A 57,671-nucleotide genomic window follows, 5' to 3' on the forward strand; every position below is an offset into this window, starting at 1 on the left:
TATCGGTTATATGACTCCTCAACAGCTTGAAGATGCTTTAAGAAAAACTGCATAAAAATTTGAGTTTTTGTGTCTACTATATTGACATAAATCCACTGCTATTGCTATAAGTTCTGCAAAATCTTTTAAAGCTCTTGTGGGAGAAGAACCTGTAGTGGGTATGCTTTCATTCTCTACTAAAGGCAGTGCAAATCATCCTGATGTGGACAAAGTTATTGAAGCTACAAAAATTGCAAAAAAATTGGCGCCAGATTTAAAAGTTGATGGAGAATTGCAGCTGGATGCTGCGATCGTACCAAGTGTTGGTGCAAGTAAAGCTCCGGGAAGCGAAGTAGCAGGAAAAGCAAATGTTCTTATATTCCCTGATTTGGATGCAGGCAATATCGGCTATAAATTAACTCAAAGATTAGCGAAGGCTGAAGCTTACGGTCCAATTACTCAAGGAATCGCAAAACCTGTGAATGATTTATCAAGAGGTTGTTCTGCTGAAGACATCGTAGGCGTTGTTGCAATTACTTGTGTTCAGGCTCAATTATCCGAGTAAAAACGAATATCTGATTTTCTTTTATTATTTTGTATACATTTAAGGAGACGATTATCGATGAATATTCTTGTAATTAATTGTGGAAGTTCTTCTCTTAAATATCAATTAATTAATATGAATGAAGAAAAAGTATATGCAAAGGGTTTATGTGAAAGAATCGGTATAGATGGTTCCAGACTTAAACATACACCTTCTGGAAAAGATACGATCATAATTGAAGCACCTATGCCAAATCATAAGGAAGCGGTAAAAATGGTTTTAGATGCTTTAACCCATGAAGAATACGGAGTTGTTAAAAGCATGGATGAAATATCTGCTGTTGGACACAGAGTTGTTCATGGCGGAGAAAGCTTCAGCGAATCCGTTATAATAGATGAAGAAGTTAAAAAAGCGATAGAAGCTTGCAGTGAGCTAGCTCCATTACATAATCCACCAAACTTAATTGGAATTGAAGCTTGTCAGCATTTGATGCCAAATACACCTATGGTAGCTGTGTTTGATACTGCTTTCCACCAAACGATGCCCAATTACGCATATTTATATGCTATACCATATGAATTGTATGAAAAACATAAGATCAGACGCTATGGATTCCATGGAACATCTCATAAATATGTTGCTTACAGAGCAGCTGAATTGCTTGGAAAACCAATTGAAGAATTGAAAATTGTTACTTGCCATTTAGGAAATGGTGCGAGTGTATGCGCAGTGAAAAATGGAAAATCTGTTGATACCAGTATGGGCTTTACTCCTTTGGCAGGTTTAGTTATGGGAACACGCTGTGGAGATATCGATCCAGCAATTGTAACTTACTTGCAAGATAAAGAAAACCTTTCTGCTCAAGAAGTAGACAACTTGCTTAATAAAAAATCCGGTGTTCTTGGATTGTCAGGAATATCCAGCGATTTCAGGGATATTGAAGATGCAGTAAAAGAAGGCAATGAAAAAGCAGCGGTTACAATGGATGTGTTCAATTATATTGTTGCAAAATATGTAGGTGCTTATGCTGCAGCTATGAACGGTCTTGATGCAATAGTCTTTACTGCAGGTTTAGGAGAAAACAATCATGAAGTACGTAGAGATGTGTGTAAATATTTAGAGTTCCTTGGAGTTAAAATTGACGAAGAAAAAAATCAATGCAGAGGTGTAGAAAGAGATTTCTCTGCAGAAGGAGCAAAGATACGTACATTAGTGATTCCTACCAATGAAGAGCTGATGATCGCTCGCGAAACAAAGAATTTGCTCAAAAAATAATTTATTGACAAATAATATTCCTGTATGTATAATATCAAGAGTGAGCCTGCAGGAGTGATATAATGATAGTAAATGTATCGAAAATCATTAAAATTCCTGATATAACTATGGAATTGTCTTTTGAAGAAAAGATAGATTTCATAGAATCTAGTTCTGGAAAAATAAAACTTCTTAAGCCTGTATATTTTACTGGTACAATAGCAAATGATGGGAAAGTACTTTATTTGAAAGGTAATCTTTCGACTGTTTTAGAGTTGTACTGTGATCGTTGTACAAAACCAGTGGAGACCTCTTTATCGATAAATATTGAAGAAAAGTTCAGTAGTGAACCAATCGATGAAGAAGAAATTCATGAAATTAATAGTGGAAGTGAAATAGATTTAACACCAATATTCATTGACGCTATTTTGTTGAACATACCAATGAAAATAGTATGTGATACACAATGTAAAGGTCTTTGTTCGCAATGTGGACAAAATCTCAATGAAGGTACGTGTGACTGTAACCAAAATGAGTATGATCCACGATTTGCAGTTCTAAAGACTTTGTTTAAGGATTCTGAATAACTCTTCCACTTTAAGTGCTTTCTATTATAGCAGTTTTGAGACGGATAAGGAGGTGTAGAAATGGCTGTACCAAAAAGAAAAACATCCAAATCTAGAAGAGATAAAAGAAAAGCAAATTGGAAGTTAACTGCGCCAAATTTGGTTGAATGTCCAAAATGCGGAGAAGCTATGATGCCTCATAGAGCATGTAAAGCTTGTGGAACATATAATAAGAGAGTAGTATTAGACGTAGAATAGTAAAAATTAAAAGACAGCTTTGGCTGTCTTTTATTGTACATAAAAACTTTTTTTGACTTCCTAATAAATGTCCCTGGGACAGAATGGAGGATAATATGTCAGATCAAGTAATTGTTGCTGTGGATGCCATGGGTGGTGATCATGCTCCCCGTGAAATAGTAAAAGGCTGCATTGAAACGACAAATCTGGATGACATCAAAATTATTTTAGTTGGAAACGAAGATCAAATTAAAAATGAATTAAGTCAATATACTTATGATCAATCCAAAATATCCATTGCTCATGCTTCCGAAGTCATCACAATGGAAGATTCTCCTGTGACTGCTATAAGAAAGAAAAAAGACTCCTCAATGGTTGTTGGATTAAATCTTTTAAAACAGAAAGAAGCAGATGCTTTTATTTCCGCTGGAAATACTGGAGCACTCTTGGCAGGAGGTACTTTTCTTGTGGGACGTATCAAAGGAGTAGAACGACCTGCTCTTGCTCCTCTTATTCCCAATAAGAAAGGTTTTTCTTTGTTGATCGATTGTGGTGCTAACATGGATTCAAAGCCTGGTTATTTAGCTCAATTTGCTCAAATGGGTTCGATTTATATGGAAAAAATTATGGGTATTTCTTCCCCTAAAGTAGGATTGGTTAACGTAGGTGCAGAAAAAGAAAAAGGAAATCAATTAACAAAAGAAGCCTACTCACTCATTGAGGCATTGGATGTTAATTTTATAGGAAACATAGAAGCAAGAGATATCCCTTACGGGGAAGCAGATGTTATTGTATGCGATGCATTTACAGGTAACATCATTTTAAAATATACAGAAGGATTTGGGCTTGCTTTATTTGACATCATAAAAGAAGAACTCACAAGAAACACGTCATCAAAAATTGGTGCGTTGCTTTCCAAGTCAGCTTTTAAGCGAGTGAAGAATAGATTTGATTACACTGAATATGGCGGAGCACCTATGTTGGGACTTCAGGGATTAGTTGTAAAAGCCCATGGCAGTTCAAATGCCAAAGCAATTGGAAGTGCTATTCGCCAAGCCATAAAATTTAAAGAGCAGAAAATTGTAGATCAAATTGAGCAAAAAATAAACCAATAATGCATTTTCATATTGACTGCTTAATGAGTATATACTATTATCAAAGTATAAAATCTGGAAGAGGTGATTACATGATACTTAAAAGAGTGAAAGAAATTATTGCTGAACAACTTAATATTCAAGAATCAGAAATTACCGAAGAAACATCTTTTCAAGATGATTTAGGCGCAGATTCCTTGGATATTTTTCAAATTATTATGGCATTAGAAGAAGAATTTGATATGGAAATTTCAAATGAAGATGCAGAAAAAATTACAACTGTAGGTGATGCAGTGGAATATATTAAAAATGCAGTTGCTTCTGAATAAAAAGTCCTCTAAAAGGGACTTTTATTATTGTATAAAAAATTTATGGAGGCAAGAAATAATGAAAAAATCGAATCCCAGAAAAATTGAGGATTTAGAAAAGATCATCGACTATTCATTTAAAGATAAGAACTGGATCATTGAGGCTTTGACACACAGTTCGTACTCCAATGAAAGTAAAAAACAGTATCTTCCTAATAATGAACGATTAGAATTCCTTGGAGATGCTATTTTGGATTTAATTATCAGTGATTATATTTTTCATAAATATCCTGATATGCCTGAAGGAGAATTAACGAAACTCCGGGCAAGTATAGTATGTGAGCCCTCCTTGGCAGATGCAGCTTTAAAAATTCATTTGGGTGATTTTATTTATCTTGGAAAAGGTGAAGAATTATCTGGCGGACGAGAACGGGTTTCCATTCTGGCAGATACTTTTGAAGCTTTATTAGGCGCAATTTACCTTGATGGAAAGATGGAAAGTGCCATTAAGTTTGTACAAAAAGTATTAATTCCGTCCATCGAGTTCATCAAAAATAATCATATGTACATGGATTATAAAACCTTACTGCAAGAGAAAATTCAAAAAACCAGTTCCTCGCCAATAGACTATCATACAATCAATGAAACTGGTCCCGATCACAATAAAGAATTTTTTGTTGAAGTAAGACATAATGGCACTGTGCTTGGTCAAGGGAAAGGTAAAAGCAAAAAGGAAGCGGAGCAAAATGCAGCTTTCAATGCACTCCATTCATTCATGAGGTGAAATTATGTATTTAAAAAGATTAGAAATACAAGGCTTTAAATCCTTTGCTGATACCTTGAAATTGGATTTCAATAAAGGTATAAGTGCTGTCGTCGGCCCTAACGGAAGTGGAAAAAGTAATATTGCAGATTCTATTAGATGGGTTTTGGGAGAGCAAAGTGCAAAAACTCTTAGAGGCTCAAAAATGGAAGATATCATTTTTGCAGGGACTCAAAACAGAAAACCCCTTGGATTCGCTGAAGTTACTATTACTTTTGACAATTCTGATGGGAAAATACCTATTTCTTTTGGAGAGGTAAGTATCACTAGAAGAATTTATAGGTCTGGAGAAAGTGAATATTCTATCAATGGGACCTCCTGCCGTTTAAGAGATATTTATGAGTTATTCATGGATACAGGTGTGGGGAAAGAAGGTTACTCCATTATTGGACAAGGTCAGATTGATAGAATACTCAGTAGTAAACCAGAAGACAGAAGGTTCCTATTTGAAGAAGCAGTGGGTATTGTAAAGTATAAAAATAGAAAACTGGAAGCAGAAAAAAAATTAGAAATTGAAAGACAGAATTTAATACGGGTAGAAGATATCATTTCCGAACTGGAAAAGCAAATACAACCTTTATCCCTTCAGGCAGAAAAGGCTAAAGAATATTTAAGTATTAAAGAAAAACTAAAAATCGTTGATTTAAACATCTTTATTGAAGAAGCAGACCAATTAAGAAAGGAATTAACCACTTTAGAAGAATCCTCTTCTATTAATGAAGAAGAGTTAATGCGTCAAAAAAATTTTTTGTCTGATCAAAAAGAAGAATACGCCAGAATTCGACAAGAAATAGATAAGACGGAAGAAGAAATCTTTCAAATTCAAAATAATATTTCAGATATTAAAACTTTAATTGAAAAAATAGAAGGAGATAACAAAGTTATTCTTCAGGAAATTCATCATCTAAGTCAAGATATCCGAAGACTTCAAAACGAATGCGAACAGCTCCAGGGCAAAGTTGTTCAAAAAGATGAAGAAAAAGTTCAGCTTTCTTTTAAAGCTAATGGGATTACATTAGAATTAAAAAGTAAAAAAGCGATTTTAGAAGAAAAGGAACATCATTTTAACGAGCTTACGAAATTACTGTCTGCCAGTGAAACGGAAATTGAGAGATTTAAATCTGATATTATCGAAAAAATGAATCAGTCCTCAGATTTAAAAAGCAACATTCAAAAAATGAAAGGCCTTTTGGAGCAAATAGAAAATCGTAGGAATCAGATTGAAACAGAAAAAAGCCGTATTAAAAGTCAATATAAAGAACAAGAGGTTCATTTAAAAGCTCTTAATAAAATTCATGAAGACAAGCAAAGTAAAATCCAGATTTTACAAAAGGATATAGATGAACTCAAGGTTCAAAATAAACAGATTCTTGAAGCCATCCAGCAAAAAAACAGACATACAAGTGCTTTAACAGAAAAAATGCATCAACTCAAATCCAGGCAGCAGATTTTAGAGCAGATGGAAAAAGAGTTTGAAGGTTTCAGTAAAAGCGTTAAAAGTATTTTGCGGCTAAAACAAGAGCATCCTGAATCCTGGAAAGGTATTTGCGGTGTGGTTGCTGAGCTGGTTAAAGTTCCCGAAGGATATGAAACTGCGATCGAAGTTGCTCTTGGAAGCAGTATGCAAAATATTGTTACTACTACTGAAGAAGTATCGAAAAAAGCAATTGAATATTTGAGAAAAAATCAATTAGGCAGGTCTACTTTTTTACCTCTATCTGCGATAAAAGAAAAAGAATTAGGTAAAGAAAAAAATCAATTGATGCAAGAAGAAGGCGTTCTTGGTATTGCTTCTTCAATTATTAGTTATGAACCGATTTATCATAATGTTATTTCTTATTTATTAGGCAGAGTAATCATTGTTAAAGATTTGGACTGTGGAATAGCTATTGCAAAGAAATATGACCATAAATATAAGTTAGTTACTCTGGACGGAGATGTTTTAAACGCTGGAGGTTCTATGACCGGAGGAAGCATCTATCAAAAAACAAGCAGTATTTTTTCCAGATCAAGAGAATTAAGAGAATTAACCAGTGAGTTGAATACCGTTGTGGATGCATTAGAAGAAGCAAAAAAAGATTTGATCAAGTATGAAGAAACCAAGAATCAAAATTTAAGCGAAATTGAAAATAAGAAATCAGTCCTTCAAGAGCTGAATATTGAGTTGGTATCAAGAAATCATGAGATTGAACAGTGTAAAGATGCTCTTTTGCAAATAGAAAATAAGAAAAAGCAATTTGCATTAGAAGAAGAGCAATTAAATATTCAATATGAAGATTTATTGGCTAAACTGTCCGAAAAAACTAAAGTACTCAATGATATAGAAAAAGATATTGAAGAAATTCATAGCAAAGTAGATACACATCAATCCCATATTCAAAGTGAACGGGCTTTAAAAGAAGACTTAACTCAAAGCATTACGGAATTAAAAATTCAGATTTCTTCTTTAGAACAAAATAACGATCATATCAGTGAAAATATAGAACGACTGGAAAATGAGATTCAAGCTTTAATCTTGGAAAAACATAAAAAAGAAGAAGAAATAAAAAATTGCTATCAGCAAACTGAATTTAAGCAGCAAGAAATACAAGAAAACAAAAGTAAAATAGATCATTTATATTTATCTTTACAAGATAAAACTAATAGCCAAAATGCTTTGCAGGAATCTAAAAAAGAACGCTTGGTAAGGATTCAGGAATATGAAGAGAAAATCAATAAAACTACAGAAAATATTGAACGTATTCAACAGGAAATACATCGTCTGGAAAACAAAAAAACAAAATTTAAACTGGATCAGGAAAATTTGTTTAATCGTATCTGGGAAGAATATGAAGAAACCTATACCTCTGCTCTAAATTATAAAAAAGATATGGGGTCTATTGCTCAAATGAAAAAGCTGTCCGCTGAGTATATCACTCAAATCAAAAGCCTGGGCCATATAAATTTAGAAGCAATCAACGAATATGAAAAAGTAAAGGAACGTTATGAATTTTTGTCTGTTCAGAGAGATGATATATTGAATGCTGAGCAAAAGCTGCGTAATATTATTCAGGAATTAACAGCTTCTATGGAAAAGCAATTCAAAGAGAATTTTGCTGTTATTTCTTCTAATTTCAATGAGGTATTTAGAGAATTATTTGGAGGCGGGAAAGGATATCTTCAACTGACAGAGGAAGACAATGTTCTTGAATCGGGAATCGAGATTATCGCTCAACCTCCGGGTAAAAAACTTCAAAATATGATGCTTTTATCAGGAGGGGAAAGAGCATTGACTGCTATCGCTCTATTATTTTCTATTTTAAAAATGAAGCCTTCCCCATTTTGCTTATTAGATGAAATTGAAGCCGCTTTAGACGATGCAAATGTGAATCGTTTTGCCCGTTTTTTAAAAAGATTTGGTGATCAGACTCAATTCATTGTTATTACACATAGAAAAGGAACTATGGAAGTAGCAGATACCTTATATGGCGTAACCATGCAGGAACAAGGAATTTCGAAATTAGTTTCAGTAAAGCTTTCTGATGTAGTGGAAAATGAAGAAGCAAGTTAATATAAGGAGTGAAATCATGGGATTATTTAAAAAATGGTTTGGGAAAGAAAAAAATCAAAATGAAGAAACGAATGAATTTCAACATTCAGAAGAGCAAAATGAAGCTTCTATTGAAGAAGTTTTAGAGACAGAAGATGAAAATACAGAATCAGCGAATCCTGAAGACTTTCAAGATACCGATGAAGAGGAAGAAGAAGCAGTAAAAGCAGATGATTTTGAAAACAATGAAGAGAATCTTGTTTCTGAAGATATTGACATAGACTATGCTCCTGAAACAGATTATGTTTCAGAATCAGACGAAGGTATCAGTGAAGAAATTGATCAGGAGACAAATGAAGAAGGAATTGAAGAAACAACTGAGGAAAATCCTAAGCCTAAAGTAGGTTTTTTTGCTAAACTGGTTAAAGGACTTACTAAGACAAGAAGCAACATTATGGATGGAATCGATCAAGTCCTTAAGTCCTTTAAAAAGATCGATGAGGAATTATTTGAGGAATTAGAAGAAGCTCTTATTATGGCGGATATAGGTGTAGAAACTACACTTAAAATTATTAATGAGTTAAGAGTAAAAGTAAAAGAGCAAAAAATCACTGAAGCTTCAGAACTTAAAAGACTTCTTATTGATGAGATTTCAACCCTTCTTGAACAAGGAGATCATGAAATTCATATCGATGAAAGCCCTACTGTTATTTTAGTAATCGGTGTGAATGGCGTTGGCAAAACAACGACAATTGGTAAGCTGGCTCATCATATGAAGCAGCAAAATAAAAAAGTATTGCTGGCGGCGGCAGATACTTTCCGTGCAGCAGCTATAGACCAACTGGAAGTATGGGGTAACAGAGCGGGGGTAGATGTTATCCGTCATCAGGAAAATTCAGATCCTGCAGCAGTGATCTTTGATGCAGTACAAGCGGCCAAGTCCAGAAAAATTGATGTATTAATCTGTGATACTGCTGGAAGACTTCATAACAAAAAGAATCTGATGGAGGAGTTAAGAAAAATATTCAGAGTAATCAGCAGAGAGTATCCCGAAGCACGAAAAGAAGTTTTGTTAGTGCTTGATGCAACAACTGGTCAAAATGCATTGCAACAAGTCAAACTATTTAAAGAAGTTGCAGATATTACAGGAATAATTTTAACAAAATTAGATGGAACAGCAAAGGGCGGTATCATTATCCCAATCAATTCAGAAATGAATATTCCTGTAAAATACATAGGTGTAGGAGAAGGCATCGATGATCTGCAGCCCTTTAATCCTAAAGAATTTGCTAATGCCTTGTTTGCAGAAGAAAATAATGACTCCTTGTAAAAATTTCACTTGACAAAGTAGTGCTTTTTCTATAGAATAGTCACGTAAAGGGTAATTACTTTACACCTGTATAAAATTATAAGGTGATCTTATGGATAATATTTTAAGAATCACTCTTCTCTATGATTTTTATGGAGAACTGTTAACTGACAAACAGAAAAATGTGTTCGAGTTGTATTATCAAAATGACTTATCTTTGGCTGAAATTGCTGAACAACTCCAAATCAGCAGACAAGGAGTTTATGATACGTTAAAGCGTTCTGAAAATATTTTATTTCAGTACGAAGAAACCTTGCATTTGGTTGAGCGTTTTCTCGCAAATAAGCAGCGTATTAAAGAAATGATTCAAATCATGGATGAGATAGAAAAAGACTTTAATAACCCGCAAAAAATCAAAACTCAGATTGGTGATATGAAACAGATTGCATATAAAATATTAGATGAATGATTGGGAGGCTTGATCCATGGCTTTTGAAAGTTTGTCCGACAAGCTTCAAGATGTTTTTAAAAAATTAAAAAGTAAAGGGAAGTTGACAGAAAAAGATGTTACTGCTGCACTGCGGGAAGTAAAATTAGCACTATTAGAAGCGGATGTTAACTTTAAAGTTGTTAAATCATTTATAGATAAGATAAAAGAGAGAGCAGTTGGTCAAGAAGTTTTAGAAAGTTTAACCCCAGGACAGCAAGTTATTAAAATTGTACATGAAGAATTAATTGATCTGATGGGAAGTACCCAAAGCAAATTGACCTTTTCCAGCATGCCTCCTACTGTATATATGATGGTAGGTTTACAGGGGGCCGGAAAGACAACTACTTCCGGTAAACTGGGTGGGCAAATAAAAAAGATGGGGAAAAAACCTTTATTGGTAGCTTGTGACGTTTATCGTCCTGCAGCGATCAAACAGCTTCAAGTTGTTGGTTCTCAGGTAGGAGTTCCTGTATTTTCTATAGAGGATTCTAAGCAACCGGTTGAAATTGCCAAAGCTGCACTGGAGTATGCAAAGGCCAACCATAATGATGTCGTGATTGTCGATACCGCTGGTCGCCTCCATATAGATGAAAAATTGATGAATGAATTAGAGGAAATCAAATCTGCTGTAAAGCCCCAGGAAATTCTTCTTGTAGTAGATGCAATGACTGGTCAGGATGCAGTTAATGTTGCCGAAAGTTTCAATGAAAAATTGGGAATTGACGGAGTAATCCTCACCAAATTGGATGGAGACACCAGAGGAGGAGCAGCATTATCTGTGCGGTCAGTTACTCAAAAACCAATAAAATATGTTGGTTTAGGGGAAAAATTAGAAGATCTTCAGCCTTTTTATCCTGACCGAATGGCTTCAAGAATACTGGGAATGGGAGATGTATTAACGCTTATCGAAAAAGCCCAGCAGAGTTTTGATGCAAAAAAGGTATCTGCCTTGGAGCAAAAGTTCCGAAAGATGGAATTTGATTTTGATGACTTTTTAGAGCAAATGCAGCAAGTTAAGAAAATGGGGCCACTAAATCAAATACTGGGAATGATCCCTGGTATGAATACGCAAAAATTAGGTGACATTGAAGTTGATGAAAAAGAAATTGCCCATATAGAAGCCATTATAAAATCTATGACTAAGGAAGAAAGAGAAGATCCTTCCATTTTAAACGGCTCAAGAAAGAGGAGAATTGCTGCTGGAAGTGGAAGGGATCTTCAGGAAGTCAATCGACTGATTAAACAGTTTGAGCAAATGAGAAAAATGATGAAGCAATTATCAGATATGACCAAAGGCAAAAAAGGAAAATTTAAGCTTCCTTTTATGTAATATAAATTGCTGTATATTTTGCTAAGGAGGTGAAAAAGAAATGGCAGTTAGAATGAGATTAAGAAGAATGGGTGCAAAAAAAGCTCCTTTCTATAGAATTGTTGTTGCAGATTCAAGATCTCCAAGAGATGGAAGATTTATTGAAGAAGTTGGATATTATGATCCAACAAAAGATCCAATTGAATTAAAAGTAAATGAAGAGCTTGTTCAAAAATGGCTTAAAAATGGTGCTCAACCTTCCGACACTGTGAAAGCTTTACTTAAGAAAGCTAATATACTCCAATAGTCAAAAGAGTTGCGGAGGTGTTAATTATGAAAGATCTCGTTGAAATGATTGCTAAAGCTTTAGTGGATCATCCCGAAGCTGTAGAAGTAAATGAGATAGAAGGAGAACGTTCTGTTATTCTCGAATTAAAAGTTGCACCTGAGGATATGGGAAAAGTTATTGGAAAACAAGGAAGAATTGCTAAAGCAATTCGCACAGTAGTGAAAGCGGCTGCAACTCGCGAAAATAAACGAGTAGTCGTTGAAATTTTACAATAAATTAAGGTTAGGGGGTAATCTCCTAACCTTTTTTGCGAAGTAAAAAAATACATCTTGCTTCTGAGAAACCAAACCTAAGGAGGGTTATTATTGTCTGCCTATATAGAAATCGGCAAAATTGTTAATACTCAAGGGATTCGAGGAGACTTAAGAGTAATCCCCACAACAGATGATCCAAAACGTTTTGAGTTGTTAAAAGAAATATATATTGAAAGCAGAAATGAACTTAAAAAATATACGATTGAAAAAGTCTGGTATCATAAACAATTTGTTATATTAAAACTAAAAGAAATCTCCTCAATGACTGAAGGAGAAACTTTAAAGAACAGTATCATCAAAATTCCAAGGGAATTTGCACTGCCTTTAGAGGAAGATGAATACTACATTGGAGATTTGTATGACATAGATGTATACACCGATCATGACGAATATTTGGGAAAAATCACTGATATTATTTTTACAGGCAGCAATGATGTATATGTCGTTAGAAAAGAAGGAGAAACTAAGGACTTGCTTATACCTGCAATTAAAGACTGTATATTGAATGTGGATTTGGATCATAAAAAAATGGTGGTATCATTACTGGAAGGATTGAGAGACTGATGAATTTCTATATTCTTACTTTATTTCCGCAAATGATTCAATCCGCCATGTCCCATAGTATTATTGGAAAAGCTCAGTCTGAGAATAAAATTAATATTGAATGCATTAATATCAGAGATTTTGCAGGAAATAAACACAAGCAAGTAGACGACTACCCTTATGGTGGCGGAGCGGGAATGGTTATGCAGCCTCAGCCCATATACGATGCTTACCACAGCATTGTTTCAAAAAAGATCTCCACCCCACGGGTCATTTATATGTCCCCTCAGGGAAAAACTTTTTCTCAATCCATAGCAAAAGATTTGGCTAAAGAAGAAAATCTGATTATACTTTGTGGACATTATGAAGGAATTGATCAAAGAGTAATTGATGAAATTGTTACGGATGAAATATCTATTGGGGATTATATACTCACTGGTGGGGAACTGGCTGCCATGGTGGTTATAGATGCCGTATCCAGATTGATTCCGGGAGTGCTGGGAAAAGTTGAATCTTTTGAAGAAGAATCTTTTTCAAATCACTTGTTGGAATATCCTCAATATACCAGACCTCCTGTCTTTAAAGACAGAAAAGTTCCTGAAGTATTATTATCGGGCAATCATGCAAAAATAGAAAAATGGAGAAGAGAGCAGTCTCTTTTGCGTACATGGCTAAAAAGGCCGGACCTTTTAGAAAAAGCAGATTTAACTCCTGAAGATATAAAGTATATCAATCAATTAAAAATGGACAATTTCCGTTAATAAATTAATAAAATACCGTTGCAATTCGACTTATGTTATGCTATACTTCTTAATTGTGAGTACGGGCGGTCCTCTGCCTAAAAAATATGTAGGTATGAACGTCTAAGATGGAAGGAGGGTACTTATGAACGAAATTATTAAGGCAATCGAAAGCGAACAATTAAAAAGCGATATTACTCCTTTTAATGTTGGTGACACTATTCGTGTATATGCAAAAGTAAAAGAAGGAAATCGTGAAAGATTACAGATGTTTGAAGGAATTGTTATGAAAAGACAACATGGAGGAATTCGTGAAACCTTCACTGTAAGAAGAATTTCTTATGGTGTAGGGGTTGAAAGAACATGGCCTCTCCATTCACCAAACATTGAAAAAATTGAAGTTGTAAGAAAAGGTAAAGTTAGAAGAGCTAAATTAAATTATCTCCGCTCCAGAATAGGTAAAGCTGCAAAAGTAAAAGAACTTATTTAATACCAAAGGGGACTCTAGAGTCCCTTTTTGTGTATGAAAAGGGTGGTGAACTATGGAAGAAAACCAAAATAATTCAAAAGAATCATCTGTAAAGTCTGAGATTATTGAGACAATAAAAGAAGTTATAATTGTAATAATCTTTTTTTTATTTATCAGAGCTTTTATTTTTGAAAATACTAAAGTCATAGGACCATCAATGGAACCAACTTTGCATGAAAACAATGCATTAATTGTCAATAAATTCGAATATCGTTTTACGAATCCTGAAAGAGGAGAAATCATAGTTTTTCCCTATAAAGGAGATCCTTCAAAACATTATATAAAAAGAATCATCGGTTTACCAGGAGAAACAATTGATATCAGAGACAATACGGTATATATTGATGGTGAACCATTAGAAGAAGATTACATTTTAGAAACAATGGAGCCAAGAGGAGATATAGCCTTTCCTTTTGTAGTTCCTGAAAATACATATTTCGTTATGGGTGATAACAGAAATAACAGTTCCGACAGTAGATACCAAGATGTGGGAACTATTGAAAAATCAAAAATTATAGGTCATGCAGTTATAAGAATTTGGCCATTAAATGAAATTGGATTTGTAAAATAAATTTTTTTGAATAGTGGATGGGAAGTATGAATGCAGCAAACAGAAAATTATTAAAAGAAATTTTTGAATGGTTAAAAGATATCTTGATTGCCCTAGGGGTTACACTATTCATTACCACTTTTATTTATCAAAATACACAAGTCATCGGAGATTCTATGGAACCAACGTTACAAGACGGCAATGCAATTATTGTTAATAAATTCATTTATAGATTTCAGCAGCCTAAACGAGGCGACATTATAGCATTTAAGTATTCTCAAAACCCTTCTCAACATTTTATAAAAAGAATAATAGCAATTGAAGGAGATAAAATAGATATACGAGATGGAAAAGTATATTTAAACGATCAAGTGTTAGAAGAAAATTATATTCTTGAGCCAATGGACACAATAAAAATTGGAAATATGCATTTTCCTATTGTAATACCTAAAGACAGTTATTTTGTTATGGGCGATAATCGAAATGTTAGTTTTGACAGTAGGTATACGGAAGTCGGTTTAATTCCCCTATCTTATATTAGCGGAAAAGCAGTTCTAAGAATTTGGCCTTTTAATATGATTGGTTTAATAAAATAAAGAATTAGGAGTTGATCAAATGGGGCAAAATAACGATTCTTTCAATATCGCACAAGAAGCACTCAGTTGGGGGAAGGATATCCTGATTGCAATAATCATAGCCCTTTTCATTCGCCAGTTTGTTTTAGCCCATACAATTATTCCTTCTGGTTCCATGATTCCAACAATCCAAATTAATGACCACATCATTGTAAATAAATTAACTTATCGTTTTACGGAACCAAAAAGAGGCGATATTGTTGTGTTCCACGAAGATATAGATCTTATTAAGAGAGTAATCGGATTGCCCGGGGAAGAAATCGATTTAAGAGATGGGAAAGTATATATCGATGGAAAAGTTTTAGAGGAAGATTATTTAAATGAACCTATGAATACAAATATAAAAGGAGTGTTGGAGTATCCGTTTAAAATACCTGAAAACTGTTATTTCGTAATGGGAGATAATAGAAATGTCAGCCAAGACAGCAGGTATATTGGGCCGATCAGCAAAGATAAAATCTTTGCCAAAGCAGGTCTTAGAATTTGGCCTCTTAAATCTTTTGGATTTCTTAAATAATTTACTATAACTAAAGACGGTGATTGCAAATGAACATACAGTGGTACCCTGGTCATATGACAAAAACGCGACGATTGATCATAGAAAACTTAAAACTAGTTGATATTGTTATTGAACTGGTAGATGCAAGAATACCATTCAGCAGTAAAAATCCGGATATTGAAGAATTATCACGAAATAAGCCAAGAATCCTGGTAATGAATAAAAGCGATTTAGCAGATCCCTATACTAATTCTCGATGGATTTCATGGTTTGAAGAAAAAGGTTATGGAGTCATTACAGTGAATTCAATCACTGGAAAAGGGATTTCTGAAGTAGACAGAACTGCCAGAGAGCTTTTAAAAGAGAAAATAGAAAGAGATAAGCAAAGAGGTCGGATTTTTAGACCTATAAGAGCAATGGTTGTTGGGATACCCAATGTTGGCAAATCAACATTTATCAATAAATTGGCTGGTAAATCCAGTGCCAAAACTGGAGACAGACCTGGAGTCACAAAAGGGAAGCAATGGATTAAAATTAAAAAAGATTTTGAACTATTGGATACTCCCGGAATTCTTTGGCCTAAATTTGAAGATATGAATGTTGGAATGAAGTTAGCTTTTACAGGTGCTATAAAGCAAGAGATATTGGACACCCATACATTATCGTTAGAGCTTTTGAAACTTTTATCAGCTAAATTTCCTGATGCTTTAGTAACCAGATATAAACTTACAGATATTGAATCCAAAACGCCAATGGAGTTATTGACAGAAATAGGTCAAAAAAGAGGTTTTTTAATCTCCGGAGGAGAAGTGGATTATTCCCGCACTTCACTGGTAATCTTGGATGAATTAAGAGCAGGGAAATTAGGGAATATTACTCTTGAATCTCCGGAAGATATTGAGGGTTAATGATTTCTTGAATAAAACAGAGGATTAAATGAGGAGAATACTATGGATCCAAAATCATCCGTTAAATCTATAGAAAACATATTAAAGGAAGTTTCTTACGAGGAACTTCCTAACATTTTAGAAAAATTTAAGTCAGATTCAAGACAAGGCGTGCAAAACTTAATAAAAAGATATCAAAAAAAATATGATGCCTATGTTATTGAACTGAATAGAATAAAAAAACTTAATACATATGAAAACAATTGGCACTCTAAAGGATATGAAGCAGTTGCAGGTATTGATGAAGTGGGAAGAGGCCCTTTAGCAGGTCCAGTAGTTGCTGCGGCTGTGATATTGCCTAAAGATTGTTGTATTTTAGGCATAAATGATTCTAAAAAATTGACTCCGTCTAAAAGAGAAGAACTATTTGATATCATACATCAAGAAGCCATATCTATAGGTATTGGCATTGTTGATCCTCAAACGATCGATGAACTGAATATCCTGCAAGCCACATTTAAAGCTATGAAAATCGCACTGGAGAAATTGGAGATAGTTCCTGACATGCTTATAATAGATGGAAATAATACTCTTCCAGATGTTCCAATTCCCCAGCAAAATATAGTCGGTGGAGATGGCAAAAGCATATCCATTGCTGCAGCCAGCATTATAGCAAAAGTAACGAGAGACAGAATTATGGACGCTTACCATGAACTTTATCCTGAATATGATTTTACTAAACATAAGGGATATGGCACAGAAAATCATATAAAAGCAATTCAACAAAGAGGATTATGCCCTATTCATAGAAGAAGTTTTACTCAAAACTTCTTACAATAGCTTATGTATTTAAAAGGGAGAGCGAAAATGGAAGAAGCTTTAACTGTTTATAAATTATTAGAAGAACTTGAAATCCAGTATAAAAAATATGAACATGAACTGGTATTTACTATGGAAGACATCAGTAAATTAGATATCAATATTGAAGGAGAGTATTGCAAAAATCTTTTTTTAAGAAATAGTAAAGGAGATCAACATTATCTGGTCGTCGTAAGTGGTTCAAAAAGTGTTGATTTAAAAAGATTAGCACGGGAAATTCCTTCTACACGTTTAAGTTTTGCATCTGATGAAAGGTTGTATAAATATCTTAAACTGAAGCCAGGTTCAGTGAGTCCTTTTGGACTAATTCATGATCTTGATCATCATGTAGAAATTGTTATTGATCAAGATCTCGTTGGCCTTGATTCCCTCTGCTTTCACCCCAACACCAATGCTGCAACAGTTGTCATATCTTATGATGATTTTTACAAATATCTTAAAAATTGTGAAAACAAAATACATTTTGTTAAAATCTAATTTCCCCTTTATAAGACCCTTGACAAAATATGATGAGTTTTATACAATATTATTAGCACTCAATAAAGATGAGTGCTAATAATGCCTTTATTAAGGAGGAGATAAAATGTTTGAAATGATGCCATTCAGAAGAAATCATGTGGGCAGAAAAGATGACTTTTTCTCACCTTTCTTTAAGAGCTTTTTTGAGGATGATTTCTTTCCAGCAATGAATTACATGCATGGAAATTTCTCTGTAGACTTAAAAGAAACCGATGATCATTACCAAATCGAAGCTGACTTACCTGGAATTAAGAAGGAAGACATAGATATAGACTTTAATAATAACTATTTAACCATTAGTGCTAAAAGAGACGAATCAATTGAAGATAAAAATGAAAACTATGTTAGAAGAGAAAGACATTATGGTGAGTTCAAAAGAACTTTTTATATAGATAATGTAGATGAAGCCAAAATTGATGCATCTTTTAGAGATGGTGTACTAAAAGTTGTTTTGCCAAAATTAAATAAAGGAAAGAACAACCGAAAAAAAATAGATATTCATTAAACATGTTAAGCTCTCCTTAAATTCAGGGGAGCTTTTTTATACACAATTTTTTAATCGATTTAGTAATTTATTATGCATCACTTTTATGATAGAATGCATTTATAGCAATGTATTATTATTTTGAGGTGATGGTTATGAAAGTAACCCCGTTTAAGGATTTATCTATACAACAAGCAAAGAATGTTTCATCTGTGGAAAAACCATTTTATAAATTGTCCGAAGGTGAAATTTTTAAAGCGCAAATTATAGATATTCAGCATGGGAAAATCTTGCTGAAACTAAATGATCATTTTTCCATTGAAGCAAAACTGCAAAATCAACTGCTTGAAATGAAAATAGGGCAAATGCTCCTCTTTAAAGTTCAGTCCAATGCAAATGATCAAATTTTAATTGAAATACTTAAAAACCAAAACGAAGATCCAAAATTAAATGTTGTTTTAGATGCTTTAAATGCAGCAAAACTTATGACAACTCCAGAAAATGTAAAGTTGGTTGAAACTCTATTAGACAATCAACTTCCCATTGACAGCAGTAGCCTCCAAAATGTTTTTCACCAAATTAAAAACCATCCTAATATTTCATTGGAAGAAATTGTGTTCTTTCTCAATAATGAAATCGAAATTGATGAGAAAAACATTTTTCAATTAAATGGCTATATTGAACATAGCATAAACTTAGAAGAACAGGTTGGACAGCTTTTAGACAGAATAGAAAATATGAAAGATGTTTTTAATAAGGTTGAATTGATAAAATCATTAGCCCAGGCAAAGGATATCCCTGATTCTGCAGAATCACTTGCAAATTCTGACTCTGGGGAGAAAGTCAATCATGCGAGCCGGGATTTATCAAAGTTAGCAAAAGAAATTGAAGTGTTAAATGAACTTAAGAACAAACCTGAATTTTTACTAAAAGATATATTTCAAAAAGAAAATGATACGTTTCATTTCAGCCAAGATTTAAATCCTGAATTAAAGGCCATACTTTCTAATGACGAAGAGATTTCTAATTATTTGAAAACTACATTTGAATTATGGATGAATGCCAATGATGAAAATGAAATAAGTGAAAAAGCAAAAGAAGGGTTAGAAAAAATTCTTTCTGATAAAGTTAAGACCTTTTTACATATAATAAGAAATGATATTCACATTCCTCTGGAGGATTTAAGAAATCAAGAAAAGCTGAAAGAAGTATATAATAAACTTTATAAATACGTTCTTTCTCTAGACAATACAGCGCATAAGATGGACTCAGCCCAGGGTAAAGAAATTGCAGAAACTTCCCAGCAAATTAAAGATCATTTGGATTTTATGAACCAGCTCAGCAAATTTCAATCGTATATTCAAATACCCATCAAAATGGATCGTCACAATGCTCAGGCAGATTTATACGTTTTTCGTAAAAAGAAAAATAAGAAAAATGATGCCCAGTCCATATCGGCACTTATTGCTTTAGATTTGGCAAAGCTTGGGTATATGGAAGCATTTGTTCAAAAGAATGGAAAAGATGTATATTGTCAATTTAGATTAGAAAATGAAAATTATAAAGGGATTTTTCAAAAGTATAGCCAAAAATTAACGAATGCTTTGCTCAATAAAGGTTATAATTTAAAATCAATAAGTTTTCATTCATTAAAAGAGCGTTTTAATATAATTAAATCTCCGGGAAATGATATTACTTCTATAAAAGAAGAACCAAAAAGATATTCTTTTGATATGAGGGTGTAATGTATGAAAAAGGAAATCAAAAAAGCGGCAGCTATTCATTATGAAAAAGGAAGTTCGGCTCCCAAAGTTTTAGCCAAAGGGAAAGGGATTATCGCAGAAAACCTCATCAGCAAAGCTTTAGAAGAAGATGTACCAGTATATGAAAATCCTGAGCTGGCTAATATCCTGACTCAACTGGATATCGGAGATTTTATTCCACCTGAATTGTATGAAGTAGTGGCAGAAATTCTTGTTTTTGTTGGAAACCTGGATGCTCTGCAGGAGAAGATGAAGGATGATTAATAAAAGGAATATTGGAAGCTGGGGCGAAGAGATAGGCGTGGATTTTTTGCAAAAACAAGGCTTAAAAATCCGGGAAAAAAACTTTAGATGCAGAATAGGAGAAGTGGATATCATTGCAGAAGAAGATGAATATTTAGTATTTGTAGAAGTAAAATATAGGAAAGATCTTTCCCATGGCTATCCCAGAGAAGCCGTAAATTATTATAAGCAAAAGACCATTTCTAAAGTTGCATTATGGTATATAAAAAAGTATAATTTATGGAATCGACCCTGTCGTTTTGATGTCCTTGAGATATTAGGAAGTAATTCGAATCTTAAAATGACACTTATTAAAAATGCTTTTTATGCAAATTAAAACAAAGAAAGGGAATTCTAATGGATTTTAATCGTACAAAAAACCTATCCATTCATCAAAAATCTGATTTAATCTATATTACTTTTCCCTCTTTCGATCAGACCAATCTTGTAAATCACTGCTTTAGCACTAAATTGGGCGGTGTTAGTAAAGGGATATACGAATCGTTGAACTTAGGGTTTGGGAGAGGGGACGATGATGAAAATGTTAAAAGAAATTATAAAATCCTATGCAGTGCTCTTGGAATCAACTCTGAGGATTTAGTGTTTTCAAACCAAGTCCATGGTATTAACATAAAAGTTATTTCAAAAGAAAAGGGAGAATACATAAATTCGAAAAATAATAGTGAAGGAATAGATGGATTAATAACGAATGTACCCAAATTACCTTTAGTCACTTTATATGCAGATTGTGTTCCGCTCTTCTTCTTGGATCCTGTTAAAAAAGTTGCAGGACTTGCCCATGCAGGTTGGAGAGGAACGGTCAATAAAATAGGATTGGAAATGGTAGAAATTTTTCGGAACAACTTTCATTCTAATCCTGAAGATCTATTAATAGGTATTGGACCTTCCATAGGAAAATGCTGTTTCGAAGTTGATGAACCAGTGGCTCGGGAATTTGAAACAGTATTTTCTAATGCAGACAATATCATTTATCCCAAAGATAATAATAAATATATTATTGACTTGTGGGAAGCGAATAAGAAAATATTAGTAGACAGTGGTATTTCGCCTGATCATATTACTGTGACTGATTTATGTACGCAATGTAATAAAGATATTTTCTTTTCCCACAGAGGCCACAATGGTAAAAGAGGAAGTTTGGCTGCCATTATTGAATTAAAGTAACCGCCAAAATCATACAAATTGAATTGATAAATTCATCATTTTGGATATAATAAGGTTATACTAGAATATTAATTTTGCAGGAGTTGTGCTGGATTGAAAAAATATAAAGAACATAAAATCACTAAAGTACTTTCTGGAAGTATTGCTGAAGAACTGGGAATAGAAGAAGGAGATATACTTCTTGCCATAAATGATCAGTCAATTGAAGATGTTTTTGATTATCGATATCTTCTATCCGATGAATTTATAACACTGTTGGTTAGAAAGAATTCTCAAGAGGAATGGGAATTTGAAATTGAAAAAGAAATTGATGAAGATTTAGGACTGGTTTTTGAAAATGAATTAATGGATGACTTAAAACCATGCAGAAACAAATGTGTTTTTTGCTTTATTGATCAACTTCCACCGCATATGAGAAAAACGGTTTACTTTAAAGATGATGATTGGCGAATGTCTTTCCTATATGGTAATTATATTACTTTAACCAATATGAGTGATAAAGACTTTGAAAGACTTTTGTTCTACCGTTTGTCTCCTATGAATATCTCAGTTCATGCTACAGACCCGGAAGTAAGAAAAAAGATGCTCAACAATCGATTTGCAGGAGACATCCTGGAAAGAATTAAAAGAATCGTTGATGCAGGAATAGAAGTAAACTGTCAAATCGTTTTATGTAAGGGATTAAATGATGGGGAAATTCTTGAAAAAACCATAAAGGATTTAGGGCAGTTTTTGCCTGGAATTAAAAGCACATCCGTAGTTCCGGTTGGCATCTCAAAATTTCGCCATGAACTGTATCCGCTCATACCTTTTGAAAAAGAAGATGCCAGAGCAGTGATTAAAATTATTCATAAATGGCAGGATTATTTCAAGAAGAAATATAATAATTCATTTATTTATGCTGCCGATGAATTCTATTTAACAGGAGAAGTAGAAATTCCGGAGTTTGAGAAATATGAAGATTTTCCACAGATTGAAAATGGAGTAGGTATGGTGGCTTTAATGAAACATGAATTTGATGAATATTATAAAACACTTCCAGAAGTGTTGGATGAGTATATTGATGTTTCAATTGCCACTGGAGTGATTACCTATCCCTTTATTTGTGAGCTGGTAGATCGTTTAAATCAAAAATATCCAAATCTTTCAGTGCGTATCTATCCGATTACAAATTATTTTTTTGGTGAAAAAATAACCGTTTCAGGTCTTATGACTGGTCAAGATCTACTCGGTCAATTAAAGCATAAAGAATTAGGAAGTCGTTTATTGCTTCCTCAAAATGCTTTTCGTGACAACGATACAATATTGTTGGATGATATGTATGTAGAAGATTTGGAAAAAGAATTGAATATTCCAATCACTATTGTAGAAAATTCTGGTAAAGAATTTATTAAAGCAATACTAAATATAAAGGAGAATTCTAATGAGTAAACCTATCGTTGCTATTGTAGGACGACCAAATGTAGGAAAATCAACTTTATTTAATCGTTTAGCAGGGGAAAGAATAGCTATTGTTGAAGACACTCCTGGAGTTACGAGGGACAGAATATATGCTGATGTGGAATGGCTCAATCATTCCTTTACATTGATCGATACAGGAGGAATAGAGCCAAACTCCGATGATATCATTTTAAGTCAGATGAGAAAACAAGCAGAAATTGCAATTGAAACAGCAGATGTAGTAATTTTTCTGGTGGATGTGAAACAAGGGCTTACGGATTCAGATCATGAGGTTGCAAATATGCTTAGAAAATCTCATAAGCCTGTGGTATTGGCCGTAAATAAAGTGGACAATATGATAAAAGATAATTTGGATGTATATGAGTTTTATAATTTAGGACTGGGGGATCCTATTCCAATATCAGCAGCGCAGCCTTTGGGATTGGGAGATATGTTAGATAAAGTGATCGAACATTTCCCAGAGCAAAAAATATCAGAAGAAGATGATGATGCTATTAAAGTTGCAATTATAGGAAAACCCAATGTAGGGAAATCTTCATTAATTAATAAAATATTAGGTGAAGAACGGGTTATCGTAAGTGATATACCAGGGACTACAAGAGATGCCATCGATACGCCTGTGACCATTGGGGAAGATCATTTCGTATTTATAGATACAGCAGGTGTTAGAAGAAAAAATAAAATTAAAGAAGAGATAGAGAAATATAGTATTGTAAGAACTGTTGCTGCTATAGAGCGAGCGGATGTTGCCGTTTTAATGATTGATGCAGAAGAAGGTATTACTGAACAAGATACTAAAATTGCAGGAATTGCTCATGAGAAAGGAAAAGCTTGTATTGTAGTCGTTAACAAATGGGACAAAATCGAAAAAGACGATAAGACTATGAATAAATATTTGAAAGAAATTGATTTTAAACTTAGTTATATGCCGTATGCCCCAAAATTATTTATTTCTGCATTAACAGGACAAAGAGTTCATAAATTATTTGAAATGATTAAATTAGTTTCTCAAAATCATTCGCTTCGTATTAGTACGGGCCTATTAAATGATGTTTTATACGAAGCAATGGCAATGAATCAGCCTCCCACAGATAAAGGGAAACGCCTGAAAATCTATTATATGACTCAGGTAAGTGTAAAACCGCCTACCTTCGTACTATTTGTAAACGATAAAGAACTGATGCATTTCTCTTATGAACGATATATAGAAAATCAATTAAGAGAAGCTTTTGGATTTAAAGGAACTCCTTTGCGTTTCATGGTTAGAGAAAAGCAAGGAAAGGAGTAATGAAATGTCTAGGCTTTTATGCATACTCATTGGTTACTTTATAGGTTGTTTTCAGACTGCTTATATCCTGGGGAAAACAGTGAGAAAAATCGATATACGGCAATTCGGAAGCGGCAATGCCGGAACAACCAATGTAATAAGGGTTATGGGCTGGAAATCTGGAATAATTACTTTTGCAGGGGATCTACTAAAAGGGATTTTAGCAGTTCTTATATGTAAAATGATTTTTCCGGAAAATCTTTCTGCCGGTTTATATGCCGGCTGTGCTGCGGTAGCCGGGCATAACTGGCCAGTTTTTTTGAAATTTAAAGGTGGAAAAGGTATTGCGACCACTATCGGGATATTATTAGCTTTTGACTTTAAAATCGGTATCATCTGTGCCGCTATAATGGCAATTGTTATTTTGATCACCCGGTTTGTATCCCTTGGCTCTATTCTTATGGCCATTTCCATTCCTGTTTTATTTTCAATATTTTGGAGATCGAATTATGAATTAATGATTTTAGCTCTATTATTAATGGGTTCTGCCTTATTCAGGCATCGAACGAATATTGAACGGCTGCTTTCAGGAAAAGAATCTAAATTAGGACAGCGTTCAAATAAGAAATTGGAGGAGAAGCAATAATGACACAAAACGTTGCAGTTATGGGAGCTGGAAGTTGGGGAACAGCCCTTGCAATATTACTAAGTAAGAACGGACATAATGTTACCCTATGGTGCTATCAGGAAGAAGAAAGAATAATGCTTGAGAAGTCCAGGGAAAACTTATCTTATCTTCCTGGAGTACTGATTCCAAATAACATTCATTTAACTTCTGATTATGAAGAAGCGCTTTTGGATAAGAAGATCATAGTTATAACCATCCCTTCCAAGTTTATCCGAAGTAATATGGAGAAATTCTCGCCATATTTAAAAGAAGACCAGATCATAGTTAACGCTTCCAAAGGGTTAGAAAATGATACACTACTTACAATGTCCCAAGTTATTTCGGAAGTTGTGCCACAGTGTGCTGTAGCTGTTTTATCAGGTCCCAGTCATGCTGAAGAAGTTGCAAGAGATATTCCAACAGCTTGTGTTATTTCTTCCAAATCGAAAAAAGTTGCTGAACTGGTTCAGGATGTGTTTATGACGCCAAAATTCAGAGTTTATACTAATCCCGATTTGATTGGAGTGGAATTGGGCGGTGCCTTAAAAAATGTTATTGCTTTGGCAGCAGGAATTGTTGACGGCTTAGGCTTTGGAGACAATACCAAAGCTGCCCTTATGACAAGAGGAATGGTTGAAATTACAAGACTGGGTGTGGCAATGGGAGGAGATATCCAAACTTTTAACGGTTTGTCAGGTATCGGAGATTTAATTGTAACATGTACAAGTATGCACAGCCGCAATCGTCGTGCCGGAATATTAATTGGACAAGGTAAATCCCTTAAAGAAGCTCTAAAGGAAGTGCAAATGGTAGTAGAAGGAGTACATAGTGCAAAAGCAGCCTATGCTTTATCAAAAAAATATAATGTGGAAATGCCCATCATAAGGCAAATCATTGAAGTACTTTTTGAAGGCAAATCTCCTAAAGAAGCTGTTGTTGATTTAATGCTGAGGGATAAAAGATCGGAACATCAAAAAGAAGATATTCACTGGACCCATTCTGTATCATGGAAAGATGAGTAATCGTTACTCATCTTTTTTTATTACATAGAAAATCCTTAATGATTTCCTATGTAATAAAAGTTTCTTCGGGAAAGATGAACACTCGCGTATATTGATTTTGTCGGTTTTGCCGACTGCGCTTGGCATAAAAGTTTCTTAAAGAAAAACTCTTTCTTATAGAATTGATTCATTGTAATAATACATTTTTTGAGACATATATTTTAAATGTACCCATACAATAATCAATTTATTAGGAGGATGCCATATGGAAAGTTATAACATTTATCAGGATATTGCGCAAAGAACGAACGGAGACATTTACATAGGGGTAGTTGGACCCGTCAGAACTGGAAAATCGACTTTTATCAAACGATTTATGGATTTACTTGTAATACCTAATATAACCGATAATTATAACAAAGAAAGAGCTAAAGATGAGCTTCCTCAAAGTGCAGCCGGAAAGACTATTATGACGACAGAACCTAAGTTTATTCCCAATGAATCGGTAACAATTTCTCTGAATGACGAACTGGATTTTAATGTACGAATGATTGATTGTGTTGGATATATGGTTCCTGGTGCAACAGGACACCTGGAAGGTGAGAATCCCAGAATGGTTCATACTCCCTGGTATGAGTATGAAATACCATTTACTGAAGCAGCAGAAATAGGCACCAAAAAAGTAATTAATGATCATTCCACCATTGGTATTGTTGTAACCACTGATGGATCAATAACGGATATTCCAAGAAATGACTATGAAGAAGCTGAACAAAGAGTAATCAATGAGTTAAAAGCTATCAATAAACCATTTGTAGTATTGCTGAATTCTGCTAAACCTTATGATTCTCAGACTCAGGAATTGAATAGAGAACTTTCAGAAAAGTATAATGTGCCTGTTATCACCTGTAATTGTGCACAGTTGAAAATGGATGATGTAAATAGAATTATGGAAAATGTTTTATATGAATTTCCAATTCAAGAAATTCAATTTGTTTTTCCTAAATGGGTCGAAGCATTGGATACGGATCACTGGATGAAAAAGCAATTGGTATCAGCTGTAAAAGATACAATGTATCCTGTTTATCGGCTTAGAGAATTAAAAGATGCATTGGAAGATTTTAAGAATTATGATTTTATAAAAAAAGTATATCAAGATAAAATTAATTTAGGAACAGGTATTATAAGAATTGAGTTGTCCACTGCTGATCACCTTTTCTATAAAGTTTTATCTGAAACTACCGGAATGGAAATTGAAGGAGAGCATCAGCTCATTTCTCTTATTCGTAAACTGGCTGATACAAAGAGAGAATATGATAAAGTGGCCTATGCTTTGCATGAAGTAAAGCAAAAAGGATATGGGGTGGTGACTCCAATGCTGGATGAATTAAAACTGGAAGAACCTGAAATAGTTAAGCAAGGAAACCGTTTTGGAGTAAAACTTCGCGCCAGCGCTCCCTCAATTCATTTAATTCGTGCCGATATAGAAACAGAAGTTTCACCTATTGTAGGTACAGAAAAGCAAAGCGAAGAATTAGTTAATTATTTAATGAGTGAATTTGAAACCGATCCGAAAAAGATATGGGAATCTAATATTTTTGGAAAATCTCTTCATGAATTAGTAAATGAAGGATTGCAGAATAAACTTTATCGTATGCCTGAAGATGCACAAATGAAACTTCAAGAAACACTGCAGAAAATCATTAATGAAGGAAGTGGCGGCTTAATTTGTATTATTTTATAGACATAAGCTGATAAAAAGCAAAGGCATTTCTCTGATATTTCAGAGAAGTGCTTTTGCTTTTATAAAAACTTGACAAAAAAAAAGGCATGTAATACAATAAAGGAAAAATTATACATTAGAGGTTGGATAAATACATTGATCATTGTTTTGATTTAAGAATAAGGGGAGATGGGAATGAAAGAAGAAGTATTCATTCAGTTTAATGGGAAAGAAGTATTATCATCAGACTTACTGAAAAAATTTAAAGAGATCTGGAAAGAAAAGTCGATGAAAGTAAAGGATATAAAATCATTGAAATTATATTATAATGTGAATGAAGAGAAATGCTATTATGTTGTAAATGATACTGAAACCGGTTGTTTTTGACACTCTTAAAAGAGTGTTTTTTTTACTTGTTTTTTCTCTTTGTATCCGTTATATTAAAACCAAGTGTTTAATATCAAATATACAAAATACATAAAGTTCATATAAAAATATTTCATTATAATTAAGCGTGGGGATTATATGGCGAATACAAAAACGAGAAAAAAGAGAAAAAATCATAAGCAAAAGAGAAAAGAACGTAGAATCGTTATAGGGGGGTTCCTGTCAGTTATCTTAATGATTTATTTAATTGGTTCCGGATTTAAATTAACAAAAAAAATTCCTTTATCCATTGAAGTGGTGCAAATGGGAACCATTGATAACAATATACATGTAAAAGGAATCATTGTTCGTGACGAAACAGTTATTAAAAGTACTAAAGCAGGCAATATTCAATATTTTATCTATGAAGGAGAAAAAGTTAAGTCAGGCACTCCGATTTGTATGGTTGCAAATAATTCCGCTTTATCACAGATTCAAAAGGAACTTGACAAAATCAATGAAAATATCATAAAAGTCCAGGACCAGAGAAAAGAGTTTTCTACAGTTCAAAAAGATATTCAGAATGTTAATTACCAGATAGATGATTTGATTGATAATCTGAGAAGTACTTATTCAAACAAAAATTTTATCCAGATTTACTCAATAAAAAATTCTATTCAGGTGGAAATTGAAAAAAAGCAGATTCTCCTGTCCCAAGAAGATTCCTCATCACTTAAAAATCTGGTTTTGCAAAAAAATACTTATGAAAATCAACTGGCTGCAAATTCCGATGTTGTTTTAACGCCAAAAGGCGGAATCATATCTTATTATATTGATGGACTGGAAGAAAAATTCACTCCAAAAACTTTAGATAACTTGGCTGTAAAAGATTTAGAACAGAATTCAGAACCCAAAGATATCAGCCAAATGCAAAGCGTAGAAAAAAATGCACCGTTATTTAAAATAATCAATAATTATGATTGGTATATAGTTGGAAGTCTTTCAGCAGATTTGGCAAAGGATTGGGAAGTGGGGAATCAAGTATCCATTCAATTTAATGATGGACAGCCTCCTATCAAAGCAAAGATTTATAAAATTAAGCCTGTAGATCATGATGTCATCTTTGTGTTTCAAACGACAGAGCAAATGACACCTTTGATTTCTAAAAGAAATATTGAATTTGAAATTGTCCGAGAAAATTATGAAGGAATTAAGATACCAGTTAACTCAATTGTTGAGAAAACCTTCTTGAAAATTCCAAAAGAATATGTACAACAATCCGGAAGACAAACGGTAGTCATTAAAAAAGGAATGGAAAGTGACGAACTTATACCTGTTGAAATGGCTTTTGAAGATGAAAAAAATATATATATTCTTCAAGAAGCTTCCGCTTTAAAAATGTATGATACTTTAGTCTTACCTGAAAACACTGAATCAGAATATGTTATCAAAGAAAGTCAATCCAGCATTGGCGTATTTGCTGTAAACGGAGGAATAATACGATTTAAAAAGATAGAAATCTTAGTCCAGAATAATGATTATGCAATTGTTAAACAGGATACTCCTTCCGGAATAAGATTATATGATCAGATTGTTTCCAATGCAAAGAATGCTAAAGATAATCAACTTTTAGACCAGTTTCAAATTATAGAAAATGATTAAAAGGAGTGCAAAGGTATGAATTCCATCAAAGCCAATATTGAGGAAATCAGAGATAAAATTAGAATTGCAGCAGAAAAAAGTGGTCGTACAGAAAAAGATATTACTTTAATTGCTGTAACAAAAACAATTGACATACCTCGAATTAAAGAAGCTATATCCTGTAATATATGCCATATAGGTGAGAACAAAGTGCAGGAAATCATGAAAAAATACGATGCGATTGATTCAAATATTCATTGGCACCTGATCGGACATCTTCAAACCAATAAAGTAAAATATATTATCGACAAAGTAGATTTGATCCACTCTGTGGACAGTGAGCGTTTAGCCTATAAAATAAATGAAATGGCAGAAAAACATAATAAGATTATGGATATATTATTACAAGTCAATATTGCAAAAGAAGAAACTAAATTTGGATTAATGGTGGAAGAAGTTGATCCTTTGATCGATAAAATAAAAAGTTTAAAAAATATACACGTCAAAGGTCTTATGACTATAGTCCCATATGATCCAAATCCAGAGAATAATAGGATTCATTTTAGAAATATAAAGCAATTATCTGTTGACATTGCTAAAAGAAATATTGATAATATAAGCATGGAAGTTCTTTCTATGGGAATGACAAATGATTACGAAGTTGCAATAGAAGAAGGTTCAAATATGGTAAGAATTGGGACAGGTATATTTGGGCAGAGAAATTATAATGTATAAGGAGGGTGTCAAATGGCAAAACTTTTTGACAAGATGATGGATGTAATGGGGTTTGGTAATGGAGAAGATGATTATGAAGAAGAAGTGGAAGAAGTAGAAGAGAAAGCTGAAATTCCCCAAATTCGCAATTATCACACTAAAAACAATTCTAAGATTGTAAACATACATACAAACGTTCAAATGGAAGTAGTGATTACTAACCCTGAGAAATATGAAGAAGCTCAAGAAATTTGCGATCATATTAAAGCTAAGAAACCTGTTGTAATTAATTTAGAAAATCTGGATCATATTATTGCTCAAAGAGTAATGGATTTTTTAAGTGGAGCATGTTATGCCTTAAACGGTGATGTTCAACGGGTTGCGAACAATATATTTATCATTGCACCGGAAAATGTGGATATTGCCAATAGTTTTAAGGAAGAGTTAAAGACAAAAGGGATTATTCTTCCTTGGATGAGCAATGTAAAATAATGGAGGATAATTTATGGATTTAAGTTCAATTTTAAGCTCAGCCTTGGTAGTTTTCTTTAATTTACTTGATATGCTGATTTTTATTAGGGTACTTCTTTCTTGGTTCCCTTTTTCACATGGCAATCCCATCGTTGCATTGATCTATCAATTAACTGAACCTATTCTTGGTCCTGTTCGATCCCTTATACAAAGATCTGTACTTGGCGGAAGGGGCATGATGATTGATTTTTCTCCAATTATCGCACTGCTTCTTTTAGAATTTGCAAAAAATATTCTAATATACTTAACAACGCTTATTTAAGTTAATGAAAGGACTACAATGATTAACAAGGAAATATATTTAAAGAATTTTAATGATATCGAAGAAAGATTAATTGCCAGTAAAATCCTGGATCGTGCAAATACTGCATTAAGAGATCATGCCAATACTTTTACCGATTTTATTGATATGTATAAATTAAGCAAATATCTTGTCATGGTCCATAATATTTCCGATCTTTCCATAAAGGCTTTTGGTGGATATCCTGAAAGTGAAAGAAAAATAATAGGTTTTTGTCCAGACTATAGAGAATTACAAGATTATGATTTTCCTGTCACGCCAGTTGAAATTCATCTTAAAAGTTCCAATGAAGAATCCATATCTCACCGAGATTATTTAGGTTCTGTTTTGGGACTTGGGATAGAAAGGAGTAAAATTGGCGATATACTGGTATATGATCATAAAGCTATTGTTTTTGTGAATAAGGACATAGCATCTTATATCATCAATAACTTATTTAAAGTTAAAAATATAAAAGCAGAAGCAAAGGAAATTTTATTGGATGAAGTTGTTCTTCCCGAGCCTAAGATAAAAGAAATTACTTCTACCGTTTCATCTCTTAGAGCTGATTCGATATTGAGTGCCGGTTTTCAGTTATCGAGAAGCAAGATTGTGGATTTAATAAAATCTGAAAAGGCATTGATCAATGGAGTAATAGCAAGTCCTGCCTCCCACATTAAAGAGGGAGATTTTTTAACACTAAGAGGTTTTGGCAAAATTAAATTGGCTGAAGTCAGAGGAAAAACTAAGAAAGATCGTGTGAGCATTGTAATACATCGGTATGTATAGGGGGGACATTGATTATGCTTACGCCACTGGATATTGAATCACAAGAATTTAGAAAGAAACCGTATGGATATTCTATTGAAGAAGTAGATAAATTTTTAGATGATGTGATAGAATCCTATGAGAAAATTTATAAGGAAAATATAGAATTAAAAGATAAGATTTCTATGTTAAATGAAAGCATTCAACACTATAAAGCTCTGGAGCAAACCCTCCAAAATACGCTGATACTTGCTGAAAAAGCTGCAGAAGATACAAAATCTGCAGCGTATCAAAAAGGAGAGCAAATAAAAAGAGAAGCTGAAATGAAAGCTAATCAGATTTTGGAAGAAACTCAACAGGAAGTTTTTAGAATTAATCAGGAAATAGAACGATTAAAAAATCAATATTCCTCATTAAAAATACAGATGAAGCAAACATTGTTAGCACAATTGGAAATCCTGGAGCAGTCTGTATTATATAAGGAAGATGAAATACCGAGTCATCAACAACCGAAGGAAGAATATGATACAGTTAGAGATGAGGATGCAATATGAACAAAATTTTAGTAAATCCCTCTTCATCATCATACCCGATTTATTTTTCTCAGAATTTCGAAGATCTTTCACTTGCTCTTAAAGACCATAACTTACTAAATCGAAAAGTATGCATTATTACAGACCATATCGTAGATTCTTATTACGGCAATCAATTTGTGGATGTCCTAAAAAGTAACTATGATGATGTATATAAATTTACGTTTAATGCCGGAGAAGAAAGTAAAAATCTCGATACGATTCAAGATATGTATCGATTTTTTATCGAGAATCATTTAGACAGAAATTCCCTAATCTTCGCCTTGGGCGGAGGCGTTACAGGAGATATGGCTGGTTTTGCTGCTGCCACATATATGCGCGGAATACCCTTTATTCAAGTTCCTACAACACTTCTTGCGCAAGTTGACAGCAGTGTGGGAGGAAAAGTAGGGGTTGATTTTCTTCAACATAAAAACATGATTGGTGCTTTTTATCAACCAACTTTTGTTTATATCAATTTAAACACATTAAAAACCCTTCCTTTAAAGCAATTATCTGCAGGAATGGCAGAAGTTATTAAGCACGGACTGATCCTAGACGATAATTATTTCTCATTTGTTGAATCTTCAGCAGATTTAGTATTTGATTTTGACAAAACCACATTAGAAAAGATTATTCAGCGATCTTGTGAGTTAAAAGCATCCATTGTATCGCAGGATGAAAAAGAGAATGGTTTAAGAGAAATTTTGAATTTTGGCCATACCATAGGTCATGCCATAGAAACTCTTCTTAACTTTAAGCTTCTGCATGGCGAATGTGTTGCAATTGGAATGGTTGGTGCAGCATATTTATCCTATGAAAATAATTTAATTTCACAGGAAGATTTAAAAAGAATAGAGAGTGTTTTACGATCTTATCGTCTTCCTGTCAGAATCAATCAATTAGACTGTGAGAAGATTTATCAGCAAATGTTGCTGGATAAAAAAGTTAAGAATAATAAGATTAAGTTTATTCTATTATCGTCCATCGGAAAAGCTTTAAGAGTTGGAGATTTAAATGAGGACAGGATCAAATCATCCATTTCTTATTTAAAAGGTGACGTGCAATAAGCACGTTATTTTTTTGCTTTAGTTTCCATCATGGTTTTATGAACTATTGCAAAACCTATATAGGGAAACAGCAAAAGAAATGGAGGGAACATTATGACCAATGAACAACTGCAAGAAATTAAAAATAATTTAATTCAAGAAAAAAAAGAAGCCGAAACAGAATTAAAGAGGATGGAGGAATACGGACCACATGGCTCACTTCTTGAGTGGACCGATGAATTATCCTCTTATGATAATCATCCCGCAGATCTTGGCAGTGAAACTTTTGAAATGGAAAAACATATGGCATTAAATGTACACCAGCAAAAATATCTTGAGGATATCAACGATGCACTTAAAAAAATAGAAAATGGTACTTATGGAATTTGCGAAACTTGCTCCAAAGAAATAGAATACGAAAGATTAAAAGCAATTCCGTATGCCAAAGAATGTATATCTTGTGCAAAAGCCCATCAAATTAATCCTGACGATTTTAATAAAGACAGGCCCGCAGAAGAAGAAGTTATTGGCCCGGTTTTTAATCGTAATTTTATGCGTGAAGAGGACGGGGATATTAATCATGGAGCAGAAATCATGAGGCAGTTAGAAGCTTATGGCTCAGCAGACAATATGCAGGATATGGGATGGGATGTCAAAGATTATGATGAAATTAATAATTTATATGATACTCCACAAGACACAGTAGATGAAGTCGACTTATTATCCAATCAAGATAGAAAAAATGCGTTGGAGTGACAGCTTTACAGGAAATAAAAGGGGTGATATAATTTTCTTGCTTTAAGAGTTTATTTTAAGGGAGAGAGAAAATGCTTATTCAATATTTCTTAGTAGTGTCGTTATTAGTTGCTTTAGACCAATTGACAAAATATGTCGCTTTTAATTATTTACAGAGTATTAACAGTATCCCAATCATAAAAGATGTCTTTCACCTGACTTTTGTTAAAAACAGGGGGGCTGCTTTTGGAATACTTCAAAATCAACGATGGTTTTTTATTATAATGACCGTCTCAGTTTTGATAGGAATTATTTACTATTATAAGCATCTTCCAAAGTATAAGCCTTATGGCTTTATTCGTTTTGCGTTGATTTTAATAAGTGCCGGGGCTATTGGGAATTTGATTGACCGAATTCGACTCGGTTTTGTGATAGATTTTTTTGATTTTTGTTTAATAAATTTTCCTGTATTTAATATAGCCGACATTTGTGTAGTCATTGGAACAATACTCCTTGCCTGGTTTATACTTTTTACACCTGAAGATGACTTTGAAAAAAAGGAAGTTGAATGATGGACTTTTATACGTACATTGTTGAAAATGAAGATGTGGGGAAACGTATTGATATTTTTTTGTCAGCTGAACTGGAGGATGTTTCAAGGTCTTTTATTCAGAAGCTTATTGAAAATGAAAAAGTAAAAGTCAATCAAAAAACAGTAAAATCAAACTATAAATTAAGATTAGATGACATTATTGATATAGAAATTCCTGACCCAGAACCTATAGAAATACTCCCGGAACCCATTCCTTTAGATATATTATACGAAGATCAGGACATTATTGTAGTCAATAAACCACAGGGTATGGTGGTGCATCCTGCACCAGGACATTATACAGGAACACTGGTCAATGCCTTGCTATATCATTGCAAGAATGATCTGTCAGGAATCAATGGTATGCTGCGACCAGGAATTGTTCACAGGATAGATAAAGATACATCCGGAGTCCTTATGGTGGCAAAAAATGATCATGCCCATAAACACCTTGCCCTTCAATTAAAAGAGCATTTGATTACCAGAAAATATACTGCAATTGTATATCATAATCTTGTAAATGATGAAGGTACAATCAATGCTCCTATTGGAAGACATCCAACAGACAGAAAAAAAATGGCTGTAACATATAAAAATTCAAGACATGCAGTTACCCACTATACTGTATTAGAGCGATTTGGACAATTTACTTTAATTGAAGCGCAATTGGAAACTGGAAGAACCCATCAGATCAGAGTTCATATGAAGCATATAGGACATCCGCTCTTAGGTGACCCTGTCTATGGACCAAAATCACAGCCTGATCATATTAGTGGGCAAATGCTTCATGCGAGAGTTTTAGGATTTATTCATCCTTCTAAAAATGAATACATGGAGTTTGAAGCCCCTATTCCAAAGTATTTTATGGATGTGATTGAAAAACTTCGAAAAAATGCCCATTTGTAATTGGTCAAGTAGGATAAAAGGAGTTGATTTTTTTGGAAAAATCAAAAGAGTTGTTAGATGAAAAAGCGATTCAAAGAGCTTTAACTAGAATTTCTCATGAAATCATAGAAAAAAACAAAGGCGTTGAAGATATACTCCTTATAGGTATTAAAACAAGAGGTATTCCATTGGCAGAAAGGATTGCCCGAAAGATTTACGAAGTAGAAAACGTTAAAGTTCCCGTAGGCGTTCTTGATATTACTTTTTATCGGGATGATTTAAAACATAAATCGGTGCAACCCATTGTTCATAATACAGATGTGAAATACCATGTGGATGATAAAATTGTAATTCTGGTTGACGATGTTATTTATACCGGAAGAACTGCAAGAGCTGCCATTGATGCTGTAATAGATATGGGAAGACCCAAATACATACAATTGGCTGTTTTAATTGACAGAGGTCACAGGGAACTTCCAATCAGGCCGGACTTTGTAGGGAAGAACATCCCTACTTCAAAAGAAGAAATTGTAAGAGTATTACTCGAAGAAACAGATAACAATAATTTAGTATTGATAGAGAAAAATTAATTTTGGCTAATTGAAAGGACGAATCAATATGCATGACTTAAGAATTTCTACGCTGGCAAAAACATTGGTACGATATTCTGTGAATATTCAAAAGGGAGAAAAAGTATTAATTCAAAGTAACGGCATAGAACCTTCTCTTGTAAAGGCATTGATTAAGGAAGTTTATGCTGTAGGTGGCTTGCCTTTTGTTCAGTTAAATGATCATAGCATTCTTAGAGAACTATATCTTGGCACTTCAGAAGAACACATGAAAGCAATGGCTAGTTACGAAGCCTACAGAATGAATGAAATGGATGCATTTATTGGCTTCACCTCTTTAAGAAATGCATCCGAATTTGCTGATGTGCCCTCTGATAAAATGGATATTTATCACAAATATTTTGTAAAGCAGGTGCATATGGAGATACGTGTGCCAAAAACGAAATGGGTTGTTCTGCGTTATCCTTCTCCTGCTATGGCCCAACTGGCAGATATGAGTACTGAAGCTTTTGAAGATTTTTATTTTAATGTATGCAATCTGGATTATGCGAAAATGTCAAAAGCAATGGATTCTCTTGTAAGATTAATGGAGCAAACCGACAAAGTAAGAATTGTAGGAAAAGACACAGATCTTTCATTTTCGATCAAAGGGCTTCCTGCAATTAAATGTGACGGGAAAATGAATATACCTGACGGAGAAGTGTATACTGCCCCTGTAAGAGAATCTGTCAATGGAATCATAACATATAATGCCCCCTCTGAATATCAGGGATTTACTTTTGACAAAATTCAATTTGAATTTAAGAACGGAAAAATTATTAATGCCACTTCGAATAATACGGAAAGGCTTAATAAAATACTGGATACGGACGAAGGTTCAAGATATATTGGAGAATTTGCCATAGGCGTAAACCCTTATATTACTAAACCAATGAAAGAAACTTTATTTGATGAAAAAATCGCAGGTTCTATTCATTTTACTCCAGGAAATGCTTATGACGACTGCTTTAATGGAAATCGTTCTGCAATTCACTGGGATTTAGTATATATTCAAACACCGGAATACGGTGGTGGTGAAATCTATTTTGATGATCTGCTCATCCGAAAAGATGGACGATTTGTTATTCCAGAGCTTGAAAACCTTAATCCGGAAAACCTAAAATAAATTGTGGCTTTTGCCACTTTTTTTATAATCTTTTTTAAATTTTTCATACTTCTTTAATTTTAAAACGTATTATTTATACGATGAAACTTTAGAATCTTTAAAATTATTTTTAGGAGGGTAATTATGGAAAGTAATTTAAATTTACAACCAGTTGCAGAAGAGCAACCTCTTGGCTTTTTATCAAAATTAGTTAAAATTTTTACAAGCCCAACAGAAGTCCTTGAAAATATTTCACATTATCCTAAAATACTTATGCCTCTTATTTATTCTTCAGTAATTATGATTATTACATATTTTATCAGAATGCCATTATTAGAAATTACACAAAAAAAAGTATCCGATTTATATTTGCAAAAATACGGAATAGATATGTCTCAAAATTTGCAAGCCAGTGATTCAATAAATTATATTAGCGCTTTTTTAGCTCCAATAAGCATTATTGTCATGTGGGCTATTGGCGGACTGTTTTTATGGTTACTTGTAAAAATCTTTGGGGGCAAGTCAAGTGTTAAGCAAATTCTTTCTCTTTATGCTCACGTAATGATGATTTCCGTAACAGGATCTCTTATTGCTGCCCCAATTGGATTATTGCTTAACACAGATATAATCATTTTTTCACCGGTAGTTTTTATGCCTAATGGAGATATTTCAAGCTTTTTATATAACTTTTTAATGCTTGCAGAAGTCTTTTCGATTTGGAGTATGATTATTGCAGGCTTAGGAATAAGTATATTGAATGAATTTAGTAAAGTAAAAGGTATAGTAATTTCTATGATTTATCTTATAATAGGAAATGCATTGACTGCGCTAATTGCAATTTTACCTTATTTAACGTTAAATTTATATCAAAATATGTAGGAGTGGAAGTAATGGAGTTGAAAGCAAACATTAAGAAAAATAATAAAAAAATATTTGTGGGAATTGGAATTTTATTGATATTAATTACTTTTGTTGTGGCGGCAGTGATCAATCTTAAATCAGAATCAAATGGCAATACTCCTCCCAAGTCAGGAATCGGTGTTAATATTGAAGAAGCAAGAATAGATACTTTAATATCAAAAGTAACCGCTACAGGAGTTATTGAACCTAAAAATATTGAAACCATTTATGTTGATACTTATATGGATACTTCTTTAAGAATTAAAGATATTCTTGTCGAACTTGGCGATCAAGTAAGAAAAGATACAGAAATTGTAAAATATGATCCGATTACTAAAGAAGAACTGGAACAACAGTTAAAAGAAGCAGAAATCTCCCTTGAAAATGCTAAATTGAGATTACAGTCTTTAACTGATGCAAACCCAGATGAAATACTTGATGCAGAGTCTTCTTTGATCTCCCGTGAAAAATCACTTAGTGATGCACAAAAAGAGTTAAAGCAAACAGAACTCACAATAACTCAGCTAAAGAAAAAGATCCAAGATAAGGAAACAACTGTTGCTAATAATCAAATTCTTTATGATCAAGGTGCTATTCCTAAGTCAGAGCTAGATGGTGCTAAAACGGAATTAAGTGAATTAAAAGATCAACTTCAAAAAGAGCAAATGAATCTTGAATCCATTAAGCAAAATATTGAAAATTTAAAGAGAGAAAAATCCATTGCAGAAAGAAAATTGTCCAATACATACAATAAATCCTCTGATCCAAAGCAAGAAAATGAAATAAAAATTCAACAAAACCTAATTAAATCAGAAGAATTAAAAATCCAAACATTAAAGCAAAAATTAGAAAGACAATTAACATCATCCAAGAGTCCTATTGATGGTACAGTAACAGAAATACTTACTGAAGAAGGTGCCTGGGTTAATCAGAGTTCTCCTATATTAAAGATTGCTGACTTAAATCATTTAATTGTAAAAGTAAGTGTAACGGAATTTGATGCGCCAAGTATTCAAGTGGGACAAAAAGCTATCCTTACGGGTGATGCAATAAAAGGAAAGCCTATAGAGGGAAAAGTAACAAAAATTGCTCCCAAAGCTATCACCCAAGATACTGGAGAAAAAACAAAAGAAGCTATGGTAGAAGTTGAAGTAGAAGTCTTGAATAATGACAGCAATCTTAAACCCGGATATACAGTGGACGTTGAAATTATCACTGCAGAGCATGAAGACACAGTTGTTATTCCGTTACTAGCAGTTGATACCGATAAAGATGGAACGAATTTTGTTTATATCATGAAAGACGATTTCACTGTTGAGCAAAGAGAGATTGAATTAGGTATTTACTCAGATTTATACGTAGAAGCTAAAGGCGTAAATCCAGGAGAAAAAATTATTACAAATCTAAGCAGTCAAATTCAAGAAGGTGTTAAGGTAAAACCAATGAATATATCTGAGTCAGGTGAACAAAATGATTAGAATTGAAAATCTGTGCAAGGTTTATAAAAATGGAAAAATTGAAGTGCAGGCTTTAAAAAATATATCTTTTTCTGTAGTTCCAGGAGAATTCGTAGCGGTTATGGGGGCTTCGGGTTCAGGAAAATCAACGCTTATGAATATATTAGGATGTCTTGATCGTTCAACGAGTGGAAGCTATTTTTTAGATAATGTTGATATTTCTTCTTTAAAGGATAATGATCTGGCATTGATCAGGAATCTAAAAATTGGTTTTGTTTTTCAGGCTTTTAATCTTTTGCCCAAATTAACAGCGTTGGAAAATGTTGAATTGCCAATGATTTATGCAGGCCTAAAACATAAGGAAAGAAAAGAAAAAGCGATGCTTGCTTTAGAAAAAGTAGGCTTATCTGAAAGAATGCATCATCGTCCTAATGAATTATCAGGGGGACAAAAGCAGAGAGTCGCTATTGCCCGAGCATTGGTAAACTCCCCTTCTATTTTATTGGCAGACGAACCAACAGGTAATTTAGACAGTGCATCCAGTGAAGAAATCATGGGGATTTTTCAAAGCCTGAATGCTGAGGGGGTAACTATTGTTATGGTTACCCATGAGCCCGATGTTGCACAACACACCAAAAGAATCGTTGTATTTAAAGATGGAGAAATTATTTCAGATCATCCTGTTAATGATCCCATTATTGTAAGGAGGGCGGTATTATGAATTTATATGAGAGCATAAAATCTGCTTTAAGAAATCTTCTGGCTAATAAAATGCGCTCCTTCCTTACCATGTTAGGAATCATAATAGGAATAGGCTCTGTAATCATGATTACTTCCATTGGTTCTGGAAGCCAATCTGCAATTTTGGATAATTTTAACAAACTTGGTTTTGGCCTGATACAAGTGCAAATGAGGGATGTAAGCAAAGCTAAAACCAGAGATTATCTTACCATAGATGATGTGGATCTCATTAAAACCCATCCGGATGTAAAATATGTATCCCCTTATTTTTATGGATGGGGATCTGTAAAATTAAAAAATCCTAAGGAACAGAAAAGAGCATATTTGATAGGAGTGAATGGTGAATATAGATTTATCCAATTGCCAGAACTACTCTATGGGCGTTTTATAGTAGATGCGGATTGCAGATCTAAAAGTAACGTAATTGTCATTGATGAAGTATTAGCTGAAAAAGTATTCGGCAAAAAAGATGTTGTAGGAAAAACTTTATCTGTCGAAATGTGGAGAGGTACTTTCAAATTCACAGTAATAGGTGTTATGAAGAATAGCAATGCTTTTCTTGAATCTATGCTGGGTGATCAACTTAGCTCTGAAGTTTACCTTCCTATTCAAACACTTATGGATATGTATATGTACGACATTGTTGATTATCTTTATGTAACTGTAAACGATATTGACAATGTCGATCAGACTGCTATTGAAATTAACAAATTACTAGAAACAAAACATAGAAATAAAGATGCCTATAGTGTAAAGAATGCTGCGCAGGATTTAGATGCTATTAATGAAGTTTTAGGCATATTTACAGCTTTTATTAGTTTTGTTGCAGGCATATCTTTACTGGTTGGCGGCGTTGGAGTAATGAATATTATGTTGGTAACTGTGACCGAAAGAACCAGAGAAATTGGAATAAGAAAATCCCTGGGTGCTAAAAATAAAGATATAAGACAGCAGTTCTTAATTGAAGCTGTGATTATAACCATCATTGGAGGAACTATCGGTCTTTTACTTGGATACTTAGGTGGTTTAGGCGTTGGTTCCTGGATGAAAATTACTCCCAAAGTCTCTTTATTATCCATAATCATTACTGTAAGTCTGTCGACTGTTATAGGTATTATCGCTGGAGTTTATCCTGCCAGCAAGGCTGCAAAATTAGATCCAATAGAGGCATTGAGATATGAGTAAAAATGGGGTGAGTTTTTGCAGTTTTTAGTAAAGATTATGATCGGTCTATTTGCCAGTACGATCATTTCATACATAGCTTATAAAAAGCAAGCTTTAACGCTAAGTGGAGCCATAGGGGCCATGATTCTCGGTACAGGAATCTTTTTTGGTTCTGGCCTATATGGCTCTTTTCTTATATTTGTTTTTTTTAGCACTTCTACTATTTTCACATTTATAAAAAGAAATTATAAAAATGAAATAGAAAAGCAGTACGAAAAAAGTGGTGGAAGAGATTTCTATCAGGTCTTTGCTAATGGCGGAGTAGGACTGCTGTATTCTCTGTTATATTCTTTTACTTTTAATCCAATGTATTTAATTCTGATCGGAGTGTCATTTGCAGCTTCTAATGCAGATACCTGGGCCAGTGAATTGGGAGTATTCAGCAAATCATTACCTGTATCTTTAAGAAGTTTTAAAAAAGTACCTAAGGGAACCTCAGGAGCAGTCAGCTTATTTGGAATACTTATGTCCTTTCTGGGTTCATTGCTTATAGCTTTTTCTGCAATCATAATCATTACTATATTTCAATTAAACCTTAATCCTTTTTCATACATTGAAGCTTTCCTACTCATTATTTTAGGAGGAATCTTAGGCAGTATGATAGATTCAATCCTAGGTGCTACCATTCAGGCTGTTTATTATAATGAAAATTTAAAAAAAGAAACTGAAAAAGCATTTGAAGAAGGAAAATCAAATGTGCTCATCAGAGGATATAAATTAATTAATAACGATTTTGTTAATTTTACGAGCATTTTGTTAGCTACAATTATAATCTTGCTTTTATGTAGATGATTTGCATAAAATTGTATAAATATAAAAGTAATAATCTTTAAATCTAATATTTTATTAAAAAAAGTTCGAAAAATGTTTGAAAAACGCACGGTTTTTAGTATAATTATACACTAGTTTATACTTAATTCTTAAAGGGGGAAAGTTAATGACTGGTGACAAACTACAGATCTTTATTGCCATGTGTGCCTATATGGCATTTGTCATTGGCATAGGATTATATTATGCAAAACGTGCCAATGAAAGCAGTGAGAACTATTTTCTTGGAGGCAGAACCCTTGGACCATGGGTTACTGCAATGAGTGCTGAAGCCTCTGATATGAGTGGATGGTTGCTCATGGGGCTGCCTGGAGTTGCTTATTGGTGTGGATTAAGTGATGCTATATGGACGGCGATAGGTTTGGGCATAGGTACATATGTTAACTGGCTTTTTGTAGCGAAGAGACTTCGCAGATATTCAGCTGTGGCTGGGGACGCAATTACTGTTCCGGATTTTTTCAGCAACAGATTTAAAGAAAATAAAAAAGTGATCATGACTATTGCAGCATTGTTTATCTTAATATTTTTTACAGTTTATGCGGCCAGTTGCTTTGTTACAGTTGGAAAACTATTTAGTACGTTATTTGGCGTAAAATATCAATACATGATGGTTGCAGGAGCCTTGTTCGTAGTTTTATATACAATATTAGGTGGTTTCTTGGCTGAAAGTGTATCTGACTTTATGCAGGCAATCGTTATGGTTTTTGTATTGGTTTTTGTCTTTATAGTTGGTACTTCTGTTGCTGGCGGCATTTCAGCAGTTTTAAAGAATGCTAAAGATATACCTGGCTTTTTCGAATTTTTTGGAATTGCGCAACCTACAGTAGTTGACGGCGTTCAACAGGTTAGCGAAGCTGGCAAACCATTATTTGGCGAAGCTGGACATTATGGATTCTTAACCATCCTTTCAACATTATCCTGGGGGTTAGGTTATTTTGGTATGCCTCAGGTATTGTTAAGATTTATGGCAATCAGAAAATCCGAAGAAATTACTATGTCCAGAAGAATTGCAACTGTTTGGTGTTTTGTTTCTCTTTTTGCAGCAGTATCTATTGGTATGATCGGCAGAGCATTGTATCCAAGCGAACTTCTTACTCAGAGCTCTGCTGAAAGCATCTTTATTTTAATGGCTACTAAATTGTTGCCTGCATTATTTGCAGGAATTGCTATGGCAGGAATTCTTGCTGCAACCATCAGTTCATCAGATTCTTATCTTCTTATTGCAGCCTCCGCTTTTGCCAAAAACATCTATCAAGGTGTTATCAAAAAGAATGCAAATGACCAAGAAGTTATGGTTGTATCCAGAGTGGTATTAATATTAATTTCTATTCTTGGTATGATCATTGCGCTTGATGAAACAAGTGTTATATTCACTGTTGTTTCATTTGCCTGGGCTGGTTTTGGAGCAACTTTTGGACCTATTATGCTTTTCTCATTATTCTGGAAAAGAACTACCCGATCTGGTGCCATCGCTGGTATGATATCTGGGGGTGTAATGGTATTTGTGTGGAAATTAATGCTTAAACCTTTAGGAGGCATCTTTGGAATATATGAGTTGCTTCCGGCATTTATTATTTCATGCATTGTTATCGTAATAGTTTCATTAATATCGGAAGAACCTTCTCAAGAGATTCAAAAAGAATTTGAATTGGCAAAAACATATGAATGCTAATTGAATGTACATATGACACCAATTAACTAAAAAAGTGTTGTGATCATAATTTTGTGATCACAACACTTTTTTATTAAGATAAGTCATATCTTAAGATTATACGAACATATATAAATAGTGGCATCTGTCCTTTGATTTTGATTATAAGTATCTGATTTTTGAAACCATTTTAAATATGGGGGAAAGAATCCATGAAAATCACTGCAATGATTATTTTTATTACAACATATATTTTGCTGTTGGTATTTCCAAAAATCAGAGCCTATATTGCACTCCTTTCCGCTTCAATCTTTGTATTTATCGGAATAATACCTGCTGGTAAGTGTTTAACTTTCGTCGATTGGAACGTTATTTTAATGATTACAGGGACTATGGGAATTGTGTCCTTATTTATTGAATCCAAAATGCCAGCCCTGTTAGCAGATTTGTTAATCGAGAAAACTCCAAATGTCAAATGGGCAATTATCGCTTTATCCCTGTTTGCAGGCATTATTTCTGCCTTTATAGATAATGTTGCAACAGTTTTGATGATAGCCCCTGTGGCTTTAAATATAGCCAAAAAACTCAAAGTATCTCCTGTGCCCAGTATCATTGCTATTGCGGTTTCATCCAATCTTCAAGGTGCTGCCACTTTAGTGGGGGATACCACCTCAATTCTTTTGGGAGGTTATGGAAATCTTGACTTTTTGGACTTTTTCTTTTTTAAAGATAAACCCGGGATGTTTTGGATCGTCCAAGCCGGTGCAATATCTTCCATTTTTGCTTTGATGTATATATTTAAAGATTATACAAAACCAGTTAAATCCATAAGCAGAACAATCGTTAAAGACTATTTTCCAACAGTACTTCTCATTGGAATGATTATATTATTGATCTTTGTATCCTTCATACCTGATAAACCCAGCATCACTAACGGAATGATTTGCGTTGTATTATTTTATATTGGTTTGGTGAATAGTTTTTATAAATCTAAAGATCTTGGAATCGTATTAAAAGCCTTAAGAGAAATAGACTACTATACCATTCTTTTATTGGCTGGGCTTTTTGTTGTAGTGGGGGGAATCACAGAAGCAGGAGTCATAGAAGACATAAGTAAGATTTTCGTCACAATCAGCAAAGACAATATTTTTGCAATTTATAGCCTTCTTGTCTGGGCCTCTGTATTCTTTTCGGCATTCATTGATAATATTCCTTATGTAGCAACCATGCTACCCGTAACTACGGGAATTGCAAAAATATTAAATATTGATCCCTACATACTTTATTTTGGACTGCTTTCAGGAGCCACTTTAGGAGGCAATTTAACTCCCATTGGAGCTTCAGCAAATATTACGGCTCTTGGCATTCTTAGAAAAAACGGATATGAAGTAAGCAACAGAGAGTTTATGAAAATCGGTGTCCCATTCACCTTAACGGCTGTAACGGTTGGCTATATACTCATTTGGTTTATTTGGAGATAGTCTTAAATATTTTATATATTTTATCTTTCAGCGGCTCTATGATTAATTTATCCATTAAAAATATACCTCCAGGAAGATCATCCGGCTTTTTAATGAACAGATGATCTTCCTGGGTAGAACATATAATTCATTCGTAAGATATATTTATAGTTCTACTTCACACAAAATTCATACTAAAGTATTATAATCTTATGGATGAAAATATGTAAGGAGTGGTTAAATGTCGAATGTGGTTTTTGTTGTTGAAGATGATGAAAATATAAGGGAAGTAGTAGAAGAATATTTAAAAGCAGCAGGATTCATTGTAATTACAGCAGAAGATGGTAAAAAAGCAGTAGAAATGATGGAGTTACATACAGAGATTGATTTGTATATTCTCGATATAATGCTTCCTGAAATATCAGGCTTAGATATATTAAAAAGGATCCGTTCCAATCGGCAAACTCCAGTTATTATGTTAACAGCCTTAGACGATGAATATACACAACTCATTAGTTTTGATGGACAAGCTGATGATTATATTACAAAACCTTTTTCTCCAAAGCTACTGGTCAAGAGAGTGGAGGCACTCTTAAGACGAATTGGAAAACATAGTGATATATTGCAAATAGGAAGTATATCGATTAATGTGGATAGTTATGAAGCCTTTGAAAACGGATCCAGAGTTGATTTGACTTTAAAGGAATTAGAAATCTTAAAAACATTAATGTGGCATCAAGGAAAAGTTCTATCGAGACAGCAATTACTTAATTTGGTATGGGGATATGATTACTTTGGTGACGAAAGAATCGTAGATGTACATATTAAAAATATACGAAAAAAGTTTAAATCAAATATCATTATCACAGTGAAAGGCGTAGGTTATAAAATTGAGAAAAAGGCAGGAGAAGCCTATGCTTAAGAAAAAGGGAATTCTTTTAAAAACCTTTGCCTTTACCTCTCTTTTGATCACAGTTATAGTGCTTATCTCTTTTGGAATTTTATTTTTTATTTTACCAGACTATTATTTATACACTAAAAATAAAACACTGCAAAAAAGAGCTGATCAGTTAGTCTCAGAAATAGACGGTGCAAAAACAGAAGATGAACTGGCTCAGTTCATTTCGGACTTTTCGTTAAATAATAATGCCACCGTCATGGCTTTTAATTCATCTGATGAATTAGTAGCCCATTTATCTTCTCCTTTTGTTTCCATGTATTCTGTTTCGGCAGAAGATTCAAAACGAATTACAGTTACTTTAGCGAAAACGAATAAAGATTTGACTGAAGATTCAACTGATGGCGATTTAAATCATCATGCAGTTATTAGCAAAAGTACTATATTAGAAAATCCCAAATCAATCGCTTTAGAGGGAATTCCTTCTGGTTATGTTTTAAAAATGAGAAACTCAATGGATGCGTCACATATTGAAATGACTAAAAAAGTAAATAATACTGCGATCGCTTCTATTACAATTACAAGTACATTACAGCCTATTGATGAAGCAAAAAGCGTGATGATCTCTTTAATTCCCTATTTGCTGCTAATTGATCTATTGATTGCTTTAGTAGCTGCTTATTTTTATTCTAAGCAATTGACAAAACCAATTATTCATTTATCGAAAACAGCAGCAGAAATGCAAAGTCTTCGACCTAATATTTCTTGTAAAATAAACACAAATGATGAATTAGGAGAGTTATCTGATAATATTAATGCACTCTATATAAAACTTCGCGCCAATATTGAGAATGTAAAACGTGAAATGGAAAAGGTATCTTTATTGGAAAAGTCGAAAACAGATTTTATGCGTGCTGCAAGTCATGAGTTAAAAACACCAATTACTGCAATAAACGGCATGATTGAAGGTATGATTGATCATGTAGGTAGATATCAGGATAAAGAAAGATATTTAAAAGAATGTAAAAAACTAATCGATCATTTGTCAAAGCTGGTTCATGAGATATTAAAAGCTTCTAAGCTGGATACCACAGAATATATATTGCATATGGAAAAGATAGATTTATGGGAAATTATTGAGAAGAACTTAGAAAACAATAAGATTTTAATTGAAGAAAATAAACTGAAGCTATTTTTAGATAAAAAGAATTTAGAAGCTTATATTGATCAAACGATCATAGAGAATACGCTCTCTAATATCATTTCTAACGCTGTAAAATATACGAAACCTAATGGACAAATTCATATTTTTACTTCAGAAACAGAAGAAGTACGAATACTTTCTATTGAAAACGAATGCGAACCTATCCCAATTGATGATCTCGAAAAGTTGTTTGAACCTTTTTACACCAGAAACTATAGTAGAAATAGGCATAAATATAAAAACGGAACTGGGTTAGGATTGTACATTGTAAAAAAGAATTTAGAAACTTTAAACCTTCCATATAAACTAGAGAATACAAAATTAGGATTAAAATTTAATATTTATTTTCAGAAAGCTCCTCAATGCAATGCACCCTCATAAGTTAGATTTTTAAGTCTAATTTATGAGGTTTTTCAGTATAAGGAGTTTTCATATTAAATACATATTAGATTCACATATATTTCATGTTAAATTACTAAAATGAAATCAATGAATAGGGCCACTATTCAAATAAATTTTTATTAGGAGGAAATATATGAAAAAGTTTAGTGCATTAGTTTTAACTTCAATCATTGCTATTTCTACAGTTGCTTGTGTCAATCGAAATGAAACAGCTTCAACAAATATAACCGAAAAAATAGGAGGAGAGATTACTGTATCCTGCTTTGAGAGTGCTTTGTATAAAAATTATCTTGAAGAAGCCGCCAAGGCTTTCGAAAAAAAATATCCTGGCACAAAGGTGAATATAGAAACATTCTCACTTATGCCAGAAGTGAAAACGTCCGCCACTGAAGATGGTAGAAAAGCATCTGTTATAACAATAGGCAACGATGATGATATGAGCAAAATTGACTATATTAATAAAATCAATACGGAATTGATGAGTGGGGGGGGAGCGGATCTTTTAGCTATGGATGTGCTTCCTTATTATAAATATGCTGAAAAAGGTCAGTTAGAAGATCTAAAGAAGTATATGGAAGAAGATCAAGAATTCATCCCTTCAAATTATCTTCAAAATATTGTTGACGCGGTTCAATATAAAGGAAGACAATATCTTTTCCCTATAAGCTATTCTTTTCAATATCTAAGCTATGATACAACTTTATTGGATAAAAAAGCCCAAGATCAATTAGCTCAAAAAGATACTTTTACATATGAAGAATTAACAGAAATAGCTTACAATTCTTTTCAAAATCAAAAAAAACAAGAAAATACTTCAAAAATGTATAATATTTATGATTGCGAGAAAATGTTTCAAGTTCTTTTAAAAGAGCATTACAATAAAATTCTAAATTTTAAGGAAAGAACTGCAAATTTCACTGATGGAACCTTCAGAAAAATTCTAGAAACTGCAAAAGAGTACGGAGAAAATGGCTATGTAATAGAAAGCGTGGTAAATCTTGAAAAAGGCAGCAATAAAAATACTGAGGTAAGCATTGTAGTTGGAAAAATGGGTACCGGGCAAAATGGCCTTCCAAGATACTTTTATCAAGCAATAGATCAAGGAATGTTAGTGTATGAATTTAAGGACTTAAAATCCGGAAAAATTTCAATTGACCTGAGTTCAATACTTGGAAATACAGGAGACAATAAAATCGCCGGATTACTTTCCAATGAACAGGGAGAAATTCCTTTTGATTTACGCATGGGATTTGGAATGAATTCAAATTCACAAAATAAAAAAACAGCCTGGGAGTTTATTAAGTTTTTAGCAAGTGAAGAAATGCAAACATCAATGAAATTGATAGGATGTCCAATTCATAAAAAAGCCATGGAAGAAAGGGCAAAATTAGAAATTACTGGACAGCTTTTTGCACCGGAAGAAAATTTAGGAATCGAAAAATTAACAGAAGCGCAAAAGAAAATCTTTCAAGAGTACTTTTCAGTACTCAATAGATTTGTTAATCAATTAAATACATATTTGATGCAGGATAGCATGATTAATGAAATGATTGAACAGGAAATTCCTTATTTTTTTGATGGCACAAAAACAGCGGAAGAGGTAGCAGAAACGTTACAAAGCCAAATAGAATTGTATCTGAACGAATAGAGGTTTGCAAAATGCTTAAAAATCAGAAAATGGATTGGCCTTTCTTATTTATACTTCCAAGTTTATTAGGATTTTTATTATTTTACATATGTCCGTTTTTAACCTCATTAAGGTATGTTTTTGTTGATAAACCTGTCAATGGAAATTTCGTAGGGATGCAGAATTTTATTGATTTGTTTCAAAGCAAATCGTATCTTAATGGATTAAAAAATACATTAATCTTTATGGGAATCAGTATTCCCGTAAATATTGTTTTATCCTTAAGAATATCATTGATGATCCATAAAATGACTGGACAAAAAGAGCTTTTTACATTGTTGTTTTTGATACCTTTAGTCATTCCATCAGGTTCCATGCTTTATTTCTGGAAAATGCTTTTTGATTACAATGGATATGTAAATAATCTTCTTTTCCGAATCGGTATTGATAACGTCAACTGGTTAGGCACAAGCTTAGCTCGTTATGTGATGATTGGGGTTTTTGTGTGGAAAAGTCTGGGATATAATATCGTTTTATTTTTATCAGGCCTCAGTTCTATTCCGAAAGAATATTATGCGGCAGCAAAGGTAGATGGAGCAAGTGAAATACAGGAGTTTTTTAAAATTACGCTTGTCCATCTTTTACCTACCCTTATTGTTATCGTAATTCTATCAATCATTGATTCTTTTAAAATCTTTAAAGAAATTTATCTTATTGCGGGGAATTATCCTCACGACAGCATTTATACGTTGCAGCATTTTATGAATAATATGTTTCATTCTCTTAATTATCAGAAACTGACCACAGCTACCTGCGTACTGGTTTTAGCGATTACTATGTCCACTCAAATTTTATTTAAATTAGAAAAGAAGGTGCGTTAGGTGAAGAAGAAAATGATACATACATTGAATTACATGGCCCTATTTTTGTTGGGCATTCTTTTTATTTACCCACTGATAGTTACATTTACCAATTCTTTTATGAGTGAAAAAGAAATAATGCTTCATTATTCCACTCAATTATCACTTTTTGATGTATTAGAAGGTATTAAGGATGCTTTTGTGGACATGAAACTGATTCCTGATCAAGTTTCTGGGGAGCAATATGAAGAAGTTTTAATTGCTCAGCCTTCTTTTTTGGTTTTATTGACAAATTCAATGAAAATAACTTTTCCTGTTGTGATTGGAAATGTTCTCGTCTCTTTATTATCTGCCTATGGCTTTACTTTATGGCAATGGAAGTACAAAGAAGCCTTATTTCGGCTGTATGTCATTGTAATGTTGATGCCTTTGCAGGCAGTCATAGTTCCGAACTATATTATTGCAGATACTCTTCAAATTAAGGACAGTAATCTTGCAATCATATTACCAGGTATTTTTGCTCCGTTTGGAACGTTTTTACTACGGCAAAACATGAAGGCAATGTCCAAAGAATATTTCGAGGCAGCATCAGTAGATGGAGCAAGTATAGGTTATATCTTTCTTTATATTGTTGTTCCTCAAATGAAATCAGGAATTTCTGCTCTTTCCATATTAGTTTTTATAGAATATTGGAATTTGGTAGAGCAAGCCGTAATTTTTATAAAAGAATATTATCGAGAACCTTTATCCGTTTACTTATCACGAATCGCCGAAGGTAAAGTCGGATTAATTTTTGCAGCCTCATGTGTTTATATGTTTGTGCCTATTTGGTTTTTAATACTAGGACAAAAAGATTTAGAAAAAGGAATTGAATTATCTGGCATAAAGTAAAGGAGTCATATGAATGAATCAAAGTAAAAAAATAAATATTAAATCAATCAGTCTTTCATTTATGTTTTTTTTATTGCTTTCCATCTTTTTCTCAAAGACGATTTATACACATGATTTGCCTAAAGTAACTGCTGTTTTACCGCGAAACGGTAAATTAGAGAAGATCGAGAAAGCTTCAGGGATTTCCAATTGGGCAAACATAGGAGAAATTTATGTGGAAGTAAGCGGAAAAGTAGAGGAAATATTAGTGGAAGAAGGTGAAAATGTTTCAAAAGGGCAGGCGCTTTTCCATCTTAGTTTTGATAAAGAAGAAGTGCATAAAAAATTAAGTGAACTTGAGATCAGCAAAAAGAAAATTCATATTGATATCGAAAAAATCAATCAGAATATAAAGCAAATCCAAGAAAAAATAGATGGTTTAAAAAGTGAAGTATTTAACCAAGAAAAAGCAGAAATCAAAAAAGAAGAAGAAAACCTGCAAAAACTTAAGATTTTATATCAAGCTGGAGCAATCTCACAAGAAGAATTAAGTAACATCCAATATAATTTACAAAAATTATATAATACTTTAGCTGCAAAGAAAGAAGAACATTCTAAACAATTAAAAGCATATCAAGCTGAATTGAAATCATTTAATCAGGATATAAAATCAAAAGAACTGGATTTGAAAGATCTTTCAATACAGGAACAAACATATCTTGATATTCTATCAAAATATGAAGAAAATAAGACTATTTATGCTCCCCAGGATGCTACTATTATATCTATTCCCATCAAATCAGGACAGAAAATCAATGAGAATCAGCTTATGATGAGTTTTGGTGTAGGGACTGAATATGAGATAAAATGTAATGTTTCTCTTAGCAATAACTTTATTACAGTTGGAGATATTTGCGAGCTTTCAAACGCCTCGTATAGAGTAGAAGGAACTGTTAAAAAGATTACCCCTATCGAAAATATGAAACAAATTACAATCAATTTTCAATCAAAGGAGAATGTCATGGGAGAAACTTTTGACGTGTTATTTCAAAAAGAAAGTGAAAAGTCATATATTCTTGTCCCCAATGGTGCAATTCATCAGGATCACGAGGGGTATTACCTTTATCAAATTAAACAACGAGATGGAATTATGGGCAAAGAATATTATGTTGAAAAATCTAAAGTCTACATAGGAGACTCAGATGATACCAATACGGTTATTGTTAAAGGAGTAAATTATTTTGATCCCATTGCTTACTTAAGTGACAAGCCCATTTCGGAAGGTGTAACAGTAAAAGTAGAAAATGAGGAGGATTTTCTTGCAAATTAAATATATGCTATTCATATTAACATTGACATTACTAGTCCCATTGATCTTTATCGGATTTTTTCAAGATTATGAGCAATACAACGATATAGTATTGATTATTCCAAATTCAAATTACACAGTAGATGTTCCAATCGAAAAAATAGAGAAAGTCAATGAAGAAAAATTCTTAACGACATATTTAGTAGAGCAAGAGAAAAAGATACGGGCAATTCATGAACATCATCTTGTCAGTATAAAAGGAACCAATTATGCATATCCATTTGTATTAAATTATAATATTGTCAATGGAGGTTTTTTTCCAAAATCCTCTCAGGTGCAGGAAAGCAAAGTTGCTGTGCTCAATGAGAATGCAGCTTTTAATATCTTTGGTGGTAACGACTGTATTGGAAATGAAATCATCATAGATCGCTTCATTTATAGAGTTATAGGAGTTATAAATGATAAAGATAAAAAAAATAAGAATATTTATATACCCATTACGCTATTGAATCAGTCACCTAAAGTATTCGTTGCACTATTAGATAGAGACATTTCAGAGGGATATATAAAAGCCCAGTACAAAAATCTGGGAATAACAACGGACCATTACGATTTCATTAATCTAAATTCATTAACTCTAATGATCAAAGAAAAAGCGATTGCTTCATGTGCATTCATGTTAATAATCCTGTTATTACTGCAAATAAAATGGGTTATACATAGGCTTACAAATCAATATATGATTTTTCGTCGGTTGTTGATCAAAAACTACTTAAGAGAACTTTTTAGAAAAGAAGCAAAAATTTTCGGCGTGTTGATTGGGCATTTCGGATTGATTGTTGCATTAATATACTTTATAGTTTTATTGGTAATGTATACTTTTGAAATGTTTTTGAAGTGGAAAGATTTATCTGCCTTTTTCATAATTAATTGCTCTGGCAGTCATAGTATGAATATTTTTACCTCAATAGAGAAGTCATTGATATATTCCAACATACTATTTATTTTATTGTTGATTTTATTTTTTACTTTAATATATTCTTTTATACTGTATAAAGATCAATAATTTATGATTTTCCATATTTAAAGAAAATTAAATATTGAAAATCTACATTCGTAATGGTATAATATTACATAATTAAATATGTTTTTTGTTAAAGGGGAGTAACTGCCTGATACAGGAGATAAAGTCAACAATCGGTATATTTTGCCTGGCTTTATCCTTTGATATGTCAAAGCTGTAAGACCTTTAGCGAAATTTTATTTTTATAGTAAAATTCGCTGAAGGTCTTTTTTATTTGGTTTTCAGGTTCTCCCTTAAAAAGTGAAGGAGGTATTTAACGATGTGGTTTTCAAAAACCCAGAAAGAAGTACTGGAAGAACTTAATGTCAATCCAGCTGTTGGCCTTACCAGTAAAGAGGCTGAGACGAGGCTTGAAAGATATGGGCCCAATAAGCTTAAAGGAAAACCAAAGAAAAGTTTGGTTTCACTGTTTTTTGCCCAGCTTAATGATATGCTGATCTACGTTCTTTTAAGCGCAGCTGCAATAACAATGATCATAGGTGAATTTGTAGATGCAATCATCATACTTTTAGTTGTGATTCTTAATGCGTTAATAGGAGTGGTCCAGGAATATAAAGCTGAAAAAGCAATTGAAGCACTTCAAAAGATGACTACACCCAAGTCTCTTGTTAGAAGGGATGGAGAAATTAAAGAAATCAGTTCTGAGCAAATTGTACCTGGTGATATCGTAATTATTGATGCAGGAAGATTCATCCCGGCAGACCTTAGATTAATAGAAAGCGTGAATCTTCAAATCGAAGAATCTGCATTAACTGGCGAATCAGTACCTACAGACAAAGATGCAAATGCTCTTTACAAAGATCCCAAAACACCTATAGGAGACCAATCCAATATGGCATTTATGTCCACCCTTGCTACTTATGGAAGAGGAGAGGGTGTTGTGGTTGGAACTGCTATGAATACTGAAATTGGTAAAATAGCAAAAATACTGGATGAAGATACGGAGCAAATGACGCCTCTACAAAAGCGATTAGAGGAGCTTGGAAAAACTCTTGGTTTTATCGCTATTGGAATATGTATACTTATATTTGCTATTTCACTGTTTCAAAAAAGAGATTTGTTTGAAATGTTTTTAACCGCAATCAGTCTGGCAGTGGCAGCTATTCCTGAGGGGCTTGCCGCTATTGTTGCTATTGTGCTGGCACTTGGTGTAACAAAAATGTCTAAAATCAATGCTATAGTCAAAAAACTGCCGGCAGTTGAGACTTTAGGGGCCGTAAATATCATATGTTCTGATAAGACTGGTACTCTTACACAAAATAAAATGACAGTAGTAAAATACTATACATTCAGCAACCTAAAAGAGGTTTCGTCTACAGAAACCAGTATTGTTGCCTCCAAAGATGAAACAGAACTCATTAAAACCTTAGTTTTGTGTTCTGATGCAACATATGAAAACGGTGAAGGTACAGGAGACCCCACAGAGATTGCATTAATCGGTTTTGGAAATAAATATAATCTTATAAAAGGAGAATTAAATTCAAAAAACAAAAGAGTAGCAGAAAATCCCTTTGATTCTGACAGAAAACTCATGTCAACTTTAAATGAAGAAGGAAATGGTTACAGGGTTCATACAAAGGGAGCAATAGACAATATATTAAAAATTTCTTCTCATGCCCTTATAAACGGAAAAATCGTACCATTAACAGAGGAAGTAAGATTTGCCTATTTAAAAGCTGCAGAAGAAATGTCTAATAATGCTTTAAGAGTCCTGGGGGCAGCTTTTAAAGATACTGATAAGATACTGGCTCCTGGAGAAATGGAAAAAGATTTAACAGTTATCGGTATTGTAGGAATGATCGATCCTCCAAGATTTGAAGTCAAGGATTCTATAAGAGAAGCCAAAAGGGCAGGTATTACCCCGGTAATGATTACAGGAGACCACCAAAATACTGCTGTTGCCATTGCTAAAGAACTTGAAATAGCAGAGTCTATAGAACAGAGTATTACCGGGTCAGAAATAGATGAAATGTCAGATGAGGAGTTTGCTGAGAAGATCAATAACTATAAGGTTTTTGCCAGGGTTTCACCCGAACATAAAGTTAAAATTGTTAAAGCCTTTAAATCCCAGGGAAATATCGTGTCCATGACCGGAGACGGTGTCAATGATGCACCCTCCTTAAAAAATGCAGATATAGGCGTTGCTATGGGAATAACCGGAACTGACGTTTCAAAAGGTGCCAGCGATATGATTTTGACCGATGATAATTTTACAACCATCGTTCATGCCATCGAAGAAGGAAGAAATATTTACAACAACATAAAAAAATCTGTTATCTTCTTATTATCCTGTAATTTGGGAGAAGTCCTTACAGTATTTGCTTCAATCCTGTTCTTCTGGCCAGTACCATTGCTCCCAACCCAAATATTATGGATCAATCTCATAACCGATTCATTACCAGCTATAGCCCTTGGAATTGATCCAGGTGACAAAGACGTTATGAAAAAGAAACCAAGAAATCCTAAGGAAAGCTTTTTTGCGCAAGGAGCAGGAATAAGAGCAATTATAGGGGGAACCTTAATTGGTTTGCTCACTTTAGCAGCTTTCTATTTTGGGTTAAGTGAATATGGATATACTTTGGGTTCTACCCATATACCTGAAGATGTTCTGACCTATGCAAGAACAATGTCCTTTGTTGTACTGGCAGGATCACAGTTGTTCTATTCATTGTCCATACGACACTCTACAAAATCAATCCTCCAGATAGGCTTATTGAGCAATATGTATTTAATAGGGGCAATCATAGTAGGTTTCATTCTGCAATTTGGAGTGATTTCAATTCCTGTTTTGGCAAAAGCATTTAATGTTCACAATTTAAGTCTAGGTGATTGGGGATTGGTAATGGTCTTTGCTTTAATTCCTTTAATCGTAAATGAAATCATAAAGAGCTTTATGAGATTAAAGGAAAACGAAGAATAACCTATTGCTTAAGTAAGATATATAAATTTAAAAGGAACCTGAACCCTTAATTATTATTTGGGGGTTAAGATTCCTTTTTATTTTAATCCTTATTTCTTTTTAGATTTTCCAAGATAAGCCGCTTTGACATTTTCATCATTTAATAATTCTGTTCCTGTTCCTTCCATAGTTATGTGCCCAGTTTCACAAACATATCCACGGTGGGCGATCCTTAAAGCGAGATTTGCATTTTGCTCAACGAGTAAAATTGTCATTCCTTCTTCTTTATTAATATTTGTGATGATTTTCATTATATCGTTTACAACAATCGGAGCAAGTCCTAAAGAAGGTTCATCCATCATAATTAATTTTGGTTTGCTCATAAGGGCACGACCCAATGCTAACATCTGTTGTTCCCCACCAGATAAGGTTCCGGCCAGCTGCCATGAACGTTCTTGAAGTCTTGGGAAGAGTTTATATACTCTGTTTATATCTTCTTGAAGATTATCTTTTCGTAAATAGGCACCAATTTTAAGATTTTCCAATACGGTAAGATCAGGAAACACACGACGACCTTCTGGCACTAAGGTAATCCCTGTTTCAACAATAGAATTAGTAGCAATTCCTGTTATATCTTCACCACGATATGAAATTTTTCCGCTTTCAGGCTTAACAAGTCCTGCAATCGTTCGTAATATGGTACTCTTACCAGCACCATTGGCCCCGATTAAAGTAACAATTTCACCCTCTGG

Annotated in this window: 60 protein-coding genes and 1 pseudogene (1 of these 61 running past the window's edge); 60 read left to right on the forward strand and 1 reads right to left on the reverse strand. The window is 33.4% G+C overall.

The features are described 5' to 3' along the window. Positions 1 to 88: 88 nt before the first annotated feature. The 60 genes and pseudogenes from JOD07_RS11285 to JOD07_RS11580 all read left to right on the forward strand — a co-directional run. Positions 89 to 544, forward strand: a pseudogene (locus JOD07_RS11285) (phosphate acyltransferase); the annotation flags it as partial. 57 nt (positions 545 to 601) lie between these two features. Further along, entirely contained in the window at positions 602 to 1,798 is a 1,197-nt protein-coding gene (locus JOD07_RS11290; protein WP_158739096.1) for an acetate/propionate family kinase, read from the forward strand. A 62-nt stretch (positions 1,799 to 1,860) separates the two neighbouring features. After that, positions 1,861 to 2,364, forward strand: a complete 504-nt coding sequence (locus tag JOD07_RS11295; RefSeq protein ID WP_158739095.1) for a YceD family protein — start codon at positions 1,861 to 1,863, stop codon at positions 2,362 to 2,364. 60 nt (positions 2,365 to 2,424) lie between these two features. Next, positions 2,425 to 2,601, forward strand: coding sequence for a 50S ribosomal protein L32 (gene rpmF, locus JOD07_RS11300; protein WP_158739094.1), 177 nt, complete (start codon positions 2,425 to 2,427; stop codon positions 2,599 to 2,601). Between the two features lie 95 nt (positions 2,602 to 2,696). Then, positions 2,697 to 3,695: a phosphate acyltransferase PlsX gene (gene plsX, locus JOD07_RS11305; RefSeq protein ID WP_158739093.1), complete on the forward strand. Its 999-nt coding sequence runs from the start codon at positions 2,697 to 2,699 to the stop codon at positions 3,693 to 3,695. Between the two features lie 71 nt (positions 3,696 to 3,766). Beyond that, positions 3,767 to 4,003 (forward strand): acyl carrier protein, encoded by a 237-nt coding sequence (gene acpP / locus JOD07_RS11310; protein ID WP_158739092.1) that lies wholly within the window; start codon positions 3,767 to 3,769, stop codon positions 4,001 to 4,003. A gap of 58 nt (positions 4,004 to 4,061) precedes the next feature. Continuing rightward, entirely contained in the window at positions 4,062 to 4,766 is a 705-nt protein-coding gene (rnc, locus tag JOD07_RS11315) for a ribonuclease III (protein WP_158739091.1), read from the forward strand. 4 nt (positions 4,767 to 4,770) lie between these two features. Beyond that, positions 4,771 to 8,355: a chromosome segregation protein SMC gene (gene smc, locus JOD07_RS11320; RefSeq protein ID WP_158739090.1), complete on the forward strand. Its 3,585-nt coding sequence runs from the start codon at positions 4,771 to 4,773 to the stop codon at positions 8,353 to 8,355. A 343-nt stretch (positions 8,356 to 8,698) separates the two neighbouring features. Next, positions 8,699 to 9,664, forward strand: a complete 966-nt coding sequence (ftsY, locus tag JOD07_RS11325; RefSeq protein ID WP_334296493.1) for a signal recognition particle-docking protein FtsY — start codon at positions 8,699 to 8,701, stop codon at positions 9,662 to 9,664. A 91-nt stretch (positions 9,665 to 9,755) separates the two neighbouring features. After that, a complete protein-coding gene (gene ylxM / locus JOD07_RS11330; protein ID WP_158739088.1) occupies positions 9,756 to 10,112 on the forward strand; it encodes a YlxM family DNA-binding protein in 357 nt (118 codons plus the stop codon). A 16-nt stretch (positions 10,113 to 10,128) separates the two neighbouring features. Next, positions 10,129 to 11,463 carry a signal recognition particle protein gene (ffh, locus tag JOD07_RS11335; protein WP_204614035.1) on the forward strand — a complete coding sequence of 445 codons (1,335 nt, stop codon included), beginning with the start codon at positions 10,129 to 10,131 and terminating at the stop codon, positions 11,461 to 11,463. A 40-nt stretch (positions 11,464 to 11,503) separates the two neighbouring features. After that, positions 11,504 to 11,749 (forward strand): 30S ribosomal protein S16, encoded by a 246-nt coding sequence (gene rpsP / locus JOD07_RS11340; protein ID WP_158739086.1) that lies wholly within the window; start codon positions 11,504 to 11,506, stop codon positions 11,747 to 11,749. Positions 11,750 to 11,775: 26 nt separating this feature from the next. Further along, positions 11,776 to 12,006 (forward strand): KH domain-containing protein, encoded by a 231-nt coding sequence (locus JOD07_RS11345; protein WP_158739085.1) that lies wholly within the window; start codon positions 11,776 to 11,778, stop codon positions 12,004 to 12,006. Between the two features lie 90 nt (positions 12,007 to 12,096). Further along, complete coding sequence (gene rimM / locus JOD07_RS11350; protein ID WP_158739084.1) at positions 12,097 to 12,609, forward strand: ribosome maturation factor RimM; 513 nt, start codon at positions 12,097 to 12,099, stop codon at positions 12,607 to 12,609. Beyond that, positions 12,609 to 13,349 (forward strand): tRNA (guanosine(37)-N1)-methyltransferase TrmD, encoded by a 741-nt coding sequence (gene trmD, locus JOD07_RS11355; RefSeq protein WP_158739083.1) that lies wholly within the window; start codon positions 12,609 to 12,611, stop codon positions 13,347 to 13,349. Before rimM ends, trmD begins: the two co-directional genes overlap by 1 nt. Before the next feature lie 124 nt (positions 13,350 to 13,473). Continuing rightward, positions 13,474 to 13,818: a 50S ribosomal protein L19 gene (rplS, locus tag JOD07_RS11360; protein WP_158739082.1), complete on the forward strand. Its 345-nt coding sequence runs from the start codon at positions 13,474 to 13,476 to the stop codon at positions 13,816 to 13,818. A 52-nt stretch (positions 13,819 to 13,870) separates the two neighbouring features. After that, positions 13,871 to 14,428 (forward strand): signal peptidase I, encoded by a 558-nt coding sequence (gene lepB / locus JOD07_RS11365; protein WP_158739081.1) that lies wholly within the window; start codon positions 13,871 to 13,873, stop codon positions 14,426 to 14,428. Positions 14,429 to 14,454: 26 nt separating this feature from the next. After that, on the forward strand, positions 14,455 to 15,003 hold the full coding sequence (gene lepB, locus JOD07_RS11370) for a signal peptidase I (RefSeq protein WP_158739080.1): 549 nt from the start codon (positions 14,455 to 14,457) through the stop codon (positions 15,001 to 15,003). A gap of 19 nt (positions 15,004 to 15,022) precedes the next feature. Next, a complete protein-coding gene (gene lepB / locus JOD07_RS11375) occupies positions 15,023 to 15,559 on the forward strand; it encodes a signal peptidase I (RefSeq protein WP_158739079.1) in 537 nt (178 codons plus the stop codon). Between the two features lie 29 nt (positions 15,560 to 15,588). Beyond that, positions 15,589 to 16,449, forward strand: coding sequence for a ribosome biogenesis GTPase YlqF (ylqF, locus tag JOD07_RS11380; protein ID WP_204614036.1), 861 nt, complete (start codon positions 15,589 to 15,591; stop codon positions 16,447 to 16,449). 42 nt (positions 16,450 to 16,491) lie between these two features. Further along, positions 16,492 to 17,268, forward strand: a complete 777-nt coding sequence (locus JOD07_RS11385) for a ribonuclease HII (RefSeq protein ID WP_204614037.1) — start codon at positions 16,492 to 16,494, stop codon at positions 17,266 to 17,268. 27 nt (positions 17,269 to 17,295) lie between these two features. Further along, positions 17,296 to 17,784, forward strand: coding sequence for a prolyl-tRNA synthetase associated domain-containing protein (locus tag JOD07_RS11390; RefSeq protein WP_204614039.1), 489 nt, complete (start codon positions 17,296 to 17,298; stop codon positions 17,782 to 17,784). A 106-nt stretch (positions 17,785 to 17,890) separates the two neighbouring features. Continuing rightward, entirely contained in the window at positions 17,891 to 18,331 is a 441-nt protein-coding gene (hsp18, locus tag JOD07_RS11395) for a heat shock protein Hsp18 (protein WP_204614041.1), read from the forward strand. Positions 18,332 to 18,438: 107 nt separating this feature from the next. Further along, positions 18,439 to 20,055 (forward strand): flagellar hook-length control protein FliK, encoded by a 1,617-nt coding sequence (locus JOD07_RS11400; protein ID WP_204614043.1) that lies wholly within the window; start codon positions 18,439 to 18,441, stop codon positions 20,053 to 20,055. Between the two features lie 3 nt (positions 20,056 to 20,058). Further along, entirely contained in the window at positions 20,059 to 20,337 is a 279-nt protein-coding gene (locus JOD07_RS11405; RefSeq protein ID WP_158739073.1) for an EscU/YscU/HrcU family type III secretion system export apparatus switch protein, read from the forward strand. After that, positions 20,330 to 20,692, forward strand: coding sequence for a YraN family protein (locus JOD07_RS11410; RefSeq protein WP_158739072.1), 363 nt, complete (start codon positions 20,330 to 20,332; stop codon positions 20,690 to 20,692). The genes JOD07_RS11405 and JOD07_RS11410 overlap by 8 nt, the downstream gene beginning before the upstream one ends. Positions 20,693 to 20,712: 20 nt before the next feature. Beyond that, a complete protein-coding gene (gene pgeF / locus JOD07_RS11415) occupies positions 20,713 to 21,540 on the forward strand; it encodes a peptidoglycan editing factor PgeF (RefSeq protein WP_158739071.1) in 828 nt (275 codons plus the stop codon). A 93-nt stretch (positions 21,541 to 21,633) separates the two neighbouring features. After that, complete coding sequence (locus JOD07_RS11420; RefSeq protein WP_204614045.1) at positions 21,634 to 22,971, forward strand: DUF512 domain-containing protein; 1,338 nt, start codon at positions 21,634 to 21,636, stop codon at positions 22,969 to 22,971. After that, on the forward strand, positions 22,964 to 24,289 hold the full coding sequence (gene der / locus JOD07_RS11425; RefSeq protein ID WP_204614047.1) for a ribosome biogenesis GTPase Der: 1,326 nt from the start codon (positions 22,964 to 22,966) through the stop codon (positions 24,287 to 24,289). Before JOD07_RS11420 ends, der begins: the two co-directional genes overlap by 8 nt. 4 nt (positions 24,290 to 24,293) lie before the next feature. After that, the gene (plsY, locus tag JOD07_RS11430) at positions 24,294 to 24,914 is read left to right on the forward strand and encodes a glycerol-3-phosphate 1-O-acyltransferase PlsY (protein ID WP_204614050.1); all 621 of its coding nucleotides are present in this window, start codon (positions 24,294 to 24,296) and stop codon (positions 24,912 to 24,914) included. Further along, positions 24,914 to 25,957, forward strand: coding sequence for an NAD(P)H-dependent glycerol-3-phosphate dehydrogenase (locus JOD07_RS11435; protein ID WP_204614051.1), 1,044 nt, complete (start codon positions 24,914 to 24,916; stop codon positions 25,955 to 25,957). Before plsY ends, JOD07_RS11435 begins: the two co-directional genes overlap by 1 nt. A 244-nt stretch (positions 25,958 to 26,201) precedes the next feature. After that, a complete protein-coding gene (spoIVA, locus tag JOD07_RS11440; protein WP_158739066.1) occupies positions 26,202 to 27,680 on the forward strand; it encodes a stage IV sporulation protein A in 1,479 nt (492 codons plus the stop codon). A 174-nt stretch (positions 27,681 to 27,854) separates the two neighbouring features. Next, the gene (locus tag JOD07_RS11445) at positions 27,855 to 28,046 is read left to right on the forward strand and encodes a DUF6465 family protein (RefSeq protein WP_158739065.1); all 192 of its coding nucleotides are present in this window, start codon (positions 27,855 to 27,857) and stop codon (positions 28,044 to 28,046) included. 138 nt (positions 28,047 to 28,184) lie between these two features. Then, a complete protein-coding gene (locus tag JOD07_RS11450; RefSeq protein WP_158739064.1) occupies positions 28,185 to 29,687 on the forward strand; it encodes a biotin/lipoyl attachment domain-containing protein in 1,503 nt (500 codons plus the stop codon). A gap of 15 nt (positions 29,688 to 29,702) precedes the next feature. Then, complete coding sequence (locus JOD07_RS11455; RefSeq protein WP_158739063.1) at positions 29,703 to 30,401, forward strand: YggS family pyridoxal phosphate-dependent enzyme; 699 nt, start codon at positions 29,703 to 29,705, stop codon at positions 30,399 to 30,401. A gap of 12 nt (positions 30,402 to 30,413) precedes the next feature. Then, the gene (locus JOD07_RS11460) at positions 30,414 to 30,872 is read left to right on the forward strand and encodes a cell division protein SepF (RefSeq protein ID WP_158739062.1); all 459 of its coding nucleotides are present in this window, start codon (positions 30,414 to 30,416) and stop codon (positions 30,870 to 30,872) included. Positions 30,873 to 30,885: 13 nt separating this feature from the next. Beyond that, positions 30,886 to 31,173, forward strand: a complete 288-nt coding sequence (locus JOD07_RS11465) for a YggT family protein (protein ID WP_158739061.1) — start codon at positions 30,886 to 30,888, stop codon at positions 31,171 to 31,173. Between the two features lie 18 nt (positions 31,174 to 31,191). After that, on the forward strand, positions 31,192 to 31,980 hold the full coding sequence (locus JOD07_RS11470; protein WP_204614052.1) for a YlmH family RNA-binding protein: 789 nt from the start codon (positions 31,192 to 31,194) through the stop codon (positions 31,978 to 31,980). Positions 31,981 to 31,994: 14 nt separating this feature from the next. Then, positions 31,995 to 32,513, forward strand: coding sequence for a DivIVA domain-containing protein (locus tag JOD07_RS11475; RefSeq protein WP_207756949.1), 519 nt, complete (start codon positions 31,995 to 31,997; stop codon positions 32,511 to 32,513). After that, the gene (gene aroB, locus JOD07_RS11480) at positions 32,510 to 33,601 is read left to right on the forward strand and encodes a 3-dehydroquinate synthase (RefSeq protein WP_158739059.1); all 1,092 of its coding nucleotides are present in this window, start codon (positions 32,510 to 32,512) and stop codon (positions 33,599 to 33,601) included. Before JOD07_RS11475 ends, aroB begins: the two co-directional genes overlap by 4 nt. A 93-nt stretch (positions 33,602 to 33,694) precedes the next feature. Continuing rightward, positions 33,695 to 34,336: a TraR/DksA C4-type zinc finger protein gene (locus JOD07_RS11485; RefSeq protein WP_158739058.1), complete on the forward strand. Its 642-nt coding sequence runs from the start codon at positions 33,695 to 33,697 to the stop codon at positions 34,334 to 34,336. Between the two features lie 71 nt (positions 34,337 to 34,407). Continuing rightward, positions 34,408 to 34,887, forward strand: coding sequence for a signal peptidase II (gene lspA, locus JOD07_RS11490; RefSeq protein WP_201800564.1), 480 nt, complete (start codon positions 34,408 to 34,410; stop codon positions 34,885 to 34,887). After that, positions 34,887 to 35,813, forward strand: coding sequence for an RluA family pseudouridine synthase (locus tag JOD07_RS11495; RefSeq protein WP_204614053.1), 927 nt, complete (start codon positions 34,887 to 34,889; stop codon positions 35,811 to 35,813). The genes lspA and JOD07_RS11495 overlap by 1 nt, the downstream gene beginning before the upstream one ends. A gap of 32 nt (positions 35,814 to 35,845) precedes the next feature. Beyond that, the gene (gene pyrR, locus JOD07_RS11500; RefSeq protein WP_158739056.1) at positions 35,846 to 36,382 is read left to right on the forward strand and encodes a bifunctional pyr operon transcriptional regulator/uracil phosphoribosyltransferase PyrR; all 537 of its coding nucleotides are present in this window, start codon (positions 35,846 to 35,848) and stop codon (positions 36,380 to 36,382) included. Positions 36,383 to 36,410: 28 nt separating this feature from the next. Beyond that, complete coding sequence (locus JOD07_RS11505) at positions 36,411 to 37,526, forward strand: aminopeptidase (protein ID WP_158739055.1); 1,116 nt, start codon at positions 36,411 to 36,413, stop codon at positions 37,524 to 37,526. Between the two features lie 123 nt (positions 37,527 to 37,649). Continuing rightward, entirely contained in the window at positions 37,650 to 38,384 is a 735-nt protein-coding gene (locus JOD07_RS11510) for a YIP1 family protein (RefSeq protein WP_158739054.1), read from the forward strand. Positions 38,385 to 38,395: 11 nt separating this feature from the next. Further along, positions 38,396 to 39,883, forward strand: coding sequence for an efflux RND transporter periplasmic adaptor subunit (locus JOD07_RS11515; RefSeq protein WP_204614055.1), 1,488 nt, complete (start codon positions 38,396 to 38,398; stop codon positions 39,881 to 39,883). Further along, entirely contained in the window at positions 39,876 to 40,583 is a 708-nt protein-coding gene (locus JOD07_RS11520; protein WP_204614057.1) for an ABC transporter ATP-binding protein, read from the forward strand. The genes JOD07_RS11515 and JOD07_RS11520 overlap by 8 nt, the downstream gene beginning before the upstream one ends. Beyond that, positions 40,580 to 41,788: an ABC transporter permease gene (locus tag JOD07_RS11525; RefSeq protein ID WP_158739051.1), complete on the forward strand. Its 1,209-nt coding sequence runs from the start codon at positions 40,580 to 40,582 to the stop codon at positions 41,786 to 41,788. Before JOD07_RS11520 ends, JOD07_RS11525 begins: the two co-directional genes overlap by 4 nt. A gap of 15 nt (positions 41,789 to 41,803) precedes the next feature. Beyond that, positions 41,804 to 42,619, forward strand: coding sequence for a DUF92 domain-containing protein (locus tag JOD07_RS11530; RefSeq protein WP_158739050.1), 816 nt, complete (start codon positions 41,804 to 41,806; stop codon positions 42,617 to 42,619). Positions 42,620 to 42,764: 145 nt separating this feature from the next. Continuing rightward, the gene (gene putP, locus JOD07_RS11535) at positions 42,765 to 44,327 is read left to right on the forward strand and encodes a sodium/proline symporter PutP (RefSeq protein WP_204614059.1); all 1,563 of its coding nucleotides are present in this window, start codon (positions 42,765 to 42,767) and stop codon (positions 44,325 to 44,327) included. A 191-nt stretch (positions 44,328 to 44,518) separates the two neighbouring features. Further along, complete coding sequence (locus JOD07_RS11540; protein WP_204614061.1) at positions 44,519 to 45,787, forward strand: ArsB/NhaD family transporter; 1,269 nt, start codon at positions 44,519 to 44,521, stop codon at positions 45,785 to 45,787. 220 nt (positions 45,788 to 46,007) lie between these two features. Next, positions 46,008 to 46,688, forward strand: a complete 681-nt coding sequence (locus JOD07_RS11545) for a response regulator transcription factor (protein ID WP_158739047.1) — start codon at positions 46,008 to 46,010, stop codon at positions 46,686 to 46,688. Next, complete coding sequence (locus JOD07_RS11550; RefSeq protein WP_158739046.1) at positions 46,681 to 48,249, forward strand: HAMP domain-containing sensor histidine kinase; 1,569 nt, start codon at positions 46,681 to 46,683, stop codon at positions 48,247 to 48,249. The genes JOD07_RS11545 and JOD07_RS11550 overlap by 8 nt, the downstream gene beginning before the upstream one ends. A 154-nt stretch (positions 48,250 to 48,403) precedes the next feature. Further along, a complete protein-coding gene (locus JOD07_RS11555) occupies positions 48,404 to 49,918 on the forward strand; it encodes an ABC transporter substrate-binding protein (RefSeq protein ID WP_158739045.1) in 1,515 nt (504 codons plus the stop codon). 11 nt (positions 49,919 to 49,929) lie between these two features. Next, positions 49,930 to 50,778: a carbohydrate ABC transporter permease gene (locus JOD07_RS11560; protein ID WP_243144511.1), complete on the forward strand. Its 849-nt coding sequence runs from the start codon at positions 49,930 to 49,932 to the stop codon at positions 50,776 to 50,778. Further along, positions 50,779 to 51,648, forward strand: coding sequence for a carbohydrate ABC transporter permease (locus JOD07_RS11565; protein ID WP_204614063.1), 870 nt, complete (start codon positions 50,779 to 50,781; stop codon positions 51,646 to 51,648). 13 nt (positions 51,649 to 51,661) lie between these two features. Beyond that, positions 51,662 to 52,957, forward strand: a complete 1,296-nt coding sequence (locus JOD07_RS11570) for an HlyD family secretion protein (RefSeq protein WP_204614065.1) — start codon at positions 51,662 to 51,664, stop codon at positions 52,955 to 52,957. Then, positions 52,947 to 54,002 (forward strand): ABC transporter permease, encoded by a 1,056-nt coding sequence (locus JOD07_RS11575; RefSeq protein ID WP_204614067.1) that lies wholly within the window; start codon positions 52,947 to 52,949, stop codon positions 54,000 to 54,002. Before JOD07_RS11570 ends, JOD07_RS11575 begins: the two co-directional genes overlap by 11 nt. Positions 54,003 to 54,279: 277 nt before the next feature. Then, complete coding sequence (locus JOD07_RS11580; protein ID WP_204614069.1) at positions 54,280 to 56,940, forward strand: cation-translocating P-type ATPase; 2,661 nt, start codon at positions 54,280 to 54,282, stop codon at positions 56,938 to 56,940. An 89-nt stretch (positions 56,941 to 57,029) separates the two neighbouring features. Here JOD07_RS11580 and JOD07_RS11585 read toward each other — a convergent pair whose 3' ends face one another. Beyond that, positions 57,030 to 57,671: the 3' portion of an ABC transporter ATP-binding protein gene (locus JOD07_RS11585; protein WP_204614071.1), read on the reverse strand. 87 nt of this gene lie beyond the right edge of the window; only the last 642 of its 729 coding nucleotides appear in the window; its start codon lies off the right edge, out of view; its stop codon occupies positions 57,030 to 57,032.

Source organism: Defluviitalea raffinosedens, from assembly GCF_016908775.1.
GTDB classification, from domain to species: domain Bacteria; phylum Bacillota; class Clostridia; order Lachnospirales; family Defluviitaleaceae; genus Defluviitalea; species Defluviitalea raffinosedens.

Excerpts from the sequence above, each read along its gene's own strand:
- JOD07_RS11290 (WP_158739096.1), top strand. The coding sequence starts at position 602 with ATGAATATTCTTGTAATTAATTGTGGAAGTTCTTCTCTTAAATATCAA.
- JOD07_RS11295 (WP_158739095.1), top strand. The coding sequence starts at position 1,861 with ATGATAGTAAATGTATCGAAAATCATTAAAATTCCTGATATAACTATG.
- rpmF (WP_158739094.1), top strand. The coding sequence starts at position 2,425 with ATGGCTGTACCAAAAAGAAAAACATCCAAATCTAGAAGAGATAAAAGA.
- plsX (WP_158739093.1), top strand. The coding sequence starts at position 2,697 with ATGTCAGATCAAGTAATTGTTGCTGTGGATGCCATGGGTGGTGATCAT.
- acpP (WP_158739092.1), top strand. The coding sequence starts at position 3,767 with ATGATACTTAAAAGAGTGAAAGAAATTATTGCTGAACAACTTAATATT.
- rnc (WP_158739091.1), top strand. The coding sequence starts at position 4,062 with ATGAAAAAATCGAATCCCAGAAAAATTGAGGATTTAGAAAAGATCATC.
- smc (WP_158739090.1), top strand. The coding sequence starts at position 4,771 with ATGTATTTAAAAAGATTAGAAATACAAGGCTTTAAATCCTTTGCTGAT.
- ylxM (WP_158739088.1), top strand. The coding sequence starts at position 9,756 with ATGGATAATATTTTAAGAATCACTCTTCTCTATGATTTTTATGGAGAA.
- ffh (WP_204614035.1), top strand. The coding sequence starts at position 10,129 with ATGGCTTTTGAAAGTTTGTCCGACAAGCTTCAAGATGTTTTTAAAAAA.
- rpsP (WP_158739086.1), top strand. The coding sequence starts at position 11,504 with ATGGCAGTTAGAATGAGATTAAGAAGAATGGGTGCAAAAAAAGCTCCT.
- JOD07_RS11345 (WP_158739085.1), top strand. The coding sequence starts at position 11,776 with ATGAAAGATCTCGTTGAAATGATTGCTAAAGCTTTAGTGGATCATCCC.
- trmD (WP_158739083.1), top strand. The coding sequence starts at position 12,609 with ATGAATTTCTATATTCTTACTTTATTTCCGCAAATGATTCAATCCGCC.
- rplS (WP_158739082.1), top strand. The coding sequence starts at position 13,474 with ATGAACGAAATTATTAAGGCAATCGAAAGCGAACAATTAAAAAGCGAT.
- lepB (WP_158739081.1), top strand. The coding sequence starts at position 13,871 with ATGGAAGAAAACCAAAATAATTCAAAAGAATCATCTGTAAAGTCTGAG.
- lepB (WP_158739080.1), top strand. The coding sequence starts at position 14,455 with ATGAATGCAGCAAACAGAAAATTATTAAAAGAAATTTTTGAATGGTTA.
- lepB (WP_158739079.1), top strand. The coding sequence starts at position 15,023 with ATGGGGCAAAATAACGATTCTTTCAATATCGCACAAGAAGCACTCAGT.
- ylqF (WP_204614036.1), top strand. The coding sequence starts at position 15,589 with ATGAACATACAGTGGTACCCTGGTCATATGACAAAAACGCGACGATTG.
- JOD07_RS11385 (WP_204614037.1), top strand. The coding sequence starts at position 16,492 with ATGGATCCAAAATCATCCGTTAAATCTATAGAAAACATATTAAAGGAA.
- JOD07_RS11390 (WP_204614039.1), top strand. The coding sequence starts at position 17,296 with ATGGAAGAAGCTTTAACTGTTTATAAATTATTAGAAGAACTTGAAATC.
- hsp18 (WP_204614041.1), top strand. The coding sequence starts at position 17,891 with ATGTTTGAAATGATGCCATTCAGAAGAAATCATGTGGGCAGAAAAGAT.
- JOD07_RS11400 (WP_204614043.1), top strand. The coding sequence starts at position 18,439 with ATGTATTATTATTTTGAGGTGATGGTTATGAAAGTAACCCCGTTTAAG.
- JOD07_RS11405 (WP_158739073.1), top strand. The coding sequence starts at position 20,059 with ATGAAAAAGGAAATCAAAAAAGCGGCAGCTATTCATTATGAAAAAGGA.
- JOD07_RS11410 (WP_158739072.1), top strand. The coding sequence starts at position 20,330 with ATGATTAATAAAAGGAATATTGGAAGCTGGGGCGAAGAGATAGGCGTG.
- pgeF (WP_158739071.1), top strand. The coding sequence starts at position 20,713 with ATGGATTTTAATCGTACAAAAAACCTATCCATTCATCAAAAATCTGAT.
- der (WP_204614047.1), top strand. The coding sequence starts at position 22,964 with ATGAGTAAACCTATCGTTGCTATTGTAGGACGACCAAATGTAGGAAAA.
- plsY (WP_204614050.1), top strand. The coding sequence starts at position 24,294 with ATGTCTAGGCTTTTATGCATACTCATTGGTTACTTTATAGGTTGTTTT.
- JOD07_RS11435 (WP_204614051.1), top strand. The coding sequence starts at position 24,914 with ATGACACAAAACGTTGCAGTTATGGGAGCTGGAAGTTGGGGAACAGCC.
- spoIVA (WP_158739066.1), top strand. The coding sequence starts at position 26,202 with ATGGAAAGTTATAACATTTATCAGGATATTGCGCAAAGAACGAACGGA.
- JOD07_RS11445 (WP_158739065.1), top strand. The coding sequence starts at position 27,855 with ATGAAAGAAGAAGTATTCATTCAGTTTAATGGGAAAGAAGTATTATCA.
- JOD07_RS11450 (WP_158739064.1), top strand. The coding sequence starts at position 28,185 with ATGGCGAATACAAAAACGAGAAAAAAGAGAAAAAATCATAAGCAAAAG.
- JOD07_RS11455 (WP_158739063.1), top strand. The coding sequence starts at position 29,703 with ATGAATTCCATCAAAGCCAATATTGAGGAAATCAGAGATAAAATTAGA.
- JOD07_RS11460 (WP_158739062.1), top strand. The coding sequence starts at position 30,414 with ATGGCAAAACTTTTTGACAAGATGATGGATGTAATGGGGTTTGGTAAT.
- JOD07_RS11465 (WP_158739061.1), top strand. The coding sequence starts at position 30,886 with ATGGATTTAAGTTCAATTTTAAGCTCAGCCTTGGTAGTTTTCTTTAAT.
- JOD07_RS11470 (WP_204614052.1), top strand. The coding sequence starts at position 31,192 with ATGATTAACAAGGAAATATATTTAAAGAATTTTAATGATATCGAAGAA.
- JOD07_RS11475 (WP_207756949.1), top strand. The coding sequence starts at position 31,995 with ATGCTTACGCCACTGGATATTGAATCACAAGAATTTAGAAAGAAACCG.
- aroB (WP_158739059.1), top strand. The coding sequence starts at position 32,510 with ATGAACAAAATTTTAGTAAATCCCTCTTCATCATCATACCCGATTTAT.
- JOD07_RS11485 (WP_158739058.1), top strand. The coding sequence starts at position 33,695 with ATGACCAATGAACAACTGCAAGAAATTAAAAATAATTTAATTCAAGAA.
- lspA (WP_201800564.1), top strand. The coding sequence starts at position 34,408 with ATGCTTATTCAATATTTCTTAGTAGTGTCGTTATTAGTTGCTTTAGAC.
- JOD07_RS11495 (WP_204614053.1), top strand. The coding sequence starts at position 34,887 with ATGGACTTTTATACGTACATTGTTGAAAATGAAGATGTGGGGAAACGT.
- JOD07_RS11505 (WP_158739055.1), top strand. The coding sequence starts at position 36,411 with ATGCATGACTTAAGAATTTCTACGCTGGCAAAAACATTGGTACGATAT.
- JOD07_RS11510 (WP_158739054.1), top strand. The coding sequence starts at position 37,650 with ATGGAAAGTAATTTAAATTTACAACCAGTTGCAGAAGAGCAACCTCTT.
- JOD07_RS11515 (WP_204614055.1), top strand. The coding sequence starts at position 38,396 with ATGGAGTTGAAAGCAAACATTAAGAAAAATAATAAAAAAATATTTGTG.
- JOD07_RS11520 (WP_204614057.1), top strand. The coding sequence starts at position 39,876 with ATGATTAGAATTGAAAATCTGTGCAAGGTTTATAAAAATGGAAAAATT.
- JOD07_RS11525 (WP_158739051.1), top strand. The coding sequence starts at position 40,580 with ATGAATTTATATGAGAGCATAAAATCTGCTTTAAGAAATCTTCTGGCT.
- putP (WP_204614059.1), top strand. The coding sequence starts at position 42,765 with ATGACTGGTGACAAACTACAGATCTTTATTGCCATGTGTGCCTATATG.
- JOD07_RS11540 (WP_204614061.1), top strand. The coding sequence starts at position 44,519 with ATGAAAATCACTGCAATGATTATTTTTATTACAACATATATTTTGCTG.
- JOD07_RS11545 (WP_158739047.1), top strand. The coding sequence starts at position 46,008 with ATGTCGAATGTGGTTTTTGTTGTTGAAGATGATGAAAATATAAGGGAA.
- JOD07_RS11550 (WP_158739046.1), top strand. The coding sequence starts at position 46,681 with ATGCTTAAGAAAAAGGGAATTCTTTTAAAAACCTTTGCCTTTACCTCT.
- JOD07_RS11555 (WP_158739045.1), top strand. The coding sequence starts at position 48,404 with ATGAAAAAGTTTAGTGCATTAGTTTTAACTTCAATCATTGCTATTTCT.
- JOD07_RS11560 (WP_243144511.1), top strand. The coding sequence starts at position 49,930 with ATGCTTAAAAATCAGAAAATGGATTGGCCTTTCTTATTTATACTTCCA.
- JOD07_RS11570 (WP_204614065.1), top strand. The coding sequence starts at position 51,662 with ATGAATCAAAGTAAAAAAATAAATATTAAATCAATCAGTCTTTCATTT.
- JOD07_RS11580 (WP_204614069.1), top strand. The coding sequence starts at position 54,280 with ATGTGGTTTTCAAAAACCCAGAAAGAAGTACTGGAAGAACTTAATGTC.